General features: G+C 51.8%; 41 protein-coding genes, 2 tRNA genes, 2 rRNA genes, 1 other RNA gene and 2 pseudogenes (2 of these 48 running past the window's edge). 10 read left to right on the top strand and 38 right to left on the bottom strand.

All coding sequences use genetic code 11. From position 1 onward, the window contains the following. From CFELI_RS03340 to prfB, 16 genes and pseudogenes are all read right to left on the bottom strand, one after another. Positions 1-2,754, bottom strand: a 23S ribosomal RNA gene (locus CFELI_RS03340) (it extends 333 nt beyond the left edge of the window). Positions 2,755-3,139: 385 nt separating this feature from the next. Continuing rightward, positions 3,140-4,663: ribosomal RNA gene (locus tag CFELI_RS03335) — 16S ribosomal RNA — on the bottom strand. The 16S and 23S rRNA genes sit together here, the layout of an rRNA operon. A gap of 487 nt (positions 4,664-5,150) precedes the next feature. Then, positions 5,151-5,917 (bottom strand): annotated as a pseudogene (locus CFELI_RS03330) (ATP-binding cassette domain-containing protein). Positions 5,918-6,118: 201 nt separating this feature from the next. Then, complete coding sequence (locus tag CFELI_RS03325) at positions 6,119-6,676, bottom strand: hypothetical protein (RefSeq protein ID WP_277104780.1); 558 nt, start codon at positions 6,674-6,676, stop codon at positions 6,119-6,121. A gap of 32 nt (positions 6,677-6,708) precedes the next feature. Continuing rightward, positions 6,709-6,972 (bottom strand): annotated as a pseudogene (locus CFELI_RS03320) (ABC transporter permease); the annotation flags it as partial. Between the two features lie 135 nt (positions 6,973-7,107). Further along, positions 7,108-7,548: an Lrp/AsnC family transcriptional regulator gene (locus tag CFELI_RS03315; RefSeq protein ID WP_277104778.1), complete on the bottom strand. Its 441-nt coding sequence runs from the start codon at positions 7,546-7,548 to the stop codon at positions 7,108-7,110. Positions 7,549-7,625: 77 nt separating this feature from the next. Further along, on the bottom strand, positions 7,626-7,874 hold the full coding sequence (locus CFELI_RS03310) for a hypothetical protein (protein ID WP_290259450.1): 249 nt from the start codon (positions 7,872-7,874) through the stop codon (positions 7,626-7,628). A 563-nt stretch (positions 7,875-8,437) separates the two neighbouring features. Next, a complete protein-coding gene (locus CFELI_RS03305) occupies positions 8,438-9,202 on the bottom strand; it encodes an ABC transporter ATP-binding protein (RefSeq protein ID WP_277104776.1) in 765 nt (254 codons plus the stop codon). Between the two features lie 10 nt (positions 9,203-9,212). Further along, positions 9,213-11,558, bottom strand: a complete 2,346-nt coding sequence (locus CFELI_RS03300) for an ABC transporter permease (RefSeq protein ID WP_277104775.1) — start codon at positions 11,556-11,558, stop codon at positions 9,213-9,215. Then, entirely contained in the window at positions 11,545-12,168 is a 624-nt protein-coding gene (locus CFELI_RS03295; RefSeq protein ID WP_277104774.1) for a TetR/AcrR family transcriptional regulator, read from the bottom strand. The genes CFELI_RS03300 and CFELI_RS03295 overlap by 14 nt, the downstream gene beginning before the upstream one ends. A gap of 229 nt (positions 12,169-12,397) precedes the next feature. Further along, positions 12,398-12,788, bottom strand: a transfer-messenger RNA (tmRNA) gene (gene ssrA / locus CFELI_RS03290). Between the two features lie 61 nt (positions 12,789-12,849). Further along, a complete protein-coding gene (locus CFELI_RS03285; RefSeq protein WP_277104773.1) occupies positions 12,850-13,164 on the bottom strand; it encodes a CHY zinc finger protein in 315 nt (104 codons plus the stop codon). Beyond that, the gene (gene smpB / locus CFELI_RS03280) at positions 13,157-13,651 is read right to left on the bottom strand and encodes an SsrA-binding protein SmpB (RefSeq protein WP_277104772.1); all 495 of its coding nucleotides are present in this window, start codon (positions 13,649-13,651) and stop codon (positions 13,157-13,159) included. The genes CFELI_RS03285 and smpB overlap by 8 nt, the downstream gene beginning before the upstream one ends. Before the next feature lie 302 nt (positions 13,652-13,953). Further along, a complete protein-coding gene (gene ftsX, locus CFELI_RS03275; RefSeq protein ID WP_277104771.1) occupies positions 13,954-14,856 on the bottom strand; it encodes a permease-like cell division protein FtsX in 903 nt (300 codons plus the stop codon). Between the two features lie 15 nt (positions 14,857-14,871). Beyond that, positions 14,872-15,561: a cell division ATP-binding protein FtsE gene (gene ftsE / locus CFELI_RS03270; RefSeq protein ID WP_277104770.1), complete on the bottom strand. Its 690-nt coding sequence runs from the start codon at positions 15,559-15,561 to the stop codon at positions 14,872-14,874. Between the two features lie 120 nt (positions 15,562-15,681). Then, positions 15,682-16,779 carry a peptide chain release factor 2 gene (prfB, locus tag CFELI_RS03265; protein ID WP_277104769.1) on the bottom strand — a complete coding sequence of 366 codons (1,098 nt, stop codon included), beginning with the start codon at positions 16,777-16,779 and terminating at the stop codon, positions 15,682-15,684. 38 nt (positions 16,780-16,817) lie between these two features. On the opposite strand from prfB, the gene CFELI_RS03260 reads away from it, so the two are divergent. Together CFELI_RS03260 and hisN are read left to right on the top strand one after the other, a co-directional pair. Beyond that, positions 16,818-17,657 (top strand): inositol monophosphatase family protein, encoded by an 840-nt coding sequence (locus CFELI_RS03260; RefSeq protein ID WP_374724761.1) that lies wholly within the window; start codon positions 16,818-16,820, stop codon positions 17,655-17,657. Positions 17,658-17,660: 3 nt separating this feature from the next. After that, positions 17,661-18,455 (top strand): histidinol-phosphatase, encoded by a 795-nt coding sequence (hisN, locus tag CFELI_RS03255; RefSeq protein ID WP_277104767.1) that lies wholly within the window; start codon positions 17,661-17,663, stop codon positions 18,453-18,455. Between the two features lie 167 nt (positions 18,456-18,622). Here the strand turns inward: hisN and CFELI_RS03250 are convergent, their stop codons facing one another. From CFELI_RS03250 to CFELI_RS03230, 5 genes are all read right to left on the bottom strand, one after another. Further along, positions 18,623-19,600, bottom strand: a complete 978-nt coding sequence (locus CFELI_RS03250) for a S1 family peptidase (protein WP_290259423.1) — start codon at positions 19,598-19,600, stop codon at positions 18,623-18,625. 262 nt (positions 19,601-19,862) lie between these two features. Beyond that, on the bottom strand, positions 19,863-20,228 hold the full coding sequence (locus CFELI_RS03245) for a biotin/lipoyl-containing protein (RefSeq protein ID WP_277104765.1): 366 nt from the start codon (positions 20,226-20,228) through the stop codon (positions 19,863-19,865). A 26-nt stretch (positions 20,229-20,254) separates the two neighbouring features. Further along, the gene (locus CFELI_RS03240; RefSeq protein ID WP_277104764.1) at positions 20,255-20,515 is read right to left on the bottom strand and encodes a hypothetical protein; all 261 of its coding nucleotides are present in this window, start codon (positions 20,513-20,515) and stop codon (positions 20,255-20,257) included. Positions 20,516-20,536: 21 nt separating this feature from the next. After that, on the bottom strand, positions 20,537-22,093 hold the full coding sequence (locus tag CFELI_RS03235) for an acyl-CoA carboxylase subunit beta (protein ID WP_277104763.1): 1,557 nt from the start codon (positions 22,091-22,093) through the stop codon (positions 20,537-20,539). Positions 22,094-22,108: 15 nt separating this feature from the next. Beyond that, positions 22,109-23,590 carry a methylmalonyl-CoA carboxytransferase subunit 5S gene (locus CFELI_RS03230; RefSeq protein ID WP_277104762.1) on the bottom strand — a complete coding sequence of 494 codons (1,482 nt, stop codon included), beginning with the start codon at positions 23,588-23,590 and terminating at the stop codon, positions 22,109-22,111. Between the two features lie 334 nt (positions 23,591-23,924). On the opposite strand from CFELI_RS03230, the gene CFELI_RS03225 reads away from it, so the two are divergent. Next, a complete protein-coding gene (locus CFELI_RS03225; RefSeq protein WP_277104761.1) occupies positions 23,925-25,454 on the top strand; it encodes an alpha/beta hydrolase in 1,530 nt (509 codons plus the stop codon). A 67-nt stretch (positions 25,455-25,521) separates the two neighbouring features. Here the strand turns inward: CFELI_RS03225 and CFELI_RS03220 are convergent, their stop codons facing one another. From CFELI_RS03220 to CFELI_RS03200, 5 genes are all read right to left on the bottom strand, one after another. Continuing rightward, positions 25,522-27,093 (bottom strand): hypothetical protein, encoded by a 1,572-nt coding sequence (locus CFELI_RS03220; RefSeq protein ID WP_277104760.1) that lies wholly within the window; start codon positions 27,091-27,093, stop codon positions 25,522-25,524. Between the two features lie 434 nt (positions 27,094-27,527). Next, positions 27,528-29,420: a hypothetical protein gene (locus CFELI_RS03215; protein ID WP_277104759.1), complete on the bottom strand. Its 1,893-nt coding sequence runs from the start codon at positions 29,418-29,420 to the stop codon at positions 27,528-27,530. Positions 29,421-29,830: 410 nt separating this feature from the next. Continuing rightward, positions 29,831-29,904: transfer RNA gene (locus tag CFELI_RS03210), tRNA-Met, on the bottom strand. Positions 29,905-30,223: 319 nt separating this feature from the next. Then, positions 30,224-30,297, bottom strand: a tRNA-Met gene (locus CFELI_RS03205). Positions 30,298-30,412: 115 nt separating this feature from the next. After that, positions 30,413-33,361 carry a UPF0182 family protein gene (locus CFELI_RS03200; RefSeq protein ID WP_277104758.1) on the bottom strand — a complete coding sequence of 983 codons (2,949 nt, stop codon included), beginning with the start codon at positions 33,359-33,361 and terminating at the stop codon, positions 30,413-30,415. A gap of 163 nt (positions 33,362-33,524) precedes the next feature. Between CFELI_RS03200 and CFELI_RS03195 the strand changes: the two genes are divergently transcribed. Both CFELI_RS03195 and CFELI_RS13675 read left to right on the top strand, forming a co-directional pair. Beyond that, positions 33,525-34,052, top strand: a complete 528-nt coding sequence (locus CFELI_RS03195; RefSeq protein WP_277104757.1) for a PPA1309 family protein — start codon at positions 33,525-33,527, stop codon at positions 34,050-34,052. Between the two features lie 104 nt (positions 34,053-34,156). Further along, a complete protein-coding gene (locus tag CFELI_RS13675) occupies positions 34,157-34,861 on the top strand; it encodes a hypothetical protein (protein ID WP_310128243.1) in 705 nt (234 codons plus the stop codon). 55 nt (positions 34,862-34,916) lie between these two features. Here CFELI_RS13675 and CFELI_RS03180 read toward each other — a convergent pair whose 3' ends face one another. Further along, positions 34,917-35,900 (bottom strand): YlbL family protein, encoded by a 984-nt coding sequence (locus CFELI_RS03180; RefSeq protein ID WP_277104784.1) that lies wholly within the window; start codon positions 35,898-35,900, stop codon positions 34,917-34,919. Positions 35,901-36,170: 270 nt separating this feature from the next. Between CFELI_RS03180 and CFELI_RS03175 the strand changes: the two genes are divergently transcribed. From CFELI_RS03175 to CFELI_RS03165, 3 genes are all read left to right on the top strand, one after another. Beyond that, positions 36,171-37,562, top strand: a complete 1,392-nt coding sequence (locus CFELI_RS03175; RefSeq protein ID WP_277104754.1) for a zinc-dependent metalloprotease — start codon at positions 36,171-36,173, stop codon at positions 37,560-37,562. A 147-nt stretch (positions 37,563-37,709) separates the two neighbouring features. Then, on the top strand, positions 37,710-39,212 hold the full coding sequence (locus tag CFELI_RS03170; protein WP_277104753.1) for an ABC transporter permease/substrate-binding protein: 1,503 nt from the start codon (positions 37,710-37,712) through the stop codon (positions 39,210-39,212). Between the two features lie 12 nt (positions 39,213-39,224). Then, on the top strand, positions 39,225-39,950 hold the full coding sequence (locus CFELI_RS03165; RefSeq protein WP_277104752.1) for an ATP-binding cassette domain-containing protein: 726 nt from the start codon (positions 39,225-39,227) through the stop codon (positions 39,948-39,950). Here CFELI_RS03165 and CFELI_RS03160 read toward each other — a convergent pair. The 3 genes from CFELI_RS03160 to CFELI_RS03150 form a co-directional block, all read right to left on the bottom strand. Further along, positions 39,947-40,486: a M48 metallopeptidase family protein gene (locus tag CFELI_RS03160; protein WP_277104751.1), complete on the bottom strand. Its 540-nt coding sequence runs from the start codon at positions 40,484-40,486 to the stop codon at positions 39,947-39,949. The genes CFELI_RS03165 and CFELI_RS03160 overlap by 4 nt on opposite strands. Before the next feature lie 80 nt (positions 40,487-40,566). Continuing rightward, positions 40,567-40,884 (bottom strand): hypothetical protein, encoded by a 318-nt coding sequence (locus CFELI_RS03155; protein ID WP_277104750.1) that lies wholly within the window; start codon positions 40,882-40,884, stop codon positions 40,567-40,569. 446 nt (positions 40,885-41,330) lie between these two features. Then, positions 41,331-41,783 (bottom strand): hypothetical protein, encoded by a 453-nt coding sequence (locus tag CFELI_RS03150; RefSeq protein ID WP_277104749.1) that lies wholly within the window; start codon positions 41,781-41,783, stop codon positions 41,331-41,333. A gap of 341 nt (positions 41,784-42,124) precedes the next feature. Between CFELI_RS03150 and CFELI_RS03145 the strand changes: the two genes are divergently transcribed. Further along, positions 42,125-43,144 (top strand): hypothetical protein, encoded by a 1,020-nt coding sequence (locus tag CFELI_RS03145; protein WP_277104748.1) that lies wholly within the window; start codon positions 42,125-42,127, stop codon positions 43,142-43,144. Positions 43,145-43,413: 269 nt separating this feature from the next. On the opposite strand, the gene CFELI_RS03140 is transcribed toward CFELI_RS03145, so the two are convergent. The 8 genes from CFELI_RS03140 to CFELI_RS03105 all read right to left on the bottom strand — a co-directional run bounded on the left by CFELI_RS03140 (position 43,414) and on the right by CFELI_RS03105 (position 56,774). Continuing rightward, positions 43,414-45,471 carry an ATP-dependent DNA helicase UvrD2 gene (locus CFELI_RS03140; RefSeq protein WP_277104747.1) on the bottom strand — a complete coding sequence of 686 codons (2,058 nt, stop codon included), beginning with the start codon at positions 45,469-45,471 and terminating at the stop codon, positions 43,414-43,416. Positions 45,472-45,520: 49 nt separating this feature from the next. Next, positions 45,521-46,279 carry an NAD(+) diphosphatase gene (locus tag CFELI_RS03135; RefSeq protein WP_277104746.1) on the bottom strand — a complete coding sequence of 253 codons (759 nt, stop codon included), beginning with the start codon at positions 46,277-46,279 and terminating at the stop codon, positions 45,521-45,523. Beyond that, entirely contained in the window at positions 46,260-47,336 is a 1,077-nt protein-coding gene (locus tag CFELI_RS03130; RefSeq protein ID WP_277104745.1) for a potassium channel family protein, read from the bottom strand. The genes CFELI_RS03135 and CFELI_RS03130 overlap by 20 nt, the downstream gene beginning before the upstream one ends. 89 nt (positions 47,337-47,425) lie before the next feature. Then, positions 47,426-50,770, bottom strand: coding sequence for an ATP-dependent helicase (locus tag CFELI_RS03125; protein WP_277104744.1), 3,345 nt, complete (start codon positions 50,768-50,770; stop codon positions 47,426-47,428). 78 nt (positions 50,771-50,848) lie between these two features. Next, positions 50,849-54,043, bottom strand: coding sequence for an ATP-dependent DNA helicase (locus CFELI_RS03120; protein WP_277104743.1), 3,195 nt, complete (start codon positions 54,041-54,043; stop codon positions 50,849-50,851). A 4-nt stretch (positions 54,044-54,047) separates the two neighbouring features. Beyond that, the gene (locus CFELI_RS03115) at positions 54,048-55,145 is read right to left on the bottom strand and encodes a TIGR02569 family protein (protein ID WP_277104742.1); all 1,098 of its coding nucleotides are present in this window, start codon (positions 55,143-55,145) and stop codon (positions 54,048-54,050) included. A gap of 346 nt (positions 55,146-55,491) precedes the next feature. After that, positions 55,492-56,379 (bottom strand): DUF3152 domain-containing protein, encoded by an 888-nt coding sequence (locus CFELI_RS03110; protein WP_277104741.1) that lies wholly within the window; start codon positions 56,377-56,379, stop codon positions 55,492-55,494. 167 nt (positions 56,380-56,546) lie between these two features. Beyond that, entirely contained in the window at positions 56,547-56,774 is a 228-nt protein-coding gene (locus CFELI_RS03105) for a DUF3107 domain-containing protein (protein WP_277104740.1), read from the bottom strand. A 336-nt stretch (positions 56,775-57,110) separates the two neighbouring features. Here CFELI_RS03105 and CFELI_RS03100 point away from each other — a divergent pair, with 336 nt between their 5' ends. Beyond that, positions 57,111-57,671, top strand: partial view of a DEAD/DEAH box helicase gene (locus tag CFELI_RS03100; protein ID WP_277104739.1) — the start only. Its footprint extends 843 nt past the window's final position; only the first 561 of its 1,404 coding nucleotides appear in the window; it begins with the start codon at positions 57,111-57,113; its stop codon lies off the right edge, out of view.

Here is a 57,671-nt window from a genome sequence, read left to right as displayed (position 1 = left end):
GCCCAACCCTTGGGACCTACTCCAGCCCCAGGATGCGACGAGCCGACATCGAGGTGCCAAACCATCCCGTCGATATGGACTCTTGGGGAAGATCAGCCTGTTATCCCCGGGGTACCTTTTATCCGTTGAGCGACACCACTTCCACTCGTAGGTGCCGGATCACTAGTCCCTACTTTCGTACCTGCTTGAGTTGTCACTCTCACAGTCAAGCTCCCTTGTGCACTTACACTCAACACCTGATTGCCAACCAGGCTGAGGGAACCTTTGGGCGCCTCCGTTACTTTTTAGGAGGCAACCGCCCCAGTTAAACTACCCACCAGGCACTGTCCCCAACCCAGATCATGGGCCAAGGTTAAGGTGCTCAATCCGATCAGAGTGGTATTTCAACAACGACTCCACCACACCTAGCGATGCGGTTTCCTAGTCTCCCACCTATCCTACACAAACCGAACCAAACACCAATACCAAGCTATAGTGAAGGTCCCGGGGTCTTTTCGTCCTGCCGCGCGTAACGAGCATCTTTACTCGTAGTGCAATTTCACCGGGCCTGTGGTTGAGACAGCAGGGAAGTCGTTACGCCATTCGTGCAGGTCGGAACTTACCCGACAAGGAATTTCGCTACCTTAGGATGGTTATAGTTACCACCGCCGTTTACTGGGGCTTAAATTCTCCGCTTCGCAACACAAGTGTTGCTAACAGGTCCTCTTAACCTTCCAGCACCGGGCAGGCGTCAGTCCGTATACATCAACTTCCACGTTTTCGCACGGACCTGTGTTTTTAATAAACAGTCGCTTCCCTCTATTCTCTGCGACCACCACCAGCTCAACCAGTTTGTCACCAGCAGTGGTCCCCCTTCTCCCGAAGTTACGGGGGCATTTTGCCGAGTTCCTTAACCACAGTTCACCCGAACGCCTTAGTATTCTCTACCTGACCACCTGTGTCGGTTATGGGTACGGGCCATATATGCACTCGCTAGAGGCTTTTCTCGGCAGCATAGGATCACCAACATCCCCACACACATGTGGGTACGCATCACGCCTCACCCTTCTATGCAGAACGGATTTGCCTATTCTGCGGGCCACACGCTTACACCACAATCCACTAAGTGGCTTGGCTACCTTCCTGCGTCACCCCATCACTTGACTACTACCCACTCAGATCCCACGCACGCGCACACCAACACTACAAGTAGTAATCAGTGTGTTTGTGGGTGGTTAGTATCATGGATTCATCATTGGGCGCGCATATACGGGTACCAGAATATCAACTGGTTGTCCATCGACTACGCCTGTCGGCCTCGCCTTAGGTCCCGACTCACCCTGGGAAGATTAGCTTGACCCAGGAACCCTTAGTCATCCGGCGGACATGTTTCTCACATGTCATTCGTTACTCATGCCTGCATTCTCACTCGCACACATTCCACACCAGCGGTTACCCGGGTGCTTCAACACGTGCACGACGCTCCCCTACCCAACCAACCCCAAAAGGAGTTGATTGCCGCGGCTTCGGCGGTGTACTTGAGCCCCGCTACATTGTCGGCGCAGAACCACTCGACCAGTGAGCTATTACGCACTCTTTCAAGGATGGCTGCTTCTAAGCCAACCTCCTGGCTGTCTTCGCGATCCCACATCCTTTCCCACTTAGTACACTCTTAGGGGCCTTAACCGGCGATCTGGGCTGTTTCCCTCTCGACCAACGGAGCTTATCCCCCGCAGTCTCACTGCCGTGCTCTAACTTCACCGGCATTCGGAGTTTGGCTGACATTGCTAAGATTGTGGTCCCGCTCAACCAACCAGTAGCTCTACCTCCAGGAAGAAACACACGACGCTGCACCTAAATGCATTTCGGGGAGAACCAGCTATCACGGAGTTTGATTGGCCTTTCACCCCTACCCACAGCTCATCCCCTCAGTTTTCAACCTAAGTGGGTTCGCGCCTCCACAGCATCTTACTGCTGCTTCACACTGGCCATGGGTAGATCACCCCGCTTCGGGTCCAGGACATGCCACTAACTCACCCTCATTAGGATTCGCTTTCGCTACGGCTACCCAACACTGGTTAACCTCGCGACATGCCGCTGACTCGCAGGCTCATTCTTCAAAAGGCACGCCATCACCCAAACAAATCAGGCTCTGACGGATTGTAAGCACACGGTTTCAGGTACTATTTCACTCCCCTCCCGGGGTACTTTTCACCATTCCCTCACGGTACTTGATCCGCTATCGGTCACACTAAGTATTTAGGCTTACCGGGTGGTCCCGGCAAATTCACAGCAGATTCCACGAGCCCGCTGCTACTCGGGTATCCAACAACACAACACAACATGCTTTCACGTACAGGACTCTCACCTTCTACAGTGGGCGATTCCACACCACTTCCGCTAACACATCATAAATTATGCCCAGGTGTGACAGCACCTAGAAAGTCAAACCCCACGACCCCGCACACGCAACCCCTGCCAGGTATCACACGCATACGGTTTAGCCTCATCCACGTTCGCTCGCCACTACTAGCGGAATCACAATTGTTTTCTTCTCCTGCGGGTACTGAGATGTTTCACTTCCCCGCGTAAACCCCCACACCAGCTATGAATTCACTAGTGGGTAACTACACATAACTGCAGCCAGGTTTCCCCATTCGGACACCCTCGGATCAACGCTCTATTGGCAACTCCCCGAGGCTTAACGCAGCCTTACACGTCCTTCATCGGCTTAGCATGCCAAGGCATCCACCGTGTGCTCTTACTCAAACAACACACCAAAATGACAAAAAACACTAAGACAAACAAACACCACACACAAAAAAGAGAGTGTGTGAACATCTGTCATCAAAAAAAATTAAGAATAAAGATAAAAATGCTCGCGTCCACTATACAGTTCTCACACAACACACCAACACCAACCACCACCACAACCCCCACAAGGAGCCACAGCAATTACTGATATCGGCCACCAGGAAAACACACATGTCATCCCAGACACCCAACAGCATGCCAACACACACATATAATTTTTTTGCTTGAAGTATCACAATTTTGTTACCCCGTGTGATATCTGATCACACACAAAGCGGGTTTGCTCCACCCGGATTTATAAAAAATATAGAGCTCACACAACTGTGTGAAACAAAAAGCTCCTTAGAAAGGAGGTGATCCAGCCGCACCTTCCGGTACGGCTACCTTGTTACGACTTCGTCCCAATCGCCGATCCCACCTTCGACAGCTCCTCCCAAAAAAGGTTAGGCCACTGGCTTCGGGTGTTACCAACTTTCATGACGTGACGGGCGGTGTGTACAAGGCCCGGGAACGTATTCACCGCAGCGTTGCTGATCTGCGATTACTAGCGACTCCGACTTCATGGGGTCGAGTTGCAGACCCCAATCCGAACTGAGGCCGGCTTTCAGCGATTCGCTCACCCTCACGGGCTGGCAACGCGTTGTACCGACCATTGTAGCATGTGTGAAGCCCTGGACATAAGGGGCATGATGATTTGACGTCATCCCCACCTTCCTCCGAGTTAACCCCGGCAGTCTCTCATGAGTCCCCACCATAACGTGCTGGCAACATAAGACAAGGGTTGCGCTCGTTGCGGGACTTAACCCAACATCTCACGACACGAGCTGACGACAACCATGCACCACCTGTATACAGACCACAAGGGAAACTACATCTCTGCAGCCGTCCTGTATATGTCAAGCCCAGGTAAGGTTCTTCGCGTTGCATCGAATTAATCCACATGCTCCGCCGCTTGTGCGGGCCCCCGTCAATTCCTTTGAGTTTTAGCCTTGCGGCCGTACTCCCCAGGCGGGGCGCTTAATGCGTTAGCTACGGCACAGAAGTCGTGGAAGACCCCTACACCTAGCGCCCACCGTTTACGGCATGGACTACCAGGGTATCTAATCCTGTTCGCTCCCCATGCTTTCGCTCCTCAGCGTCAGTTACTGCCCAGAGACCTGCCTTCGCCATCGGTGTTCCTCCTGATATCTGCGCATTCCACCGCTACACCAGGAATTCCAGTCTCCCCTACAGCACTCAAGTTATGCCCGTATCGCCTGCAGCTCCGGAGTTAAGCCCCGGTATTTCACAGACGACGCGACAAACCACCTACGAGCTCTTTACGCCCAGTAATTCCGGACAACGCTTGCACCCTACGTATTACCGCGGCTGCTGGCACGTAGTTAGCCGGTGCTTCTTATACAGGTACCGTCACAAAAGCTTCGTCCCTGTCGAAAGAGGTTTACAACCCGAAGGCCGTCATCCCCCACGCGGCGTCGCTGCATCAGGCTTGCGCCCATTGTGCAATATTCCCCACTGCTGCCTCCCGTAGGAGTCTGGGCCGTATCTCAGTCCCAATGTGGCCGCCCACCCTCTCAGGCCGGCTACCCGTCGACGCCTTGGTAGGCCATTACCCCACCAACAAGCTGATAGGCCGCGGGCTCATCTCGTACCGAAAAAACTTTCCACCACCAACACTAAATGATGGTCCTATCCGGTATTAGACCCAGTTTCCCAAGCTTATCCCGAAGTACGAGGCAGATCACCCACGTGTTACTCACCCGTTCGCCACTCGAGCACCCCAACAAAAGCTGAGGCCTTTCCGTTCGACTTGCATGTGTTAAGCACGCCGCCAGCGTTCGTCCTGAGCCAGGATCAAACTCTCCACAAAAAACAAGAACAAAAAAATTCCTGCCCAAGGCTCGTGAAAAGCCCAACCAAACCGGCAAAAAAACAAACAACCAGCCCACACAACACCCAACCCAAAAGCCAGGCACCATGCGAAAATGATTGAAAAAAACAAAAAAAGACAACAACCTCCCCCAACCCGACGGGGCAAAAAACGGGGAAGGCAAAAGAATCGAATCATCAATCCCGTCATCCAACAGCAAACAATTTAACAAGCAAGCCACACTTGCCGGCCAAACCCACCATCAAACAACAAAACCAACAACCCAAACAAAAAACAAAAGTACATTGGCACACTATTGAGTTCTCAAACAACACGCCCGCAACCTCTCAAGCCAAAACCCATCGGAAGCGGTAAGAAGAAACCTTAACCGAATATAAACACCCTGTCAAGTAGCTTTCTCCTGCCACCACAACAACCACAATCCCGACTTCGGAACCTAGCTGCTCTCGCGGCGACTCGGATAAATCTACACCGTCTCGGCAAATAAACAAACTCTTAGGTCAAAGGCATATTTTTGGGGTTGCTGTGTTTTAGAAGCCGGGAAGGGACTCACAGGGTTCTCACTGACCATGATGGGGGTATTAAACAAAGCGATGAGCTTCTCCGCATCCATAATTTCCTCGACAGTTCCACAGTAAGCTATCTGGCTCTCCTTAACCGCGCAGATGTCGTTAACATATCGGGCAGCGAAGTTAATGTCGTGAAGAACCACAAAGATGGTGCGTCCGAATTCTTCCACAACTTGAGCAAGGCGTTACATCATCTCCACCGAGTGAGCCACATCGAGGTTATTCAGTGGTTCGCCCAAAAGTACGTAGTCGGTTTCTTGGCACAGCATCATCGCCACGTATGCACGCTGGCGTTGTCCACCCGAAAGCTGGTCGATATGATTTCTTCATCTTTTGCAATGAGTCTTCCATGAACATGTGGAAAACGACCAAAGCCCACAAGCTGACGCATGCTCGGCCGTGTAATGAAGTGGTTTTCTTGGCGCAGAATGCTCAACACCTTGGCAAGATCTGCGCACTGAGTGGAACTGACATCAAGTTCATCAACCGGGATCTGGCTTTCATCGATGTCGATCAATCGAGCTGCCATAGTGAGCAAGGTGAATTTACCTGGGCCGTTAGACATGACCAAAGCGGTAATTCCGCCAGCAGGCCTGTTCAGTGTGACAGGCCCGATGTTCACTTCGGAGGAGTAGTTTTTGCTGACACCGCACAGCGTGATCACACTCGTCCTTTTTCATTGATGCGATAAGAAATACTGCACCGCCGACCAGTGCCGTTGAAACCACCTTGAGTACGGCAACGGCAAACTAATTGTCCACGCCTAAACGATTGTGTCAATGCCTAAGTTCATCGTGGCATCCTGCCCGAGGGCTAAAACGTTGCGTTTTTCGCATTCAGCACAATAGGCCCCCAGCAAATGCAATCAGATGTGCAGAGATCGGAAAATGGCCGGGGTCAGTGTTGATGGCTGAGCCGAATAACCGCGCAAGCAGCACATCAAGTCAGAAGGGGTGAGCATGCGCTGCATGAAGGCGGCATTACTTCCTAATCTCCCTCCGCCGATGACAATGCCGACAAGCTGCAGAACAAACATGCCGAGATTATCTGTGGTAATAAGTCCTGCGGTGCCAAAAACGAACACAGTAGCTGTGTGAATCACGCGGTAGAGCGATTCAAAGCCCTTGATGGGCGGGGGGGGATGATGCGGTTGTTGTCCACCGTTTGAAAAGCTACTGTCGCCAGAGCATGGCAGATCGCAACCAGTAACAGTGCGGTGACAGCGTGAAGGCATCGATACGCAATCAGCCGAAAACTGCTCTGTGCCCAGCGGCATCGGGTTTTTGTATGTTAGCAGCGGCGCGAAACCCAAACCCGCCGCGCTGATTAGTGCGGACAGCAACCACAATCGCTTTTTCACAGCGTTTTTGTGAAAAGAGGTTTTCCGCGTATCGACGCCGACACATGTCTGCTGACTACGCATTCTTCACACCCCGCACCCACCAGTACGATCTAGTTGTAATTCACACCTAATTTCGTAGCAAATTGCTTACCCCAACCCGCCACGGTCAAGCGATCCACAACAACTACCGTAAGCATAATCCACAGCTGCACATATTGTCCCTTATGCACAGCAGTAAAAGATTCCTGAAACCACACACTCAAGCTCAGCAACAGATTCATGGACAACACCGCGAAGGTCGTCAACGCACTGATCACAGCACCCAACATAATCTGAATCATCGGAACCACTAGGAAGGAGCGCAAAGAAACTCTACGCTAAAATTTTCCTTCCAACTTTTATTTGACCAGTATAAATTCAGAAATAGGAACATCATTCGCAGCCCAGAATACCCCCACACCACAGCCGGCTAAGGATCCACGTTGATGGGCGTTACCAGCGTGCGGGAAGTACTATTCGCCTGATTTAATCACTTTCATTGTCATGCGGGAATCAACACGCGCAACACCAGGATTACCCAACAAGCCTTTTGTCAACCATTCTTCATAATGTTCCGAATCGCGCACCCGCACACGAATGAAATAGTCTGGCCTGGAAAACATCCGCCGCAATTCCACCACTTCCGGCATTGCCGCCACACGTTGTTCAAATTCTGCGATAGTGGGGCCATCATTTTTCCCCACATCCGCCTGAACAATGACCTCAAATCCGCGATCAAGCGCTGCTTGATCCACAATGGCGCGATAGCCCTTAATCACACCCATCTCTTCCAGCTTACGCACTCGACGCAGGCAGGGTGCAGCAGTCAGCCCTACGAGGGCAGCCAAATCCTGATTACTCAGGCGTCCGTCTTTTTGCAATTCTGCAAGAATTGCGCGATCAATCTCATCCATCCCCCCAATTATTGCCCAAGCAAATGTTAGTCAGCAATAACTTTCAGAAGTTTTCTTCTGATCGCACAGTTAGCACCCTAGACCAGAGCCAATTCCCGCGATTGTTCGCAGACCCAACGGATTGTGCGCCGCATCTGTGGACTATGCAGCCACACCGGCGTGCCAAACACATGCGCACTCGACTGAAGAATCACTTCCTCGCCCGCCTGCGCGAGCTGACTCAAACTCGCAAAGCCCATACGCTCCAAAGTGGAAATGACCGACGTATCAACACCGGGAATATTGAGAAGAATTTCCCGCTCAAGCTCAGAAAACGACCAATGCATCACTATCTCTACTCTCAGTTGTTTTCAGATGATGCTAGAGCAGAATTTACTAAATGCATACTTAAGCCAACCTAAACGAACAGCGTTTCGAACAATAAGGAAACCTCACCACCACCCATCACCAGCGCTGCAAACTCACATATTGTCGACGTCGCAAAGCACAGTAAAGCCGCCCCACGCACACCAACAAAACACTGCTTAAGTCAACCTTTCCACATGTGTTAAGCCTGTATTAATAATCCAACTACCCCTTTTAGTCCCCGCAGTACAGTTCATGTGATCTCAGCAGTTTGCTTTTACACAGTTCGAATTGAACCCCTCGTTGAATGCCGTACGCTCGCCCGCCTAGCCCATATCGAAGCTACTACAATGCAAATGATAACAATTATCTAAGGGGCAACCAGCACATTGCTCGTCAACCGATAGCTTTCATCCTTAGAAAGCCTGATCTAAATCCAGGATGTTTCCCTCTCCCATTGCTGTTCACTGCTATCACCCCAAAGCATGCAGATTGGTGATCACTACGTGTGTAAAGCACAGTTGTGTTCGGGGAAAGTGAGAATTTAGTGCTGTTTTTCGAGATTCGATAGCCAGCCAAGTATCGTCTTTTCCCGTTCTAGCCAATCTGACTCATCGGTGGGATCGGTTCTGCCGAACTGACATTGGTCGACAATCAGTCCATCTTTGAGGTAGATCACACGGTCAGCGCGGGCAGCACATCGATAATCGTGGGTAACCATCACAATTGCGCACCCTAATTTCCGTGCATCCGCAAGCGCTGCTAACACCTCACCTGTCATCGCACTGTTCAATGCCCCAGTAGGCTCGTCTGCGAACAGGATTTTCGGCCGTGTAATGAGCGCACGACACAAGGCAGCGCGTTGGAGCTGCCCACCAGAAACCTGAGTAATCCCATGGTGGGCAATGTGGGCGATATCAAAACGAACGAGTAACTGTTCAGCTTTCTTATACGCGTTGGCAACTTTTGCTTTCAAGGCGGGAAGCGCAACATTATCGATAATGGACAAATTGTCGAGAAAATGTGGTTGCTGAAATACAAATCCCATGTGTTCAAGACGAAGTTTCGCCGCTTGCTGTTGGCTTAATTGAGAAAGGTTCTGCCCCGCAATTGTAACCTCACCTGAAGTAGGCGCATCCATCCCGCTAATGGAATACAGAAGGGTCGACTTTCCCGACCCCGATGCTCCCATGATGGCAACAAACTCCTGCTCTTCCACATCAAGACTGACTCCCCGCAGTACCTGGACGGGAGGTATGGTGGTGTTGAACTCTTTGATCACAGTGCACGCGCTCAAAATGGTGGACATTAGATTTCTCCTATTTCACGTACTGGGTCAGGTTCTCACAACGGATTGGTCGAAGCGCAAGAAATGCTGCGCCGCCACATACTCCAAGGAGCAGGGAAGCTGGAAGAATAGTTCCTGCAATAACATCATGGCTGTACGGTAATTCGCGCAAGCCCACGCCAGCGATCGAAAGCACCGCTTGAAGCACATATTTACCTGTGAGTACTTCAACGGCAAGCCCCATTATTATGCCGAGCGTTGCTGCCACCACAACTTGCCAAAGCACAAGGTTTTGTATTTCCTTCGGCTCAAATCCTAAGACGTTGAGCGTTCCCATGCGTGTCTTATCTTTAGCGACGCGAACGCCAACGAAAAGTACTGTAACTAAAGCAATCGTGCTCAGCGCCGCAATCCATGCAACGACGACAACCCATCGCATCGATTCTGCGAGTGGTCCCATGATCTGCCAAGTGGCGTCGGCAACCGACTGTGCTTTCACCCCGGAATAGTTCTTTTCTAACTCCGCAGCGAACACCTGCGCCATGCTGGGATCCTTCAACCAGACATGCAGCGTCCAGCGCTGCGACTGCTCAGGTAAAGGTTGAGCTAATTTCGCTGTGAATCCACCTGAGGTTACGTCTTGATAGACTCCCACTAGTGGATAGGTGTGCTCGTTTCCTTGCGAGTCACGAATGCTGAGGGTATCCCCCACGTGCTTTTCTCGCTTGTCGACGCTGAGTTGCGAGAGCGCTATCTCACCGCTAGACGGTGGTTTTCCTTCGACAAAATGGAGAGTGCTGCTGTGAAAGTTCCCATACTCCACTGTCATCAGTTCCCATTTATCGTCTACCTTCGTTTCCACTAGGACTGTGGCTGTGGACTCTATACGCTCCACAGTTTCATTCCTTTCGAGGTATTCCCGCAGCTGGTGATACATCTTAGCTACGCTTTGTCCTTCCTCGGGAAACTGGATCGTCGCAATCACATCAGAACGTTCGATCCCTAGATAATCCACGGCGCTAGGTGAGGCGAAGGTTTTGACCATGCTCACAGGAGCTGCCACAAGCACTGTGGCAATGAAAAACACCATCGACAACATCAGCCATTGCCCCTTGTTCCCCGCTATTCCCCCTACAATCAGCGCCGACTTGACACCCTGCCGAAGGAAAATCCTAGGACGAACCCTGCCAGGATGTGTCTTTGAATCTGTTCGACCGTGAACCATGGCAGGCACAGGCTCAATCTTTGCAATCTTTCGAAGAACAACCCCGCACAACCCCTCCACAACTACCGCCACTACCAGCACTGCGCAAAGGGGCACGAGGAAAGTCCAGATGCTCAGAGGTGCATGACCAAAGGCGTGTGCGAATCCGGTACTGACAGGAAACAACGCTAACGTTGCCATTCCTAATCCGATTACACAGCCAACAACGACAACAGCGTGGTAGCGCAACAAGAAAAGACCGGCAACATCCCTACGCGACAGGCCAAGTGCTTTCAGCACTCCAATGGTCCGGATTTGGTCTTCAATCGTGCCCCGAATAATAAACCACAAGCTCACAAGGGCAATCCCCATCAGTGCTACCGCACCAGCAATAAACCCGAAGGCAACCAGACCTGACGAGAGCACAGTAATCAGTTTGATCATCGGCGCTGTTACAAACTGACCATTATGAGGAAGCTCAGGATCTGCTTTAAATGCTTGCTCAACCGCAGGCAGAGCATCAGGGTGTGCGAGTTTCACTCCAATGATCGCCTCCTTTTGGCCGGAAATGCCCTCCCAAGAATCCGGGTGCACTAAATAGCAAGTGGAACCGGCCATAGGTGACGCCATCTGCCCGTCACGAATGAAACCTGCGATTGTCAGCGGTGTGCCCGCGACATTCAATTGGTCACCAATTTCTACCGGAAATTGATCCTTCACAACCACAGGAATATAAACCTCCCCGAGCGCTGGGTCTGCGGGTTGTGCGGTGGCGACGTCGATAAGCTTGTCGAACTGCTCGTTCGGGGTAGTAAAAAGATGATCAATCAACGAGCGCGAAAAATCGCCGTCACCAGCCTTGGTGCGATACCCTATCAGACTCGGGTCAACCCCTTTTAGCCGTTCAATCTGAAGTGCAGCAACATCGGGCCGACGCCCAAACTCTTCAAGCGCCTCCAGATTCATATCCCCTTGATGCATCTGCAACAAGTCAGGCGGTGACGTCACTTTATGCAACGCAGCGACTGCAGACGAGAGCCGCTCGATCGTGCCTGCCCCCACCCCCATCAGGGCAGATGAAAGGGCGACCAGACAAACTAAAACGACGGCAAGCCCCTTATGTGCCTTGATATCACCAGCAAGGTATCGACGCGAAAACTCACTGCTTTTCATCGCCGTGTCCCCTCGCATTCTCGTAACCCTTCACCGCCGCCTCAATGAGTGCGATCAACTGTCGCTGCCCGTCATAGCTCCACTCTTGAAGTACCTGCATAATGTGCGGATAGTCACCCAAGGCAAGGGACTGGTAGTCACTCGAGTCGCGGTTTTGGTCATGCTCAGCTAGAACGTGACCGATCAGTGACTGAAAAAGCCCGTTGACGAGGTCAAAACCTCGGCAATCAAGAACAAAACCGTGGCGAGTAAGAATTGAAAGAAAATTTTCAATCACTCCAAACCCACCGGGGCCGAACGCTGATTGCGTGCCAAGAAGGACAACCACATTGGGGTTTGCCAGAAGGATTTGGCGGACATAAAGCAAACACTCCCGCAAAGCAACTTGCCAGCTTGCGAACCGAGCACCCCTATCGAATTCAATGCGCATCCAGGCACGATCTGCTACCGCCTCAAGCAGCATTTGTTTGGAATCAAAATACCGGTACACAAGCATCGCGGAACAATCCAAGGCACCGGCGAGTTGACGAAAGGAAAGCTTCTCTATCCCTGCATCGTCAACCAATGCTAAAGCGGTTTCAACGATAAGGTCACGGTTGAGTTTTGCCACTGTGGGCTCCTTGCACGATCTATTACCTATAGTTTACAGCGTATACATTTGCCCACAATAGTTCCACTCTTCCAACTCAATTGAATACTCGCCCACCGCGCGCCCCATGCCAACTGATCTTCCCCCCACTGATCCACGCCGACTCACGAAATACCCTGCGCACTACACACCTTCTGCCCCCACAACAAAACCCTGCTGATGTGGCGTTTTGCCACCTCAGCAGGGTCATTTGTGGAGCCGCCGGGAATTGAACCCGGGTCCTACGTCATCTTGCCAGGGCTTCTCCGTGCGCAGTTCGCGCGAAGGATCTTTTCTCTGACTCTCCGGCTTAGACGAACATTCCCGGATGATGAGCCTCAGCCACAAGTAAAAGTCCCATCCACACCTTGAGGCCAATGTGGATAGCAAGTCCCTTCATCGATGCCGGGGTCTAAAACAGGGACCATTTTAGTCCGACAGACACGCAGGTCGCTGGCTATTCTTAATTAGGCAGCGAGGGCGTAGTCACGCTGAGAATTCTCGGCGCTTATCAGATTGCTACGACGCTTACGGTGGTCTCTAGCCTGCACCGGCACGCTTCCCCTGGCGTAATGTACGCAGTCGAAACCAAAATCGACCCCGTTGCTTGCTGTCCGAGGTATTGTGCGATCAACAGCAAGTGTTGTTAATCATAAACCACAATTACCCGCACGTAAAGTACATATTTCTGTGCGCAGCACAGCCTGGATTAAAACCACACCCGCACGCAGGGCAATCAGTGGTTTGAGCATACTCCTGTGGTGTCATCCCGTACCCGCATACACCACAGATCACAGCCACCATCGCGCTAGAAAAATCCACGCGACCGAATTCATGATCAGCTAGATCACCATGGCATAGGTGGCAGGCATAAAATTCGTGGCAGGTTGCGCATAGGTTCGCCACCACATCCACCGCTGTACGATAGTGCACGCAGCGCCCCTGCGTATCCACCGCGATCCCGCGGATTTTAGCCATGAAGCCCCTTGATACGGCGGCCCAAGTCGCGCACAATCTCACGCTCTTCAGTGCGGCGTTTAATATCTTGGCGCTTATCATAAGCCTGTTTACCTTGGGCTAACCCAAGTTCCAGCTTCAAACGCCCATCCTTGAAATACAGGCTCAACGGCACCAAAGTCTTATTGCCGTCGCGCACCTTACCCATCAAAGAATCAATCTCACGACGATGCATCAATAATTTCCGTGTGCGGCGCGGCGAATGGTTCGTCCAATGCCCCTTCGAATACTCCGGAATGTGCAGATTACGCAGCCACACCTCCCCCTCATCAATCGTGGCAAAGGCATCGACAAGCGAGCACTTGCCCTCACGCAGCGACTTCACCTCAGTACCAACTAACACAACACCACACTCAAAGGTTTCTAAAATGTGATAATCGTGCTTCGCCTTGCGGTTAGTAGCAATAACAGGATTAAAATGCGCCTTCTTCTTATTCTTCTTCGCCATAATCGTTTAATCTTAGCGCCAAAACCTCCACCATCGCCCGTTTCCCACCAACACACACATGGGCAAGTGCCTCACAGCGCCCAACGCCGCAACCTTGCCCCACCGTCGCCAACCCCATTGAAGCCCGCAACCGAACAATTTCAACGATGCAGGTGCCGACGTCGTCACGCTAAGCAAGCATCCCCTGTTCATCACACCCGAGATATTTAAGGTCGACACACTCAACAGAAAAGCGCCAGGAACCGAGGATCTTCCCGCTAGTGAAAACCTCAGCGCCTGGCGCACTTTCAAACAGTGACAGGCTACTTGCGCACGTACCAGCGCAACGTCACCTGTGCCGTGATCGCCGCAAAAATAATGCCAACAATCGCCACAATCGGGGTGATCATCCAAATATCAGCAGTAGTCACCTTCGCAATCAACTGTGCCTCATACAAGCTCGCCAAAGTCTTATCCACAACCCACGTCTTGCCCAAGAACAAGGCCACACCGGAAAGCACCGCACCCAAAACCACCGCAATAATCGCCTCAAGCACAAACGGTGCCTGCGTATACCAACGCGACGCACCCACCATGCGCATGATCGAAATCTCTTCACGGCGATTAAACGCAGTAATTTGAACCATATTCACAATCAAGAAAATCGCAGCAATCGCCTGAATCGCAGCAAACAAGAACGTGGAATTACGAATCGAATCAAGATTATCCGTAGCCCCGCGCACATCATCAACCTGATCAACAACCTCAGTAACCTGCGCAAGATTACGCACCGAATCCAGCGACTTCGTATTCAACGGATCAGACAACCGCACATGCACCGCAGCAGGGAGCGCATCAGCTGAAGTCTCCTGAACCAGCAACGGATCAGAATCCTTAAACAACTCCACATAACGCTTATACGATTCCTCGCGGGAACGGAAAATCACCGACTCAATCTCATCGTTCTTCTCCAATAAGCCCAGCACCTCTTTGCACGGGGCGGAAGAACAGTCAGCATCATTGGCGGAAATTTCTTCATCCAGCTGAATCATCACCTCAACACGCTGAAGATACACCTCCTTCGTGCGCTCAGTAACATTGGTCACCAAAAAACCAGTCGCCAACAGCGCCAAGGAAATAGCGGTGGTAATAATCAACGCCACCGTCATGGTGATATTGCGGGCAAGACCGCGGAAAGCCTCACGCAAAATAAAAACTACACTCATCGTTTACTCCCCCTCCTACTGTGCTTCACCATAAACGCCATGAGCCTCATCGCGCACCAGACGCCCAAGATTCAGCTCAATCACACGACGACGCATATCATTAACCGCACGAGCATTGTGAGTCGACATCACCACAGTCGTGCCAGTCCTATTGATCTGATTCAGCAACACCATAATGTCATCGGAGGTATCCGGATCAAGGTTGCCAGTCGGCTCATCCGCCAACAACACCAACGGGCGATTGACAAACGCACGAGCAATCGCGACACGCTGCTGCTCACCACCCGAAAGCTCCTGCGGGAAACGATCCGCCTTCGCCGCCAAGCCCACCAGCTCCAACGTGTCCGGCACCATTTTGGCGATCTTATCCTTCTTCGTACCGATCACTTCGAGAGCAAAAGCGACATTATCGTAGACCGTCTTCTTCTGAAGCAGGCGGAAATCCTGGAACACATAGCCAATCTTCTGGCGCAGCTTATTCACCTGACTTCCGCGCAACTTATTCACGTGGAAAGAGTCAAGATAAATATCGCCAGAAGACACATTGGTCTCTCGAATTAACAACTCAAGAAACGTAGATTTACCCGAGCCCGAAGGGCCGATAAGGAAGGCAAAGTCGCCCTTATCAATCGTCAACGAAATATTATCGAGAGCCGGCCGAGTGGACGTTTTATACAGCTTGGTGACATTTTCAAAGGTGATCACCTCAACAACCCTACCGAAACTTAGCCAGATTTGTGTAAAGCCCACACACGAAAAACCACAACCGCAGCAGTGGCGCTACCTCAACAGCTCGCCCACCCATGACCGCCACAAGACTGGATGCTAGGACTTTGACGACATCCGCCAGCGAATGCCCGCCTCCAAAAACTTATCCAAATCACCATCAAGCACCTTGGATGGGTCACCCACCTCATAATTGGTGCGCAAATCCTTCACCATTTGGTACGGGTGCAGCACATAGTTGCGCATCTGATTACCCCAACTCGCATTGCCACCAGCACCCAACGCATCCATTTCGGCACGCTCCTGCTGGCGCTTGCGCTCCAAAAGTTTCGCCTGCAACACACGCATCGCCGAGGCCTTATTTTGAATCTGCGACTTCTCGTTCTGGCAGGTCACCACAATGCCGGTCGGAATGTGAGTCAAACGCACAGCCGAATCAGTAGTGTTGACCGACTGCCCACCTGGACCCGAGGAACGGTACACATCGACACGAATCTCAGAATCTGGAATATCAATATGGTCAGTCTGCTCCACCACCGGCAACACCTCCACCTCAGCAAAAGAGGTTTGGCGGCGCGCCTGATTATCAAACGGTGAAATACGCACCAAACGATGCGCCCCCTGCTCCACCGACAACGTTCCGTACATATACTCCCCATGCACCACAAAAGTAGCGGACTTAATGCCCGCTTCCTCAGCGTAGGAAATATCGTAAATATCCACCTTGTGGCCGTTCTTCTCCGCCCACCGCACATACATGCGCATGAGCATCTCCGCCCAGTCCGCGGCATCCACACCACCAGCACCAGAGCGAATATTGATCACAGCTTCGCGCGCATCGTATTCACCCGACAGCATGGTTTTGACCTCAAGGGAGGAAATTTCTTCGCGCAGTTCCTTCAGCTCTTCATCAGCAAGCTGCGTCCCCTCGCCTTCTTCCTCTGCCAACTCATACATCACAGGCATGTCATCTAAACGCTGACGCAAACCCTGCAGCTTCTTCAACCCCGACTGCACCATCGACAACTCAGATGTGACTTTTTGCGCATGCTCCGGATCATCCCACAAGCTCGGGTCAGATGCCTGTGCTTCTAATTCGCGCACGCGAGAAGCCATCTCTTCTGGGTTCATCACCTTCTCAATAGTGGTCAAGGTGGTGTCGAGACTGGTCAATTCTGCTGTAACTTCAGGGCGCATAAGGTACTAGTTTAGACTGCTTGCCAAAACAAGGCACAATAGTGGGCATGGAAGACCTCAAGCAGCTCACAGACATGATTCCGGCCATCGTCAAAGCGTTTTGCATCGCTCACGAAAACGACTCAGACGCCCACTTGGCCCAAGCACTCGTCTACAACGCGGGCAGGCTCGCCTGGCGCATGCGTGAAACAGGGATTAGCACCACCGAAAAAACCAACATTTCCGACGTGGTCACCGAAGCGGACAAAGCCGCCGAAATGTTCATCGACCGTGCGCTTGCAACACTACGCCCCGACGACGGCGTGATCGGGGAAGAAGGCACCAACCGGGCGTCGACAAGCGGAAAAACCTGGGTTGTTGACCCCGTCGACGGCACCTACAACTTCGCAACCGGCTCCGACTACTTCTGCAGCGCACTCGCGCTTATCGACGCCGACAACCACCCCATCTTCGGCGCCGTCCACCGCCCCGCCATGGGCTACACCTGGTTCGGCGGCAAAAACCACCCCACCAGCCGCGACGGCAAAGAAACCACGCCACTGTCCCCCGCCGCACTCGAAACCCTAAGCCTCGGCACCTACATCCACCCCACCTACCTTGCCAATGCTGAACTCCGTGAAGCATGGCTTAGAATCGCCACCCGCGTTGCCACCTTACGCATGACCGGGGCCGCTAGTATCGACCTCGCCTCCGTCGCCTGCGGTGACATGGGCGTATGGATGCAACACAGCGTCGCCGACTGGGACTGGCTGCCAGGCCTCGCACTGGTCGAAGGGGCAGGCGGGATCGGGACAAAAGTCACCGCCGGCGGCGTAACGTGGTGTATCGCCGGAAACAAGCAAGCCGTCGAAGAAATTACCCAACTACTAGGAGCTTAAAAGATGTACAGCAACGACCTCGCATTCGCCTTGAGGCTTGCCGACGCCGCCGATGCCATCACCCTCGCCCGCTTCGAAGCCGCAGACCTGAAAGTCGACTCCAAACCGGACATGACGCCAGTCTCCGACGCCGACACCTCCTGCGAGCACGCACTCCGCGCACTGATTGAAACCCACCGCCCCGATGATGAAATCTTGGGCGAAGAATACGGCGGCACCCCACAAACCACCGGACGTCAATGGGTCATCGACCCCATCGACGGCACCAAAAACTACGTCCGCGGCGTGCCCGTATGGGCCACCCTGATCGCGCTGCTCGACAACGGCCGCCCCGTCGTCGGAGTCATCTCCGCACCAGCGCTGAACCGACGCTGGTGGGCCTCACTCGGTGAAGGCGCATACAAGAGCTACAACGCGCAAACCACCCCCATCCAGGTGTCTGGCGTCACCGATATTACCGACGCATCCGTCTCCTTCTCCTCCCTCGATGGTTGGCGGGATCGGGGCTTGTTGGATAATTTCCTCACCCTCGCCGACACCACGTGGCGACTCCGCGCCTTTGGCGACTTCTACAGCTACTGTCTTGTCGCCGAAGGAGCCGTCGATATCGCCTGCGAACCTGAAGTATCGCTGTGGGATCTCGCACCGCTGGCCATCCTCGTGCAAGAAGCCGGCGGTCGCTTCACCTCGCTGAACAATAGTGACGGCCCGCACGGCGGCAGCGCAGTGGCCACCAACGGCAAGCTTCACGAGACCACACTGAACGTGCTGACACAACCGGCCGCAACCACCCCATAGGCTTATCGCCAAACATCAACCGGTGTACAGACTCCTGCCCTTTTGCCTGAGTGGGCACAAAAAGGACAGGAGTTTTTTCACCACCCCAAAACATAAGGCCCCATCTTCGTAGTGTTTGTCCACGAAGATGGGGCCAGCACTTACGCTGCGCGCAATGCTCCTTTGATTTAAGACTCTGGCAACCTAAAACCTGCGCCGACACCACCACGCTGATTAATATCAGCGAGAACAGCATCCATGCTGGTGGAAATAGTCGGCTGGAAAGCCGCACCCTGCAAAGGTGTGCGGCAGGACAAGTTATAATCTGGGACCAAACCACCAGAAACCATGCCCACAAGACGATTACCTGCCATCACAGGCGCACCAGAATCACCGGCGGTCGCACACACCTGAGAAAGGTTCGTCTTCTTATCTGCAACCCACACCACGCCACAGGTATGACCAGTTGCCACACCTGTCTTGCACACAGTTTGGAAGCTACCAGGAACACCGCCGATTTCATCAACAGTCACCCCGTTATAGCTGCGGGTAATCTGCGCATTTGAACCAAGCTCAATAACGGAATAATCCAAACCGTTCTGCCCATGAGCAACCACAGTTCCGGAGCGACCAACACGCCACGAATCGGCACTGACAACCTGCGAACCCACCTTGCCGCAGTGTCCTGCGGTAATAGCGACCTTGCGGCCTTGATCATCAACACCAGTCGCAGTGATGGTGCACAGCTGGTTCTTGCCCACATAGACAGGGGTGGAAGGACCGTACAAAGAATTGCCGTCGCGCTCGGTGAAAATGGAATTGAGTGGGGTTGGTGGCGCGTCGAAGAAAGAAACAGGAACGCGCTGCAACACAGGGCCGTTCTTCAGTGCCATGAATTGGCTGAATGGATCGTTTTTCCAACGGTAGTTTGGCCCCTCGACGATCGGACGATACTCGTCACCAACCTTCTTGAGGGTTTCATCGCCGAATTCAAAAGGCTTGGCCGTTTCGGTGATCTTCGGAAGGCCTTTTTCGCCGGCGTAGCTGTTGTATTCAGCAATCACCTGATTCTGCTTTTCGACGGCGCGAGCAATGTCCGCATTCACTAACGCGACTGCGGCATCAGCATCATTGATGAAAGCAGGATCAATCTTATGGAGTTGCACACCTCCTTGCTGAAGTTGCTGAAGTGTTTCAGAAGGAGTGGGAAGAGTAAAAGCCCAGGCGCTTGGGGCCTGCCCAAGCAGTAAGCCGCCAATGATAGCGGACGAAAATACTGTGCGAGTTATGCTCTTCGTGCGCATGACTATAGGTACCTCTCTCAAAAGGTCAATGGGGGTGGTGTCTTAGAAGGTGGGTTTAATAAACCCGTCACCATAATGCCATGAAAACATTGGTCACTTCTGCCACATCACCCCCAAGGGGGCACTAGTCAATTTCGACGAGTGCTTGCCCACCTTGTACAGAGTCGCCAACAGCGACTCGAATAGCCCCAACCGTACCCGCAGAAGGGGCAGTAATCTCGGTTTCCATCTTCATGGCTTCAAGAATCAAAAGGACTTGTCCAGCCTCAATCTTCTCCCCCTCCGAAACCAGAATTTTGAACACACTACCAGCTAGTGGTGCCACAACCGCGTTAGCGGACACACCTTGAACAGATGCTGTAGCAGGCTCCGAGTGGATAGACGCGGTGGGGTGGTTTCCAAAAACAATGGACCCCATGGTGCGCTGTTCTTCTTCGACTTCAACTTCAACGGAATAAGCAATCCCGTTCACTGTCACGTTGAGTTTCATGTGTATTCCTCAATTTTGATAAGCCGTTACCGGCTGAGTTTGCGTTGCTGGACAGTTTGGCGCCCCTGAGCGGCCCACGTACGGTGGCGGGAATAGCTCACAGCTTTCACTCGCCCCTTATTTCCTAGGAACGCACTCACCGCAGCCGAGATCGCAATAATGACATCCTCAGGGATAGATGCATCAGATCGACGGCGCAGTTCAGCGATTTCAGCTTCGGCAGCTTCTAGCCTGGCGCTTAATTCAGTGACGAGTGTGGCCAGTTCGGCATTAGTTACTTCACTCATGAAAGTGTTGTCCTTTTCTGGTTACACCGGCATGAGGCCGTGCTTTTTACTTGGCCTAGTGACACGCTTATTGGCAAGAATCTCCAAAGCGTTGGCTATGTGCTGACGGGTTTCAGCTGGGTCGATGATATCGTCAACAAGCCCACGCGCAGCTGCCATGAATGGGGTGGAGAAAGTATCCTTGTAGGTTTGAATCAGCTCTTCCCTCTTTGCGTCTGGATCATCGGCTTCTTCAATTTCCTTGCGGAACACCACATTAACGGCACCTTCGGCACCCATCACTGCGATTTCAGCGGTCGGCCACGCATACACGCGGTCAGCCCCAAGATCTTTCGAGCACATTGCAAGATGCGCACCACCATAGGATTTACGCAGTTCGATCGTAATCATCGGAACAGAAGCCGAAGAGTAGGCGTAGAGCATTTTCGCACCGTGGCGAATAATGCCACCATGTTCTTGAGCCACACCTGGCATGAAGCCGGGCACATCTACCAAGGTCAGTAGTGGGATGTTGAAAGCGTTGCAGAATCGAATAAACTGCGCGCCCTTATCCGAGGAGTTGATATCCAGCACACCCGACATCACGTTAGGCTGGTTTGCCACGATACCGACGGTGCGGCCGACGATGCGGCCGAAACCAACCACGAGGGATTGTGCATACCCAGCTTGGACTTCAAGGAAGTCACCGCGGTCAACCAATCGTGCGATCACTTCGCGCACGTCATAGCCCTTCTTACCGTCAACTGGCACGATGTCGCGCAACACCGGGTCCGGTTCGACCACTGGGTCGGGATCAACAATCGGCGGTTCTTCGGTGTTGTTTTGCGGAAGAAAACTGAGCAATTTCTGGGCAATGAGGATTGCGTGCTCGTCGTTATCAGCAACGAAGTGAATATTGCCGGCTTTCATCATGTGCGCATCTGCGCCGCCAAGTTGGTCGCTGCTAACGTCTTCGCCGGTGACAGACTTGATCACGCCAGGTCCCGTGATGAACATGTTGGCTTGGCGGGTTTGAATGATGAAGTCAGTCAAGGCTGGCGAATACGCGGCACCACCCGCGCAAGGCCCTGCGATGATCGAAATTTGCGGCACCAAACCCGACAGCAGCACGTTGTGGTAGAACACTTTGCCGTAACCAGAAAGAGAATCGATGCCTTCCTGCACGCGCGCACCGCCGGAATCGTTAATAAAAACGAAAGGGGTGCCGGTAGTGGCGGATGCTTGCATCATGGCGGCCACTTTATTGGACTGCGTTTCACCGGCGGAGCCACCCATCACGGTGAAGTCCTGGGAGGCAATGTGTAAGGGGCGTCCGAACACTGCACCGGAGCCGGTGACCACGCCGTCGGCAGGCGCAATTGCGGTATCCATGCCGAAGTGGGTGGTGCGGTGAGTGGCGAACATGCCGGTTTCGTGGAAGGTTCCGGCGTCGAGAAGCAGATCGATGCGTTCACGCGCGGTCAACTTCCCTTTCTTATGCTGCTTTTCAAGCTTGTCGACGCCGCCGCCAAGACTGACTTTTTCGCGTGCGGCAGCCAGTTCTTCGAGTCGACGCTGCATTGTTTTCTCTTGAGCCATGGTCAGTTACTCCTTTTATTCGGCGGGCTCTACACGCACGGTTTGGGTGCGTCCGCCAACAGTGACTTTGTAGGTGATGGGTTCAAGCACGGGCTCATTCTCGCGCTTCTTCACCAACGCAGGATCTGTACCCACATTCTTCGGGCCTTCATGTCGAGTCGTGAAGAAACCAGGCGCAACACCTGGGAACAGCGCATTTGTCAGCACATCTTCATCCGTGCCATCGAAACCTTCAAGTGCCTCAGCTTGCGCACGCAACTCCTCCCATTCAGGGGCAAGAAGATCAGCCGGACGGCAGGTGATTGCTTCCTTCTTCGTCTGCTTTTCCGCCTGCTTAATCAGCTCAGGGTCACGCTCGCCAATGCACTCGCCGTAGTAGCCGAGCATGAGATCAGCAAATTCCGCAGTCATTACCTTGTAGCGCCCCATCAGCACATTGAACACAGCCTGAGTTCCCACAATCTGGGAAGATGGCGTGACCAATGGTGGGTAGCCTGCGTCTTTGCGCACGCGCGGAACCTCAGCCATCACCTCATCAATACGGTCACCTGCGCCTTGTGCATTCAACTGCGATTCCATATTTGACAGCATGCCGCCAGGGATTTGGGACAAGAAAATGTTGGTATCAACAAGAGTCTTCGACTCAAATTCCTTGTACTTTGGACGGACCTTCTTAAAGTGATCACGAATATTGATCAAACGATCCATATCCAGATCGGTGGTGTAGTTGGTTCCCTCAAGCATTTCCACCAAAGATTCAGTGGGGTTATGTCCAGGGCCTAGTGACAGTGAAGAAATAGCAGTATCGACCACATCGGCTCCCGCCTCAATGGCTTTCATCAAGGTCACAAGAGTCACGCCTGTGGTGGAATGACAATGGACATTAATCTGAGTGTCTTCGCCGTAGGTTTCTTTGATGCCACGAACAATGTCATAGGCTGGTTGGGGTTTGAGCAATGCCGCCATATCTTTCAACGCGATCGAATCAGCGCCCATGTCAAGGAGCTGTCCGGCTTGCTTGATGTAGCCTTCGACGTCGTGAAGCGGGGATACGGTGTAGCAGATCGTACCCTGCGCATGCCCATCCACCTTTTTCACTGCCTGCATGGCACGTTCAAGGTTGCGCGGATCATTCAGCGCGTCAAAGACACGGAAAACATCCATGCCATTTTCTTTAGACTTTTCTACAAACTTATCCACCACAGTGTCTTCGTAGTGGCGGTAGCCCAACAAGTTCTGGCCACGCAGCAGCATTTGCAACCGAGAATTGGGCATAAGTTCGCGGAAGGTGCGCAGTCTCTTCCACGGATCCTCATTGAGGAAACGAATGCAGGCGTCGAAAGTGGCGCCACCCCAGCATTCGATCGACCAAAAGCCGGCTTTATCGATGTCGTCACACGCGTCAACCATGTCTTCCATGGCCATGCGCGTCGCGAACAAGCTTTGATGCGCATCGCGGAGTGCAACCTCAGTCACTCCAATGTTTTTAGGACTCATACTTATGAATCTAGGGTAAAAACCGCAGCTTCGCAGGAGTTGTTTTAAGTTATTTTACGCCCGTTTTTCGCGTAATTGCAGCCCCAAATGTGCCCGATCGGAAATTTTTGCTGGTCGGAGCCACCGCACACAAACAGCACACAGATGCGTGCAGGATCATCAACGCATGTAACTGTGGCAAATATCGCACACAAAAGTGAAGCAAAACTCAAAATTTTCGCACGAAAACACCACTTTTCCACGCACACAACCACCACTATGTCGCCTCATGCTTCACACTTTCATCCCATTGCCACACCCGCCTTCACTTTCCAACCTGACCTAGACTGGTGGAATGACTGTGAAAAGAAACGTTTTTGTCGCACTTGTGGCATCAGCAGCATTGACTCTGGGTGCCTGCAGCAACAGCAACGACACACAACCTGATCAACCAGCTACTACCTCCCACGTTGAAGTCGCCGATGGGCCTCACGCAGACCCCAATCGTCCCCTTGCGCCGAAAGTCACTCGCACCAACGATCAAGGAACTGCCACGATAACCGAAGTGGACTTGGGAAATGTCGAAGACGGACAATACCGTGCTCCCTTACGCGGAGTCCTGATCACCCCCACCAACAGCAATGGCCCTGCGCCCCTGATCGTCATGAGCCATCTTCGCGCCCCTAACTGCGGGGATTATAACTTCGCTTACCCGTGCGCCGAAGGGGAGAAAGAAAACCGCTACGACCACGGCATGATTTACCTTGGTGAGGCCTTCGCTGCCCAAGGCTATGCCACGGTTATCCCAGATCTCGGCGGGATCTTTAGCGGCGCTGACACAACTGAGCCCTATAACCAAAATGCACTGTGGAAACAGTCTGTTACCACACTCGTTGACCAGTTCCCTGCCGATTCCGTGGATCTGACAAAGGTGGGACTTTTCGCTCATTCGCGCTCCGGAACAGTTGTTGAAACAGCTGCGGAAACGTTCGGTGCAGGCAACCTCCGTTCGGTTTTCGCCTATGGCCCCGCCTACGACACCGTTGAGCTTGAAGAAATCAGCCCTCAGCCATCCGATATTGCCTACCTTGCCATGGTCGGCGATGCCGATTCCGATGTGGGTCCTTCTGCAAACCTGTGGATCGGACACTACCTCGATCAGGAGCGTACCCAACCTGCACTGGTGACCCAGGTACCAGGCTTAGGACATATGCTTATTAACCGCAACGGGAAAGACGACCGCATCGGCTGCGATGAAATGGACTGCCCGGATGCAGCTGAACACGAACGCATCATGTCAACAGTGGCCACCGATTGGTTCAACGCAACCGTTCGGGGTATGGACACCGAACTTCCAATCCACTCCGACTCGGAGCTGCCTGCTCAACTCGCCGGCGTTGATGTGCGTTGGCTTGCCGCTACCCATGCACCGCATCAGCACCTGTCTGCCCAGCAATTAGGTTCTGTATGCCGCCATGCTGACCCCATGAACCCTGTGAAAATGGACAACCCATGTACCGAACCTGAAGACGGTGTCGTACAAATCCTCACTGAAGTCTCTGTGCTGAAGGAAGCGTCCGTTGACACTTCCATTACTTCGGCAAAGTCCATGGCTATCCACCTTGCCCCTTCGGGAACACATGAGAGCCCTACTGAAGTCACTATTTCTCTCACGTTAGATAATGGCGTGGTGCTCAATCTGCCCCTTGATCCTGCTCACCCAGCACTGATAAGCCGCAAAACTCAATTTGAGAACGGCGCGTATACTCTCGGCACTATCCGTATGACACTTCCTGACAATGCCCAGGACGCAACGATTACGAATGTTCGGGTGCACGCACCGAATCAACCGGTGGAAATCCGCGGCATCGATTTCCTCACCTAAACTGCGCACAAAAATAGTGGCTGGTTCAGAATTTTCCTCTGAACCAGCCACTATTTTTTATCTATTGTTAGCGACCAGCTGGGTTGAATCGCGCAAGACCTGGCACAAACTTTGCCAATGTTGGGAAAGCTGCGGCAATTACTGCCGCCACCAGTGCGATCGCACCAACGACAATTCCTGCGATTGCTGCTGGGCTTAGCCCCTTCTTATCCTGTGGGGTGCTTTCATCCTTCTTTTCAGGAGCTTCACCACCCAACTTCTTTGCCTCTGCTACCAAAGTAGAAAGTGCCTCTTCAATTGGGGTGAGTGCCTCAACAGTGGACGCATTCGGAAGTTTTGCAGCTTCCTCAGCAATCTTTGCCTTGAGTGCTTCTACCTTCTTCTTATACGCCTCAGCTTCAGCGGAGGTGTTTCCTTCAACCTTGGCCAGTGCAGCAGCAGCCAGAGTTTCCGCTTCCTTCTTCTTCGCTTCCACCTGCTGCTTCTTTGCCTCTAGCGCCTTCTTGGCTTCCGCCTCCTGCTGCTTCTTGGCCTCTTCCTGCTGCTTATTGGCCTCTTCCTGCTTCTTCTTTTCCTCTTCAGCCGTGTGCTGCGCTTGGAGGGTGTCGAGTTCTTGCTTCAGCTGCTTTGCTTGGGCAAGTGCTTCATCGGCAGGGGTCTTTTGCGCCTTGGCAGCTGCAATATCTTTGCTTTCGTTTGCAGTGGTCATTGCGGCCTCCACTGCGGCAATCTTTTCGCGCAGAGCCTTGATCTCTTCTGCCTTCGCGTTGATTCGCTTGGCGATAGCATCGGCTTGGTCAGTGATGGACTTTGCTTCTGCAGCAACATCGTTGACAGGCTTGGCTACATCAGCGTAGTTCTCTAGAACAGGTTCCAACGGACCATTCGCTGCGACCAAGTTTTCCTTCGTCTTAGCAGCTTTGGTCTTCTCTACTTCAAGATCGAGATGCTTTGTTGGTTGAGCAGCATCAAACGGGACAGTCACCACGTCAATATTCGTCAGCAAAGCTTGGTAACTACCATTAGCTTGGATCTTTTCTTGCTCAGTCGTACCCCAGTCGATCACAGCAAAAGCGTTAGTCTCACGGTAGTTATTCTTACTCTTGAATGCATTGATTCCCGTACGACCAGCATTTACGAGGTTATGTACGGCCTTTTCATTTGCTCCCGTACCGTTATAGTGTGCAAATGCTGCATTAACCACTTTTTCGGCTTCGACGGTTGTGGCATCTTCAATACCAACCAATTGTGGATCAAGTTGACGTGCGCCCTCGAAATTAGCAGCCTGCAAAACCACAATCGCAAGCCGTGCTTGGGCAATATAATAGGCGTTTTCCGCTAGGGCGCGTCCCGTCCAGCTGAAAGGAACATCAGAGCGATAAAACTGTGCTTTCTTTGCAGCTTCAAACATCAGCTCACGCGCACGGACGATCTCATCATAGCTATGATAAGCCGGAGCAAATGGCTTGGCTTCTTCTGCCGAACCTACCAAAAATTTCGCTGGGAACTCTTTCGCCGTTTCTTGTGCGAAAGCAACATTAGCGAAAACTGCAGGTGCTGCAACAGGAACTGCGATTGCTCCGGAAAAAGCAACAGCGCTTGAAAGAGCTAAAACAGGCAGACGGAACTTCTTGTTCATAGGGGATCAAACTCTCCAATATGAATAAAAGGAACAAAACAGGGGGTAGCTATATTGATAGCCAAAAGTTAACTTACACAAACCTTTCCTAAAATTTATAAGGCATACCTTATCCTACCCCCACATCAGACGTCTTACATCGTCTTTTTTACATACGTCTAAATAAGTAGCTACCCCCGCCCAACTAGCAACAGAACAACAAATTGCAGCAATTTTCAAAAAGGAGGAGACGAAGCCCTCTCAGAATGTGACAACAACGCAATACGGGCATCGTACGAATGTTATAAAAATTTCCTTTGAATATGCCTATAAAAATTAAAGCCTTCTGTGAGTAAAACTTAGGAAGATCTATGAATCGAGATCCTGTGTTTTACATCACAAAAGGCCTGTGTGTCAACGGCTAGAAAGCTTTGCTGCCAAACTAAATACTCATGTTAAGGCTTGTGCTTCAGTCCGAATTTAGCGAGGAAAGGGATCACATACTGAGAAATCAGCGAACCAACGCCCCATAAACCAACCATACCGGCAAAAACACCCATAACAATGCCTACGATACCGGCGCTGTCATCGGTACGAGGAGTGGTCAAAGGCTCTACCTGAAAAGCGCTAGGTGCTTCATCGACCGAAACATCCAAACCAGAAATTTGACTGTCTAATGCAGTAATCTCCTCCGGCGTGGTCGCAGCAGCAATCTTGGTTTTGAGCTCAGCGATCTTTAAACGGAGTGTAGATGCCCTATCGCGTTGCTCTTCATCCTCGTGCTCAGCTAGTTTTTCAACAGAGTCTTCAACCCCCGCGAGCTTCGATTCCAGCGAACGCTTCGACACATCAATGTCAACTGTCTCCGCTGCCGCCGGCTCAACCTTTTCGATTTCCTCAAAAAGCGCTGCGGCACGTTCCGCCAAAGGAGCAAGATCTTCAAGCTTCTCATCCAGCTCAACTACCGCGCCAGTTTCTTTCAGCTCGGCGACTTCTTGTTCCTCTGAAATAACTTCAGACTTGATTTGTTCAAGATCACGCTGAAGGTGCTCAGTCCTCACCGGATCCTTCGAAACAAGCGCACGCTCCGACTCCTCAACCACAGCAGTCGTGTTCGCAATAGAAGTTTCAGCAGGTCGAGCAACCTCTACAATCATCGATTCGGACGGCACCTGGCGCTCAGCGCGCGCCACCTGATCACGTAGCTGAGAAGCAGACTTAGCAAGGTTCTCTGCACGCGCCATAGCCAGATTCAACTCGTCCTGGTTTTTTGAAGTGCGTAAAGCATCAAATCGTTCTTTTTGCTTTTCTAACGAAGTACGTTCTGCTCGCAGCTCAACCAAGATCCGACGTTGCTCCAAAAGATTCTTGGCCGAAATTTGGGTCTCAAGATCCTCGTTCAACAAGGCGTCAGACTTAGCCAACGCATCTTTCGCATTATTCAACGAACGAGACAGATCAATCATCTGCGCGTCAACCAGATCGTGAGCGCCGAACTCACGCTTTAATGCGGCCTTCGTGGCAATCGTATTTTCATAGAGCTCTACTGGATCAATAGCTAAAGCCTGCTTACCATCCTTTTGGAACTCCAACTCCAAAATAGGGACAGTCTGCAAATCCTGCTCAGTGATTTGGGCATCCATCAAAGACTGCTTCAGCCAAGGATGCTGCCCAATACCCCAGTCGAAGGTTGAAAACGCATCCACATCATAAACGGATTGCTTTTTCGCAGCACTAAGCCCCTTAACTGCGTAAGTCAACAGCTGCACAAACTCACGCCGGTTCTTTTTCTCCACCGAAGTGCCTTTATCCTGCAACTTTTCATAGGTAGCCTTCGCCTTATTAAGCACGCTCAAGGCATCGTTAGTTACCTTTGGATCCACTCCAACTCGATTCAAATCTAAGTTGCGAGCCTTCACTGAGGTGTTATATCCCGTTGCATCTTCAGCAGCCAACACTGCAATCGCTGCGCGAGCAGCCGATGCACTGGCAGCAGCCTCGGCATGTTTGCGCCCATCCCAAGTCGCTGGCGCTTCCTCCTCAGAGAAGCTAATAGCAGCATCCGCGATTGCTTTACGCACTTTGTAAATCTTCAAATGCGTTTGGTACGCAGGAAACCACTTTTCCGCCCCAGGCTTCTTCGAAGCTGCGAGACCGGCTGGAAAACCAGTGCCCGCATGAGACTTCGGTGTGGCAGTCTTAGCAGTAGATACAGAGCTCACACGAGAAGCTGCTATTGGGTCTTGAGCGAAAGCAAGCACCGGAGAAATGGTGTCAACGAAGCTCAGACCAGAAAATGCAACCGAAGATACAAGTACGAGGCCAGACAGTCCGACAGCCTTCTTCATCAGAATGAAACTCCAAAAGATCTGTAGAAAATAACCAACGACTTACGATTCAACAACGAGTCAACTAAAAACGGAACCAATTTCACACTAATAAATATCGGAGAAAGTTGAAATCCAAACCCAACAATTGGCACGCAGCTAACTCGGATGACGTTCAGTAAGGTCTCAGTTTAGCCGTTAAAAGTGATCTTTGACTACAAGTTTCATTTAAATTACTTCCACAACACCCCCAGCAGTGCCCCCATTATACACAGCTTGTTCACATGTTTTATTTAGCTTGAATTGTGTGACGATACCGCGAATATCCTCCTGAATCAGACTCACCCCAACCACTGTCGACATGTAGTGAATTGCCCAATCCTAGAGACGACGAAAGACCACCTCAATTGAGACGGCCTTTCGGATCTTAGTAGCGGGGGCAGGATTCGAACCTACGACCTCTGGGTTATGAGCCCAGCGAGCTACCGAGCTGCTCCACCCCGCGACAGAAGTAAAGAACTGTACGTTCCTTGCAACGAGGAGTAACTATACATGCATTTCATCGGAGTTGCACATTGGTTCACTTTTCCCGTAATGAACAGCAACGGAACGGAGGCAAGAAAGAACTTCCCCCGATCTTCCATTCTTAATTCACTAGCACTCAAGCTTGTACAAGGTTTGAATTGACACTCGATAGCATCCGAAGCTTGGTACATTAACACTTTGATAAAGAGCCAACCCCAAAGGTTCTCCACAGCGTAGCAACACACTCTGGCACATATACCGATAGGCCGTCTCAATTGAGACGGCCTATCGGATCTTAGTAGCGGGGGCAGGATTCGAACCTACGACCTCTGGGTTATGAGCCCAGCGAGCTACCGAGCTGCTCCACCCCGCGACAGAAGTAAAGAACTTAACGTTCCTTGCAACGAGGAGTAACTATACATACATCTAAGGAAAATAAGCAAATCCCCAGTACACAACGCGCACTGGGGATCAGGGAAAATCAGAAACTACTGCAACTTCTGATAATCGGCTACAGCTCGATCAAGCGCGTCAAGCGCCCGACCGTACTCTTCATGCGATCCATTCCGAGCTTTTTCCAAACCAGAGAGCGCATCATTAATTCGGGCAATGGCTTCAGAAGCATTTTCTGCAGGTGCAGATTCTTCCTTCTTCGGCTCCTCTGCTTCTGGTTGCTGCTCATCCTTCTTCGTGTCAGAAGGAGCAAGCTCCTCTGCTTCACTCAAGTCTTGGGCCGCCCGTGGATCAATACCCACTTGAGCTAACGCTTCGGAAACAGTCGGTGCGTAACCAACTTGACCGTTGTAACTCACCAGAACACGCAACAACTTCGGGAAAGCTGAATCCTGACCCTTACGCTGAGCATAAATCGGCTCGACGTAAAGAATCTCACCTCCCCCAATCGGCAAGGTAAGCAAGTTACCATTCTTAAGCTCCGTCGTCCCCTTCCACAAGGACTGATCACGAGCTACCTGATCTGAAGACATAAGGATGTCTTGCGCTTGCTGTGGACCTAGTGTTTGGGTATTAGTTGGCAAAACTCGAACAGTGATCTTTCCGTAATTATCAGGATCAGAGTTCACGGACATATGTGCAGCAAGATACTGGCGGTTCAGTCCACGGAACGGAGTGATCAACTGGAATGAGGGCTTACCAGTCTCAGGGTCAGCAGCCACGACATAGAACGGAGGCTGAGACTTTTTACCTTCAGCAGCAGATGGATCATCAGGAACGGACCAGAAACGGTCGTTGGTAAAGAAGTCACGTGCCTCATCAACATGGTAGCGAGACAAAATAGTGCGCTGAACCTTAAACATATCCTGCGGGTAGCGGATATGATTCATTAGCTCTTCGGAAATATCTTCCTTGGGCTTCACAGTTCCAGGGAAAACACCTTCCCAAGCCTTAAGCACTGGATCTTGCTGATCAAATTCATAAAGTTCCACAGAACCGTCGTACGCATCAACCACTGCCTTGACAGAGTTACGGATGTAAGCGACCTCATCGTTAACGATCACTCGGTTATCAGCACCAACACCAGCAGTAGTATCACGGGTAGCAGCCGACATACTCACTCGCTGGGCATAAGGAAGCGAATTCAAAGTGGTGTAACCATCCACGATCCACTTAATACGACCATCGATCACAGCTGGGTAAGTTGTGGAATCGATAGAAAGCCAAGGGGCAACCCGGTTGACACGCTTACGAGGATCACGCTCAAAAAGAATCTTAGAGTTCTCATTCACACGGTCCGAAAGAATCAGATTCATCTCGCCATAACGCGCTGCAAAGACTGCACGATTGAACAGGTTACCAATATCTACACCACCCTTGCCCTGATAAGTGTAGGTGGAAGAATCAGTGTCATACTCCACCGACGTGTCATCGGCTGAACCCACAACTGCATAATCCGCACCATCAAGCGCATTCGCGATCACAGGACCGAAGTAGATACGTGGTTCCTTCACCACGATACCGAGCTTCTTCGCATCTTCATCAGTAGTCTGCAAATCAGAAACGGTGTACACGGGGTAACCACCACGAGCAGAACCAACATCACGTGCTACTTCGTCCACCTGATTAGCTTGCGCGGCAACAAAGCCGTTACCGTGCGTATACACCGTGTGACGGTTAATCCAGTTCTGCTGGTTTTCGCGAAGCGAGTTTGGATTGATCTCACGAGCGGCCACAACGAAGTCGCGAAGCTGCCCATCGATCACGTAACGGTCCATTGCCAAAGAGCTCGGGAAACCGTAAAAGTTCTTCAACTGCTTATTCTGGGTAAATGTCGGCGACAGAATCTCAGGGTCCAAAAGACGGATATTCGATACAGTCGCGGTATCCGAAGCAACTGCTTCCTTCGAGGCACCCTTGGCACCCCAATCACGCATATAAGTAACCTTGTCGGGGGTGAGACCGTAAGCAAAACGAGTCGCTTCAATATTGCGTGCGATAAACTGTGACTCTTTCTCAGCACGGTTAGGTGTAACGGAGAACTTCTCCATCATCATTGGCCAAGCGGAACCAATGACTAACGAAGACAACACCATCAATACCGTGGTCATTGCAGGAATACGCAGATCCTTCAGCACAATGACAGAGAAGAAAGAAAGCGCAACCAGCGCAGCAATCACCATCAAGATGATTTTGGCTGGAAGCTCTGCGTGAATATCAGTGTAGGAAGCACCTGTGAAGGTTTGGTGGTTCTTGTTCAACAAATCGAAGCGGTCAAAATAATATGCGCCAACTTGAACAAGCATCCACAAACCAGCAGTCACAGCTAACTGAATGCGCGCATAACGAGAAATCGTTGCTTTCTGGCCGGTGGTCTGATCGCCAGTACGAATGCTTCCCAGCATGTAATGCCCGACGAGTCCCACCAGGAATGCAATCACAATCAGGGTCGAAACAGTACCCAACAAAACCCTGAACATTGGCAAGGAGAAAGCATAAAACCCGTAGTCAATGCCGAACTGAGGATCTTTGACACCAAAGTCTTGGCGGTTCAGGAATAGCTGAACAACCCGCCAGCGCTGCTGCCCTAAGAAGCCGGCAATAACACCAGCAACAATAGGAAAGACGAACAAAAGACGACGCGTGGCTTTCTTAATTTGCTGCCGGTGTTCAGCTAACGGGCCCCTAAAGTCCATTGCAAATGGATCCTTTGGTTGGCCACGGAAAGTCAACAAACCAGCCAGCCACACCACAAACGCGGCGAAAAGGCCAAATGCTACGAACAAAGCAAGGCGAGTGAGCACAACTTTGTTGAACACTCCCCTGAAGTCAACTTCCCCGAACCACAACCAGTCTGTATAAAAACCAACCACTGTGGGGATCAGCGTTCCTAAAATCGTTAACACTACGACAGCAGTAGTCAGGAACTTCGGTGGACGCCCCACTTGTGGGGCCGGTGGTGTTAGGCCATTAGCCAACGCCATCTCCTCTTTTCATCTAGAGTTTTCCTATTTTTCAAAGGTAACCTTCTACTCTACGTAATTTTTTATCCAGCAACTAGGCTGAACCATGACCTTAAGTTCGGCGCCTACCCCCAACAGGATTGTTGCCGAACTTTTTTCCCCTGCAACGAACGCGAGAAAGACCATGTCTGACTTCGATTATTCCTCCTACTCCATCGAGCTTTCCCAACAAGCACTGAACAAAGCAATGCTCGAAGCTGTCGATTTCATCCACGCCGAAGGATGGGATGCAAAACCCACACTTTTTGCACTCGTGCCATCCTCCTTACTCCACGACTCCTTGAGCGAATTTGAAGCAGACGATTCCCCGCTTGCTCTCGTTATTCAAGAAGATCTACCGGACAATATCCTTCCTGGAACCCAAGAGTTGGGTGACTATATTTCTCGAATCGTTTGGCCAGAACAAGTACTGGGAGCAATACTTGCCCAAGAAATTGTTTTCAAAGACGCTTCCAATCCTGAGCAAGACGCTCGGCCGGCACGCCTGTTTTCCGGAGTGCTTCGTGGCGAAGCGGAACAAACCTTGTTACAGCTTCGTCCCACGGAAGAAGAACTCGAAAAAAGGGGTCCCTTTGCCGAAGACGAAGTTGAACTACGTGGTGGGCATGGTGTTGCACCCGGCGTTATTGCAACACTTCGGTCAACTTTTTAAAGTAAAATCGGATACTTGAGTATTCAACGATTGTTCTCACAAGTGCTTCCAATGAATTGTGAGGAAAGCACAGGTTGTAAATGGTGAAGGGTTTAAGCAAAACTATGGCGACTGCCGCATTCAAAACACGCACAGTGATGGCAGCAGCCTTTGGCATCTCATTCTTACTTACTGCGTGTTCAGATAACTCCTCACGTCAGCCTGCACCCTCTAGCTCACGTGTGAGTGTCGCCCCTACGCCTACGAGTACACCACCATCAACATCGGCAACCTCTACATCGCTCAGCACAACCAGCTCCCCCATCTCTACCACTAGTTCAACTGAAACCTCTGAGCCTTCAGCCGAAACCTCAGCGACGTCGAAAAGCGACGGACGCACTGAACTGCGCGATAAACATGTTCAGAAAACCCGCGATCGGTTCAACACCCTAGCCCCCGATTCATTGTTCGCTCAATTTGATTCGTGCGTGCCTAACGGTGTCGGTGAATCCATGGCATGCTCAGGTGTTGATGTTGGGCAATTCCAATTCTTTGCATCCGATGCAAAGGCAGCGTCAACCACACAAATCTTGACAGGTCTGCGTAATTCCCGGGTTATTAAAGATACGGGTCGGTTCGTTGTAGGCTGGTCGACCGTCGGCAATACCGCGATTATTACAGTCGTTGACAATGATGAAGGACTAGTTCTTCAGCAAATGGTGTCCACGGATGAAGTAGACCCCACACAAAGAATTTACGATTTGGGGCTTGCTGAAGCCGAGACTGAGAAAGAACCCACAGCTCAATCTGCAGAGACTTCCACTCATTAGAAGTCAGCACCTCGGCAGTAAATATCTAAAAACTACCGAGGTGCTTTTCGCGTTTCTAACCGCAGCTTTTTAATTCTTTACCCTGTGCGAAGTCATCCATCGCTGAAATCGCTTCAGATAGTGAAGAGACTGCTGCAATTCTCATACTTGGAAAATCAGTACCTTTGAGCTCAGCGCAGTTTTGTACAGGTGCAAGGAATAGTTCCGCGCCTGCTTCTTGAGCAGCCTGTGCTTTGTGATCAATTCCACCGATCGGGCCGACTTTGCCGAAATCATCTATAGTTCCGGTACCCGCCACATGTTTACCATGATTTAGCTCGCCTGGCGATAGCTTGTCGACTACTGCCAATGCGAACATCATGCCTGCCGATGGACCACCAATGTCTTCCAAATTGTAAGTAACTTTAAGATCATCTTGCGCCGTCGTGGTCATATTAATACCCAAAAACGGTACATCTTTGGACTCAGGGTGCGGTGCTAAAACTGCCTGCAAGTTTAAGTTCTTACCTTGCCTGGTCACATCAATACTGATCTTTTCACCTGGCTTATACGAACGCACAATGTCTCGTGCTTGGCTTCCTGTACCTACATCTTTGCCGTTAATGGCAATAATACGGTCGCCAATCTTGATTTCTTTGGTGGCTGGTGAATCCTTTGCAACACCAACTACTTCAACCTTCATAGGTTTCTTGAGATAATGCAACGCAGCGGCTGTCGCCGACGACTCTGAGGAGCTGAACGCATTTTTGTTCATCTCTCGGACTTCGTCTTCAGTTTTATCTTGAGGAATCACGCGCTCAATGGGCACCAAAGTGTCTCCATGAACAATCCATCGAGATACTGCTTGCGCAAAGGTCATATTGGTACGAACACTAATCGTGGTCATATCCAAATGCCCTGAAGTCTTATCAATTTGTGCGCCTTCGATAGAGATCACTTCGGTGTCGTTCACCTTATCGAGGGTATTAAACGTAGGTCCAGGGCCTTCCGCCGCATACGGAACGGTCAGACTAATATCTGTGCCTGGAACCCGATCCATGATTGCTACGAAAGCAAGAGAAATTACTGGGATAGCCCCGAAGGATAGGGTGCGAAGTCGAAGTCGTCTACTCACGGATACTAACCCTACCGTGTTTTGGGTATCCGTAACGAGCGGCAACCCTTGATTTTTGTGTTTCATTCGCGGCGTTTGGGTTTCACTGATGTCGTCGGGGCAATTTCTAGCAATACTGTGGTGTTTCTTTGTGTTCGCTCACAGCATGCTGCGCTATATAGCCAAGTCGGGGGAAACATAGGTACCGTTTATGGCATGAACAACAATGGCTTTGGTTTCTCGTTTGGTTTTGGCCCTAGCGGCGATGATGATAATGATCGCAACAACGGCTTTGGCAATTTTTCTGGCGGATTAGGCGATATGTTTAACCAGCTAGGTGCAATGTTGTCTGGTCTAGGAAGTTCAATGAACTCACCGGAGGGCCAAGGCGCTGTCAATTATGAGTTAGCTGAGCGCATTGCTCATCAGCAGATTAGTTCCAACGGGGTGACTAAGGAGGTGAGCGATAAACAACGCCAAGCTGTGGAAGAATCTGTTCGTCTTGCTGAACTATGGCTTGACGACGCCACCTATTTGCCTGCTTCGGGAAATAAGGTTGAAGCGTGGAACGCTAGTTCATGGCTTAAAAATACCCTTCCTATGTGGCAGCGAATGATTACCCCTGTTGCAGAGCATTTGAACGATGCCCGCCTAGAAACTCTTCCTCAGGAGATTAGAGATTCAATTGGCCCTATGGTGTCGATGATGAATCAAATGTCCGGAATGAATTTTGGAATGCAACTCGGTCATGCGCTTGGCGATCTTGCCTGCCAAGCGCTTTCGGGTTCTGATTTTGGTATTCAGGTTGCCCCTGCTGGGGTTACTGCGTTGTTGCCAGAATCTGTTGATTCTATTGCCGCTGAAATCGGTGTAGCACCACAAGAATTCATGGTTTATTTATCGGCTCGTGAAGCTGCTCGCCAGCGCCTATTCCGGCATGTTCCGTGGTTAGCTGAGCGTCTTGTTGCGTCCGTTGAAGAATATGCCGCAGGCCTAGAGATTGATACATCCCACATTGAAGAGGCTTCGCGCGAGTTTAACATCGAGTCTACTGATCCTGCCGAAATTCAAGATGCGATCATGCGTTTGCAAGAAATGGATCTGGAGCCGCGAATTAGCTCACGCAATGCTTCTGCTACTTCACGCCTAGAAACTCTTCTCGCTTTGATTGAAGGCTGGGTTGATTTTGTAGTGACTGAGGCTATGAGTGAGCGGGTTCCATCAACGCTTCGGATGAACGAAGCATGGCGTAACCGTCGTTCCACTGGTGGTTCTGCTGAAAAAGCTTTTGCTTCCGTGGTTGGAATTGAGTTCGGGGCACCAAAGGTGGGCCAGGCGCATGAGCTGTGGCGTCGTGTTACCAACGCTGTTGGTGAGTCACGCCGAGATCAGATTTGGGATCACCCAGATTTCCTCCCAATGGCCGAGCATTTGGATAACTCCGCAGACTTCATTGATTCATTGCTTGATGAGGCTGATTCTGCTGATTTCGATCCGATTGCAGAGATCACTGCTCTGGAAGAAATGCTGAGCAAAGAAGCGCAAGAAGGATCGGATTCGAAAGATTCTGAGCACAAACGGCCTGAAGACGACGAGGAGAAGGAATAAAACTCCCCGCGTTTGTTGTTATGAAACCCTAAAGGGACTTGAGTGAGCGTAGCCAGTGGTGTTGTTCACTTCTGGTTACGCACTTGTGTGAAGACTTGTGCTTGAGGCCTCCTTGAACATTCGACTTTAAGACAAGGAAATCACAACATGGACTTTTATCTTGGGCTTGTTGTTGAGCACCTCTTCATTTCTTTAGGCGCCGCGGTTGTAGCAACAATCATCGGTGTCGGTATTGGTATCTGGTTATCAACTCGCCCCTCAATTGCAGCCCCTGTCATCGCTGCTGTTAATGTGGCGTATACAATTCCATCGATCGCACTTTTGGGTGTATTAATTACCTTCACTGGCATTGGGAACACCACCGCAGTCATTGCCCTGATCATTTATGGTCTGCTTCCAGTGGTTCGGGCGACTTTCGTTGGCCTTCGGGGTGTTGACCCTGCTTTGATTGAAGCATCGTCAGGAATGGGCGCTACTCCCAAGCAAGTTTTCCAAACAGTTACTTTCCCTTTAGCGCTGCCACAAATCGTGTCGTCCATCCGCACCATGGTGACTATGACTATTGCTTTGGCAGGTATTGCTTCCTTTGTTGGCGCTGGTGGCCTCGGAGTGGCAATTTATCGTGGAATCACTACCGGCAACGAGCGCATGATCATTATCGGTAGTGCTCTCGTCGCGGGACTTGCATTGGTCATGGACGCGCTCCTAGCCATCGTGCAACGCGGTTTGACCGGCACCTCAGCAAACGCTCGAAAAACGCTGAAGGTTGTTACTCTACTTGCAATCTTCAGCTCACTGGCTGGCTTGCTCTTTACTTTTGTCCCCCACACTGATCGAACAGTGCGCATTGCGTCGAAACCCACCACTGAAAATCTCATTCTCGCGGAGCTGGCTGCTCAAATAATCGAAGAAAAAACTGACGTTGCTGTTGCAAAAACGCTCGGGGTAGGCGGTGGAACAGCGAATATTCAAAAAGGCATGCAAGCCGGCGACTTCGATATTTACCCTGAATACACTGGTACATCGTGGCAAGTCATTTTGAAAGAAACCGCTAACTATGACGAAGGAAAATTCACGCTACTCAATTCCAAACTTCAAGCTCAGGTTCAGCAGAGTTTTGGCCCCATGTTCGGCTTTAACAACACCTATTCCTTAGCTGTTACGAAGCAAACTGCTCAGCAATACAACGTGAAAACCTTGACCGATCTTGCTGTTGTTTCTTCGAAGTTGAGCTTTGGCGCCGAATACGATTTCTTCGAACGTGAAGATGGTTTTGATGCGCTCACTGATTTTTATTCACTTCGCTTTGCCAGCGAAGTCGACATGGATAACGGTTTGAAATACCAAGCGTTACTCGACGGCAAGATTGATGTGATTACGGTATTCACAACCGATGGTCAGCTAAGTGACCCGAATATTCAGTTGCTTGAAGACGACCGTGAGTTCTACCCCTCCTACCAAGCTGGTATTCAAGGACGTGACCAATTTTGGGAAGAATTCCCCGAAGTGAAGCAAGCGTTGTCAGTGCTCCACAACACTATTGATGAAGCAACGATGGCTCAGATGAATCATCGCGTAGAAATCGAAGGTGTCAGCGTAGCTGACGTGGCACGTCAGTTCTTGCAGGAACGCAATTTGATCACAAGCTAGGAAGAGTATCTAATGTCAGCAATTCGTTTTGATAAAGTTTCGCATAAGTTTGATGACCGAACTATCGTTTCCGACCTGTCACTAGATATTGAGTGTGGGGATTTCGTCAGTATTGTCGGTTCCTCGGGGTCGGGGAAGACCACACTGATGAAGATGATTAATGGTCTTATCACTCCTGACCATGGAACAGTTTATGTCAATGGCGTAGCAGTTTCCGAGATGGATGTTGTGGAACTTCGCCGTGGAATTGGCTACAGCATTCAGGGCAATGTTCTCTTTCCGCATTTAACCATTGAGGAAAATATTGGTTATGTACTTTCACTCAAAGGGTTAAGTAGAGAACAGATCGCTGCACGTGTGACGGACCTTCTCCATACTTTCCAGCTTCCGGACGATATTCGTCAACGTGTTCCCTCACAGATTTCAGGTGGGCAGGCGCAACGCGTAGGAATCGCTCGCGCATACGCGGCGGAAGCAAATATTTTGCTTATGGATGAACCGTTTGGTGCAGTAGATGCGATTACTCGATATCAGCTCCAAGAGGATCTGAAGCGCTGGCATGAAACACTAGGCTTAACCATTGTATTTATCACCCACGATATTCGTGAAGCACTCAAAATGAGTAACAAGATCCTTGTTCTCCATGAAGGAAAAGTTCAGCAATACGCCGCGTGCGAAGAAATTCTTCGTAACCCAGCGGTAGGTTTCGTTGAAGATCTCGTTCGCATGAGCCACTAGCTCGGTTTTGTTAGAGCCCCAAGCGATAGCATCCTTGCCCAGGCTTCTAGATAGCCCTTGGCACGTTCGGCCTGCGGGGCTTTGTCTGCCCAACGCCAAAACTCAGGCGAATGCCCTGTGGTGATGAAAGTGTGCGTTAATTCATGCACGATTACTGCATCTAAAACGTACTGTGGAACATCACGTAGTGCCTCTGAAATCCTGATGATTCCCGATGCCGAATCGCAAGATCCCCAGTAGCTTTTCCGTGGTGGCACCCACATAATTGAGCGAAGATCAGCTTTTCCTTCTAAAACCGTGGCGTTGAGTGTTTGTGCGCGCTGAAAGAGTTGTTCATCGCTTTGTGGCTTTTTCTGTGCTTTCTTTTCCAGTTTGGCAACCAACGATGCTACCCACTGTTCCTCTTGCTTTTTCGTAGCCGTTGCAGGAATTCGGATTTGCAAGGTATTTCCAACAAGCTTGCCACTAACAGTCTTGGTTCGGCGTGCTGAACGAACAACCTCAACTTCAAACGAAGATTGGCCTTGCTTTGGCATGCGACTCCTTCATCATTGAGCAAACTGTTCACTGTCACTGCTTCGTGCCATTGAAAACCTTGATCCACATCTGCCCATCACTAGTGGCGGGTTTTCAACTGCTTTTTCAGCTTTCGTGGTATCCTGGGAGAATCCGCCGCCCAGATAAGCAGCTGTGCTAAGCCGTTATCGCGTGCGATGAGCAGTTCCAGCGCCTGCCCTATATTACAAGAATGATCCAAAGCGATGCTTCTAAGGCCGTGCATTAATTTCTGTGCACGACTAGCAGGAAGCCTCAGAGCAAGTGAAACTGAGCCATCTTGATTTTCAACGACATTAGCGTGTGGCACGTTATCAACAGCTTTTTCAGCTTCTTTCTTCGCTGACTGCACCCATTGTGGAAAGTGCTTTTTGAGCAATTTTTTCGCCCCATTCAGCAATGAAGAGGCTTGGGTGTTGCGAACGTGTAGTTCGTAGCGGTGTGGTAACTATCGTGTAGCGCTTGGGTGAGGATCGCGTAGCGCTTTTCATCGCCAGTGATGTGACCTTTGGAGAAGCACCCAGCAACCCGGTTGCACGCGTTACATAGAAAGAAGCCTACCGTGATTCTTAGCAATTGATCAGGGCGTTGCTGTTACAAGGCATGTCTTACTGCGACATTACTGCCTGAACTCGCGCATCACGTTGTAACGGAGTCTCTCTTGAAAAGGCTCATCGGTGAGATGATCCCAACATGCGCCTGAAACCGACAAGTCACAACTAAAGCAAAATCACCCAAAAGTCACCGAGGAACCTGACCCCGTTTAGTAGATCCAAAGGTGTCTTGAGGGTGCTACACGATGCCCACTCTGGCGCTACTCGATCGTTACCACACCGCTACGAAAAGCTCGTCCGGAACACTTGGGGAACCTTGGAGCCTTTTTTTGTTGGGTACAAAGATTTCGAGCACAAGCTGTTGATTATTTTTCACTTCGCCTACAGGAACCACCAAAAGTGGCCGAATGGCTGCTGCAATCTTTTCCACACTAAACAATCCGGTTTCGACAAGATAATCAAAAACAACCGGCACATGGTCACGCAAAAGATGCACCGCCCGGAAACAACCCTCAATTGCACTTGGGGTAAGCCCAAATACGTAACCGAGCCGATCAACGTTTTCTGGAGTGTGCTCCAAATCTGAAAAAATTTGAATGTCTCCCCGATTTTCCTTCAATTTTCGTTCGAGGAGTGCATCTTCAATATCTTGGCTGGCATAGCGAACAAACTCAAAATCAGCCAATGTAGGTTTTTCCATTCGTTGCGGTACTGATGTAGTCACTTTTCTTCACTTTCACGAGGTTTGACTGAGCCGGACTATGGCGAGAACAGTATCGATGGCTTGTGAAAACCATCTACATATAAAGACTGGAAAAATGCGCACAGCGTTCCCACATCTTTCCCCCATCGACAAAATCCAAGCTCACCCACACACACCAATACCCCCATAAGGGGGAAACGATGAAATGTGGACATTGGCCTAGTGTCAGTTACGCAACAATTTCTAACACAGCAACTCACCGCACTAAAATAGGAAGCAAAACACACTCTGACATGCTTCTTTGAACAATTCTCCCCTTTCGATGCGACAAGTGAAGCAAAATATGTTCCAATAGATATATCGTGAATACACCGGATAAGTTGGTCTCTAAGATCGCCAACATCTCCCCCTCCGAAGCTCATGCTGCTACACAAACTAAGCCATCGGAGGTTACCCCCAATCTTTCCCGGATTCCTACCGCCAGGGAAGTTCTAGCAGCAATACCTAGCCCGCTCGTTACTGATGACGAAGAAGATTCCCGCGACAGGGTTATTTTAAGCCCATCTGCTTCGGTGTTCATCCGTAGTGATAAAACCATCCAATTCGGTTTGGATTCCCGAAATGCTGGCATTTTTCAGCCGCCTCCCCGCTTGGCGAAAGTTCTTCCTTCGTTAATGAGAAGCTGTCGTAATCCTATGCCTATTTCTGCGTTGCAAGAACGCCTTGAAATGGCTGGTCTGGATGCACCCACTACACAACTATTCCTTGAAGAATTACAAAATCATGGAATTTTGATTCCCGCAGTAAAAAACGTCGTTGCGGTTTTAGGCAGCAGCTCATTAGCGCGAACAATCACTAAAGTTTTGAGTGAGAGCGGTTTTTCCGTACGGCGTCCGACACTCGGTGAATCCAGCGTTCGTTTTCTTTCCAGTTTGCGAAAAGACATCCCCGTGATCCCAGTCAATAAACTAGGAGAGGTACGAACCGTAAGGGATACGCTGTGCCGGTGGCCCACTGTCGTACCTGTAACGATTCTTGATTCAACCGGGGTTATCGGCCCCATTCGTGTTGCAGAGCAAGGAGCATGTATTCAGTGCGTAGATTTATACCGGCTTTCTGTTGATCCAGATTGGAAAAAGTTGTGTCGGCAAGTCCCAATTTCTCCTGTGCCCAACCCAATCGTGGAATATGCGGTGGCCTCTCGGCTTGCAGCACTGTTTCAACCACATTGCCCCGCACCGGGCGTCACGATTGAGGGACTGAAAATTAGTGCAATGTACGAAGTTCAGCCCTTCCATGGATCATCACGCGAAACGACGATCGAACCACATCCTATTTGCCCTATTTGCTGGTCAAGTAAGCGCAAAACACAAGCAAGTTGAAGTCTTTAGCACTCTCAGACTTTTCGCCACGTAAAGCCATGACCACATGAAGGGGCATTCGTTTCCTGTTGCGCCGGCCGAATGGAATTCAGCAATCCCAACTCTAACCGTTTGTCACTAGAACAGTTCTGGTTTGGCTCCTAGACAGAAGTGAAACACCCCATGCCTAGACCTTCCCTCTGCAAAACTATCTGCGCAGGGAAGGTCTAACCTCGTTGAGACTAATCCCTAAACTCCCAGCGGTATAGGCTGGTGAGGGGCCTTTTGTCTTAGCAAAACTGGGCAATGGTGTCCAAAATATCCTGCCCATAGCGCTCAACCTTGACTGGGCCTACACCCGAAATACTCAACAACTCTTGCTCATTACGTGGCATATTTTCTGCAATAGCGCAAAGCGTAGCATCACTGAATACTACGTACGCAGGAACATTCTGTTCCCGTGAGACAATTGAACGCCACTGCCGAAGTGTTTCAAAGACAGCTTCATCCATAGTCGGCGGACACTGAGAACATCGTCCTGCTGCCTTCTCGCTTGGTTCCAGAAGCACAGCATTGCAGCTCTTACAATGCGTATAACGCTTACCGCGTTGAGGTGGATGAACAGGCTTTGCCTCAGCAACAATCCCATCAAGGAAGCGCGTGCGCTTGCGACTAGCTCTCCCGCCTTCTTGACGTGCATACGCCCACGAATGGAAAAGATACTCGCGGGCACGAGTTACACCAACATAAAACAGTCGACGTTCTTCTTCAATAGCTTCATCTCCTGCCTTAATAGCATGAGAGATCGGCAACGATCCATCGGTGAGCCCGACAAGAAAAACAGCATCCCACTCCAAGCCTTTAGCGGCATGCAACGATGCTAACGTCACCCCTTGCATGGTCGGTGGATGTTTCGCTTCAGCCCGCTGGTGCAGCTGCTGCAAAAGCCCATGCAGATCCAAATCAGGAGTAGCATGTCCGAGTTCCTCAGCGAGATCAACCAGAGCATTCATCGATTGCCACCGCTCCCGCGCTTGTGCGCCTTCTGGCTCCTGCTCCGTGAGCCCCAACGGGATAAGAGCTGCCTTGACTAACGTATGGATTTGAGGACCGATGAGATCTTCGGGGAGCTTTTCGCGCTGCGAAATACGAACCAACTGACTAATTGCTTGCCGGACTTCAGCGCGTTTGAAAAACTCCTCGCCACCACGCACTTGGTAGACAATCCCTTCATCGCTCAGGGCTTGTTCAAAAGTTGCTGACTGTGCATTAATACGATAGAGAACAGCGATTTCTGAAGCAGGAATGCCTTGAGCCAAAAGTTCTTTAACCCTACGTGCCACGCCACGCGCTTCGCTAGGTTCATCCTCATAGGAATCAAAAGTAGGTTGCGGGCCTGAAGGTCGCATACCTTCAAGTTCCAAACGGGTACCTGCAGCGCGCCCTGTTGCGAAGGAAATAACGGTATTAGCCAGTCGGGTAATTTCAGGAGTGGAGCGGTAGTCACGCTGCAATTTCACTAAGGTAGCATGGGGATACTTGCGGGAGAAGTTCAACAAGTAGTCGGGGCTGGCACCAGTGAAAGAATAAATGGTCTGGTTAGCATCACCAACCACAGTGATATCGTCACGTTCGCCCAACCAAGCATCCAGAACTCGCTGCTGGAGCGGGGTCACATCCTGATATTCATCAACAACAAAAGTGCGGTACTGCTCACGGAATTCCTCCGAAATAGCCAGCGAGTTCTCAATTGCACCGGCAACATGAAGCAACAGATCATCGAAATCAAGCAGCATACCATCGGGCGAAATTTTAAAGTCCTCATACCTGCGATAAATATCAGCGACTTTGGGTGCAGGAATGGGAGTCGCACGATCCGCCACATAATCAACGTATTGTTCTGGAGAAACTAGCCGTGCTTTAGCCCACTCGATCTCGCCAAGAAGATCGCGCACACTTTCCGTCGACGAATCCACCCCGACAGCGCGAGCAGCACGCCCCACCAATGGGAACTTATTGTCGAGAAGTTTCCACTTCAGGTTTCCGGCTACTTGTGGCCAGAAGTAGGCAAGTTGCCGCATAGCAGCAGCATGGAACGTCCGGGCTTGGACTCCCCCGATGCCCATTAAGCGCAAACGATGTGCCATTTCACCTGCTGCGCGTTTTGTAAAGGTCACTGCCATCACTCGATTGGGGCTGACAAAACCTTGATCAATCAAATGGGCAATTCGATACGTGATGGTACGTGTTTTACCGGTTCCAGCACCAGCAAGAATAGCCACTGGGCCACGGGGTGCGGTAGCAGCAATCTGCTGATCAGAATCTAATTCATCCAAGTTAATAGCCATAGTGCTTCAATAAGGTCGCTTTCGAAGAAATAGTCCACAGATTCTACCGTCACTCTCTTGAGCCTTGTTGTACCCACGAATCAATCATTCGTCTCGCAATTGTCCCAGATCCCGGCAACTGCACGGCACCAGAAACTATTTGACGGCGACTGAACCATTGCAGATCAACTAACTCCTCATCAGTTTCAGCAACTGGATGCTCATCTACAGTAAGGGCACTAAATCCCACCATAATCGAGCCACTAAAAGGCCACGGCTGGCTACCCCTATATTCCAGTGCAGTGATTCTGCGGCCAGTTTCCTCCAACACTTCCCGGCGCGCCGCGTCTTCGAGGCTTTCACCGAGTCCGACGTATCCTGCGATAAGGGAGTGAAAGTGTGGGCGTAGTCGATTCTTTCCCAGGAGGATGCGATGCTGTCCGTGGAGTTCGATAAGGCAGATGATGGCAGGATCGATGCGGGGGAAGATTTCTTGTGTTGTGGTGATGTCGATGCCTGCGACGCCACTGAAGTTGAGGGGCGCTCCTGTTTCGGGGTGGAATCGGGTGATTTCGCGGTGCCTGAGGAGTGCGAGTGCGTGGGTTGCTTCTGGGGTGAAGCAACGTTGCCAGTGGTAGCCGTGGGGTGTGATGTGGTGCGTTCGGGTGGTTCTTTGTACGCCGACGAGGGTGTTGTTGATTGTTGTGTGGAAGAGTTCGCGGCGGGGGTTCGCGGGTTGGAGCAGGGGTGTGCCGTGGGCGTCGACAAGCGTGTGCCCGTGTTCGTCAAAGATGTAGCAGTCCACGGTTTTAGTGGTCTTTAATGTCATCGCTGAAGACTCGGCGGACGTAGAGGAGGCGGTCGCCGGGTTCAACGGTTTCGGCTTCGAGTGAGTCGATTCGGTAGAGTTCGCCGGAGCGAACGACTCCGAGCACGATGTCGGCGAGGTGGCGGGGGTTTGCACCGACTTCGTCTTCGGCGACGGGGCGTTCGGCGACGGAGAATCCTTCGTCTGGTGAGAGGAGGTCTTCCATCATTTCGACGACGGAGGGGGTGACGGTGGCTAGTCCGAGCATGCGGCCTGCGGTTTCGGAGGAGATGACAACCGAGTCGGCGCCTGATTGTTCGAGTAGGTGCTGGTTTTCGCTTTCGCGGACGCTGGCAACAACCCAGGCGGAGGGGGCGAGTTCGCGGACGCTGAGGGTTACGAGCACGGCGGTGTCATCGGTGGAGGGGGCTACCACGATGGCTTTTGCTTTGCTCACGCCTGCTAGTTTGAGTACTTCTGAGCGGGTTGCGGAGCCGTTGACGGTGACGAGTCCTTGGGATTCGGCGACTTCGAGGACGCTGCGGTCGGTGTCGATGACGACGATTTCTTTGGGGGCTACGCCGTCGGCAAGCAGGGCGGATACTGCGGAGCGGCCTTTGGTGCCGTAGCCGATAACGATGGTGTGATTGCGCATCTTTTTCCTCCAGCGTTGGATTTGCCAGGCTTTGCGTGATTCTTCGGTGAGGACGGAGAGGGTGGTGCCGACCAAGAGGATCAGGAAGGCGACTCGTAGTGGGGTGACGATGAAGATGTTGATGAGGCGGGCGAACTGGGTCACTGGGGTGATGTCGCCGTAGCCTGTGGTGGATAGTGACACTGCGGAGTAGTACAAAGCGTCGATGAAGGTGAGGGGTTCTGAGTACCCGCCTTCATCGAAATAGGCTATGAGGGTGACCATCAGCAGGAGGATGAGGGCGATGAGGAATCGCCGCATGATGAGCCGGATGGGGCTTGCAGCGGCGGATGCGGGGATGTGCACGACATTGAGTAATGCATGATTGGGGATTTCTGAGCGCTGCAACTCATCGCGGAATCGGTCGGGTAGTCGTGACGGCATACCGGCTTCCTTTCCTGTTGATGGTGGCTTAAGAGTGTCTTCTCCAAGTTGTTTAACGTTACTCTAGTCGTGCAGTTTTTCGCACGCTATCAGCGTTGTGTTTCCTGGTGTGCTCCTTGATTGCTGGCAGGGGGTTGGGGAACGGAGACTACCTCATTGATGCTTGCTTTCAGCGTGTTTTCGCTTGGTAATTCTTCATCTTCGATGAGTATTCCTTCGCTGACGTAGAAGAACGCGGCTCGGATTTTATGAGGTGGCAAGCTATGAAGAGTGGCCCATGCGTGGCGGTAGACGGCAAGCTGCATTTTCAGTGTGGCGAGTTTCGCGCGGGCTGGTGGGTGCCCTGTTTTCCAGTCTACGATCATCCAGTTCCCATCTCCCATGTCGAATATGGCGTCCATGCGTCCGCGGATGACAATGCCGTCTACTGCAACCTCGAATGGATGTTCCACGTATGTTGGTGTGCGGAAAGCCCACGGTGAGTTGAGGAAGGATTCTTTCAGCTGTTCGAGTTGTTCTTCGGGCATGTCCTCATCGATGCCTGGTAGTTGGTCTTCATCCAAAAGGCTTTGTCCTGAGAATCGCTCTTCTAGCCACGAGTGGAAAGCGGTTCCGCGTTTGGCATAGGTATTGGGTTTGAACGGGATGGGGCGTCGCTGCCTGCGGGCGAAGTGTTCTGGGTTGTCTTGCAAGGCCACGATGTCTGTGGCTGTGAGCTCAGAGGACAGTTCTACTTCTATGTGTGCGGCTTGGAGTCGTTGCTGCTCGTCAATGAGTGCGGTGACGTCTTGCTCCCACTGGGTGAAAATTTCGTAATCGGTATTTAACTCAGGCAATTGTTGGCATGCCGAAGTCACGCTGTGGGCTGCTGTTTCAAGCGCAGGTGTGGATATTTCCTGTGGGAAGTACCCATCGGGGACTGTCATTTGTGGTCCCTCGCCCTGTTCATGTTCACTCGCGTCAAACCACTGCTGTACGGCATCAGGGCGCAGTTGTGCGATGAGTTCAAAATGCTCATAAGGTTTCAGTGGTTTTTTCCGTGAAGGATTGTGTGAGGCAGTAACGATAAGTCTGTGTTCGCTTCGTGTCATCGCCACGTAAAATAGTCGCGTATTTTCCTCTGCGGCGCCTTTTTTAAACTCCTCGATGTGTGCTTTCATCGCGTCTGCAAACTCTTTCCGGTTTTCCAGAAACGACGTATCCAAAATGGGGGCACCGGATTGGTCCAACTCTTCTTGTGCATCACCACGCAACGTTGACGGAACCTTCGACTCATCCGTAATCCATGTGCTCACTTTGCCTGCGTAGGTGTCTTGGTCGGCATGAAGCACACAGACGATTTTCCACTCTAGGCCTTTCGCTTTATGTGCAGTCAGAATCTGCACACGATCGGCACGTACATGTACCTCGCCAGGGTTTAACCCTTTATCGTGCACTCGCGCGAGCTCGAAATAGTCCAGTAGCTGGTTCAAGGTGGTGCCAGGTATGTGTGCGAATTGGGCTACTTCTTGGTGGAAACGATCGAGGTGTGAGGTTCCTGCCGCACCATCTTTGTGAGGGTCTTCCCTGCTGAGCACTTCTGTACGGATTCCCATCACCTGTTCGATGTGTGCGAACAGATCAGGAAGTGGCTGGTTGAGGGCTTGGGTGCGCAGTCGGCGTAGCTTAGAGCTCAAGCGTGCTAGTTGTGCCCGCCCCTTTAGGGTGTATCCTTCTGCTTCGCCAAGATCGGCGACGGCGTCGGCAAGCCCCACGATGGACTCTTCGGGTTCGGGAACGGTGGTGGCAATGATCTGTTCGAGCTTCTCCATCGGGGTTCGTGGCTGCGAAAGTGCATCATTGCTCTGAGTGCGCCCTTTCAAGTTGCGGGCACGTTTGGCAAGAATCTGCAGGTCGTGCGCGCCTAGTCCCACCATGGGTGAGGTTAAGACACGAAGCGCTGCGTGTGAATCGGTGGGGCGAATCAGCATCGTGGCTACAGCGATGAGATCAGCAACTTCGGGGATGTCGAGCAAGCCTTCACTTCCCACGATTTCCACCGGCACGCCGTGTTCTTGGAGGGCAAGGGCCATTGGTGCCATGTGTCCGCGTTTACGCACCAGTACGGCGGCGGTAAATTCACCTTCCTCCCGCTGCCGATAGGCTTGTGCAAGTGTCTCGGCGACTGCTTCACGTTCTGCCTCTGGGGTGGCGTAGTATCCGAATTCAACCTCTCCTGGTGCTGAATTAGGTAAAGACACTAGTGGTTGTACTGGGCGTTTGGGGTCGTTTTCTGGGCCCAAAACGGTTCCGGCTACGGCGTTTGCCAACTGTAAAACAGCCGGTGGGTTTCTGAAACTCATGGTGAGTTCTTTTTTCGGTGCTGCAGGTTGGCCTGGGTGAACGAAATCGGTGACGAATCGTTCAAGGTTTGCAGCGGTTGCTCCACGCCACCCGTAGATCGATTGCATGGGATCGCCCACGGCGGTGACAGGTTGCCCGCGGAAAAGATTCGACAACAATACCCGCTGGGCGTGGGATGTGTCTTGGTATTCATCGAGCATGATGCAGTCGAAACGGCTGTGTAGGATTTTGCCGACTTTCGGGTGCTGCTGTGCCAGCTTCGCGGCGAGGGACATTTGTTCGCCGAATGTCATGAGGTTGTTCTCGCTGAGGCGTTGCTTCAAGATCTTCGCCAGTGGCAAGTACTGCAACCGCACCAGTTGGGTGTCCCTGTATTTCTCCATGGTGGCGCTGAGATGATCGCGTTGCCTCGGGGCTTTGGGTAGTTGCTCAAATAAATCAACAAACGGGGCTGTTTCTTCAATCACATCTTGGGCTGCGACCATGTGATTGTCCAGCTCGGAGACGAGATCAAGAAGTTTTGATACTGCCGAATCCATGCTCAACGAGCTTGCTAGTTCACCCCCATAGTTGGCTAGTACATCGTAGGCGATTGTAAACAGTTCGGTTTGGGAGATCATTCGTGATGAAGGCTCCACGGGCAGCAGCAAACCAAATTCAGCGATGAGTTTTCCGGCAAAGGCATCGTAGGTGGAAACCGTGGGCGCGATGGTTGAGAGGTTTCGCGCAAGTGTTCCGGTGGGATCTAATGCCGCGAGTTCCGGGATACCTGCTAATTGTTGGAGTCGTGAACGGATACGTGCGGATAGCTGTTGGGCTGCTTTTCGGGTAAATGTTAAGCCAAGCACACGGTCTGGTTCGATCATTCCGTTTGCAGCGAGCCACACGACTCGCGCCGCCATTGTTTCGGTTTTACCCGCTCCTGCGCCTGCGACTACCAGCATGGGCCCTAATTCGGCTGCGATGACCTCTGCTTGTTGCTCGGTGGGCGGGAATTTTTGCCCCAGCATTCCAGCAAGGGTGACAGGATCAACGCGGATGCTGCTGTGACCTGTCATACCGGCGTGTGTGTGCGAAAAGTTTACGTTCATGTTTACCTTCAAAAAAGAGGTCGGCAAAGCTTAAGGTTGTACGCCCTCATTGTGGACTAAGGACAGGTGGCGTTCTTCTTAGGTGCTCAAAGATGTCGGATGGGGCGTTTGTTTGCCTGCAACTTTGGCAGGGCAAATGCTTTGGAGCATGCAGCCATTGCATTTGGGCGATTCCCTAGCATAGAGTTTGGGCCCTTTGAGCTGCTGCACTAAAGGTGGGAGACTATCGGCGAATTCTTGTAGTTCCGCTTCTGTTTTCTTTGCTTGGGTTCGTATCGTTATCCCTTTGCTGTTGTGTTGTTCCACGTAGATTAGGCTGGCACCATCAATACTGCTGTGTTCTGCGTTGGTGGCGGTGCGGATTTTTGTCCCATCAAAATGCCCGTGGTGCACAGCAAGCTGGTAGGCCAGCAACTGGGGGTGTTTATTGGCTTCTTCGGCGGTGACTGCTTGTTTGCCGGTTTTGAAGTCGATGATATGAAAGCTGCCGTCTGCGGTTTTTTCCAGCCGGTCGATGCGTCCGTTAATCACAACTCCGTCGGCTACTTCGACTGTGGCTTGCACTTCAACTCCGGCTGTTTCGAATCGTCCGCGGCTATTCGATATCCAGGTGGCTGTGGCGTGGAGTGTATCGCGCCACAGCTTAAGTTCGGAGTCTTTTTTCCAGTCGGGTAGTTCTTGAATGCGGGTGTAGGCGTGGACTACTTTGTCCATGGCTTCGTCGGTGTTGGCACCGTTGGCGATTGCTTCGGCGAAGGCATGCAGAAGGGTGCCTTTCATCAGGGGTACTGGGGTTTGTTTTTCTTCCACGATGGTGCCGAGAACAGCACGCAGCGGGCAGTGTAGTCCCATGTCGATTCGTGAAGGAGACAGTGTTGTAATGTTCAGTTCGGCTAAGGTGCTGCTTCCCCCCACTCCCCACCATTCTTCGGGGTGTGCCCCGTTAACGCCTGCAGTGGCAAGGCGTGCGAGTTGTCGGCTGGCTTGGGTTTTGTGTTCCTTGGTGCTGTGGGGATCGGTCAGTACTCGCCGTAATTCGGCCACGATTGCAGGTACTGACAGAAGTCGACGGTAGGTGTTTTCTTCTGTGCTTTCGCTTATCGACGCCGTCTTGTCTGCGCTGTGATCATCGCTGTCAGCTGGGTGAGGCGTTAAGTCTTTCGTATCCGGTTCAGTGTGCGCATCGAGGTAGTCGCGGAGGAAACGTGAGGGTTCTTGCACGTCGTTGGCATCGGGGGCGTCGACGGCTGCGATGACTAACTGTTTGGTTGCTCGGGTGGTTGCCATGTGGAAGAGACGTTTTTCTTCCTTGACTCTTTCGGAGACTCGCGAGATCGGTGTGCCTGGTTCAATGCCGTCGTCGATGAGATCGACGAGTTCTTCCTGCCCGAAAAGTCCACCTGTTTCCCCAAGTGAGGGCCAGCTGGATTCTTGTACTCCCGCAATGACCACGGTGTGCCATTCTTGCCCACTCGTGGCGTGGGCGGTGAGAAGGTTGACGGCTTGTGGTGTTGCTACGCGACGGTCGCGCACACCGGTGGGCAGTTCTTGCTCACGGATGTGGGCGACAAATGAGTCGATGCTCGCGGTGGGGCGACGTTCGGCAAAGTCGCCGGCGGCGTCGAAAAGCGCCATGGCTGCATCAAGGTCACGATCTGCTTGCGATCCTGTAGCCCCGCCCCGCAGACTGACTGCAAGAAGATGCTCGCCTAAACCGGTTGCAGCCCAGATTGACCACAAGATTTCTTCCACAGAGCCATCAATACGACCTGCAACAATGACTTGCCGGATTCGGTTGAGAATATCGTGCTCACGCGGGGAAAGGATCTCTTCGACGATCTCCACTAAATCGGGGTCTGGGTTGGGTTCAAGACACAGCTGCGCCAGCACTTCAATGGCGCGTCGAATCGGCTCAGGTTGCTGGAACGATAATTCCACTGCTTTTGTGCGACGCAGTTCCGCTAGACGAAGACCGCGCAGCAAACGTCGCAAGGTCACAGGATCGGCACCACCAATAGGGCCGATGGCGAGCTCTTCCAGTTCGCTGTAACTAATGCTTTCACGAGCCGCGCGCACCGCCATCAGCAACGACGACACAACTGGCTGCTGGCTTAAGACAATCGCCGTGGCATCAATGTGTACCGGAACACCTGCCGCCAACAACGCACGACGCAGTGGCGCAATATCGCTTGAGCTGCGCACAACGACAGCAATGTCATTCCACGCAACACCGTCAAGCAATGCTGCCCTTCGTACTGTGTCCGCCACGTGTTCATGCAAGCTTCCCACCGAATGACACAGTTCAAAGCGCACACCGGGTTTATGTGCTCCTGGCACCACCCGGTGTGAGGCAGACAGATGCAGTTCGTGGTCTACGGGGAAGGAACGAAGAAAATCTGGGCGGGCGCCACGGAATCGGAACACGGATTGCTCTGGGTCCCCGGCGATCACACCAAAATGCGCATTTTTAAGTAACTGCCCAACGAACTCCGCTGATTTTGGATCGAAATGCTGAGCGTCATCGACAAACACCGCAGACCACGGACTATCACCTAAATCGTGCTCCAACACCAAACTCACCAGCTCGGATGCGGAAAGCGAATGAGTCTGCCCCAACGCCATGGTTTGCTCGTATTCCCGCAGAAAACTACCCGCAGCAGTCCACATTGGTTGGTGATAAGTCTGCCCCAGTTCTTCTAAATCTTGTGGGCCTAGTCCTCGCTCAACTGCACGCAGCAAAAAATCACGCAATCCTCGCGCAAATCCCACCATGCCCACGCCTTCGCGGCAATCGGCAGGCCACCGTCGTGCCTGAGTTAATTCGATATCGCCGTGGAGCAGCTCACGGATCACCGCATCTTGCTCGGCACCGGTAATCAGACGCAGGGCTTGATCTGACTTTTTGCGCAACAGCGCAAATGCCAAGGAGTGGACAGACCGCACGATGGTTGCAGCGGAGGAATAATGCTGATGTGCCACTCTCCGCACGAGCCCCGCGCGAAGTCGTGCCGCCGCATCTTTGCTGGCAGCGATCACAATGATATTCTCGGGATCTTCACCTTGTTCGATCCGTCGCGCAACAGAATCAAGCACAAGACTCGATACCCCAGACCCGGCTACACCAGTAAGTCGCCACAGACCTTCCTGGTTCAGGTAGAGGTCGTTTTTCCACTCGCGCCGAACGTCGACAAACGGAGAACGTACAAGGCGCACCTGTGGGGTGCGGGGAATCTCACCAACAGTGTTCCTATCGGATGCGGGCACAACAGTCATTAATTTACATTCTCACATCCACCTTCCCTGTGACCACTTGGGTAACCCATTCCAAGTTAGTGCCGGTATTTGCTGTTGCATCGGGGTGAAGCGCATGCACATACAAACGGTAGAGCAACGCACGCACCAAAAGCTGATCCAAGTGCTCAATGTGTCGATAGCGATCAATCACTCCTGGATCAACCGCGTTCATCATCAAAGCATCCACAATAGTTTGGGCCGCGGTATACCCAAACGGATGCACTACACCGACCAGGTCTGTAACCGCTGGCGCCTGCGCACCAGAATAAATCGTGGTAGCAAACATATCAGCATGCGTGACCTGAACAGGTAGCTTAGCCCCATCTGCATCAACCAAGTCACGCCAAAAACGCCGCACTCGTGACACTAAACGCAATGCAGTCTCATGAGCAGGAATCTCAGGATCTAACACAACCACAGGTTCTTCCACCCATGCCGCCCGATCAGCAACCACGAATACATCTGTGGCATCCCAAGCCACCAAACTATCAGGAATTGGCACTTCTTTAAGCGCAGTATCTAAACGCAATGCCGCTGCCACTGTTTCATCTACCCGGCGCGCCGGGTTGCCTGCGATATAGGTGGAGGCGCGCCATCCGGCGTTGATGAATCGGCCGTCGGTGGAGCGGATGGGGCGTACCATACGCACGCCGTGAACTTTGAGTGTTTCACGCACGCGGGCACTCCAGGCGGCGCGGTCGGGGTGGACGACGTGGATGAGAACTGTGCTTCCAATACGCCAGCCATAGTCCCAAGCGGGTCCGAGTTGTCGGGCTTCGTCTTGGGTGGGTGCGTGGAAGACGTCGCGAACATGCACTGGCACGACGAGAGTGGTGCTGTCTGTGTTCTCGGCGTTGGTGTCGACGGCGATGTCGGTGTCTGTTTCCGTGTCTGCTGCGTGTTTGTTTCTCAGGTAGATGATGGTGGCGTTGGAGTCTTCACGTTCATTTGTGCCGGAGGCCACGTGGTCAGCACAATTGTCAGGGGCGGTGTGGTTGGGGTCGCGCCGGTGGCGCCCTGGTTGTGGGGTGCGTGGGGATTGTTCACTCGAAGATGGATTATCGACCATGCCTTTAAGCATATCGACCATCGTGGTAGCGCGGTGCGTTCGCTGGCGAATGTGCGTGTGGCTTTGACAATCAGTTCTTTATAAAAACCAATGCGACAGGGCGGGCACCAACAACATGCTGAACTAAAATATGCACAAGGGCCACAGGAGCGAATGCCACATAAACTACAGCTATGGCGGTATCAGTGGCTTTTGCACTGCCAGTACTACCCACACACGCCACGTTCGGTGTTCTTGTCAATGCTAGATGTGGTTTTTCTCAGCGTTGCTGGCACCCTAGTGGCATTGATGAAACGTCAAAACCCTTCTTCCCCAAACTGAAAAATGTGGGGAAGAAGAGCGCACTATATATCACGGTTTAGGCGTGTGGATACGGCCACGGGTTAGCAATACAGACAAAACCATCATCTTTGTAGGTTTCTTGCGGGTTAATGGCAAAAAGCTCTGTGTTGCTCAAACTCATGGTCTGTTGCATCATCACCGGAGCCAGCTGCCCATTTCCACCACACGGAGCATGCTGGGCAAAACCAATCCCATGCCCCACCTCATGATTGATCAAATAGTGGCGGTAACCACCAAGGTCTCCTTGGAAAGGAGTAGCACCGCGAACCCACCGTGATTCGTTGATCACAACCCTGTTCCCCACCGCGTAGAAACATGACGTTTCCATCGCAATATCAGTACCGCAGGTCGCATGCGTGGTCTCAACACTCGTCAGTTGGATCCTCAGATCAGGCTCGACACCATCGCTGGCCTGAATGTGCTCAAAACGGAACCTCGGATCATGTGTCCACCCCTTAACACTCGTCAAAGTCGCATCAACCATGGCCGCGAAAGCGTCATCACCACCATAGGAAGCAGTATTAATCCCTTCCTCAATTTCAATCACATATCGGAAGGTTTTTTCCGTCCCTTGCCCCGCTGCCGCACCAGGTTTTCCTACTGTGCGATAGTGACCGGTGCCTTTGACTGTAAAAGAACCACCGTTGGGCAGTTGGGTGGCTTGCAAAGCAGGGAGTTGTTTTCCGGCAGGGCTGGGTCCGGCACCGCGACTGTTTTCGCCACCTTGTTCGGCGTTGGATGTCGCGGTGTTATCAGGGTTGCTTTGCTGTTGTGATGCTTGTGCAATCAGCGACTGTGAGTTTTCGATCGGGTGCGTGACGACGTCGTAAAGCACCCACAGTGTGATGACTGCGAGCACCGGGATAGCGTAGGCACGCCAACCGTACTGCCTTGCGAAACGCACAAGAAAAGACTCATCAGCGCTTCGTTGTGGGGGCGTGTTTTGGGGCGGTAGGGCCCGTTTGGGATGTGCGGAAGAATCCCGCGCCACTGCATGTTCGCGATGTGGCACGGGATTTCGCCGTTGAGGGCGCCGAGACCGCGGATCTTCAGCGTTGCCAGACACTGCTATTAGGCACCTGCAAAACCTACAGTGCGGGCAGTCAGTGCACCGATCTCAACGTAGGCGATGCGATCGTTGCGCACGAGGTAGCGTCGCCCCTTATCATCGGTGAGTTCGAGAACTCCGACGCCAGCATGAAGAGCCTCGGATACCTTTGCCGTAACCTCTTCTTGACTTTCATTGCTGCTGACGACGAGTTCGCGCGGGGAATCAGCGAAACCAATCTTGATGTCCATTCTTCTCTCCTTCACTTAGACCTAACACACATGAAATATGCGCCCCCATCTTAACCTAGAAAACCCGTATTTTTGCACCTATACACTCTTCGTAGTGTGATCTTTACGTGCATTCATTATGGGCATGTGATAGATCTTTCCACCTTCGGATGCACACCAGTTTCTGTACCGACATGCACGTATTGGGTGATATGACACATTCTTCGTTGTGTCTTTCACAATCTACTTCGCACGGTGGCAGCATGAAGAAACGTGCGGGGCGAATACTCGGTGTGCGGGGGTTGCGTTTTCACCCGAGGACTCCGTTATGTGTGTACGCACAGTAGTATTTATTGTGTGTCGGACAAAAATACTCAGCCAACTTTTTTCTCTCTCGGTGTTGCGGTCGAAATCACCCACGCTCTTTTCGAGATGGGCATCACCCACACTTTTGCAATTCAGGAGCTCACGCTCCCCATTGCGCTAGAGGGGCGTGATCTGATTGGCCAAGCGCGCACGGGCATGGGTAAAACCTATGGCTTCGGCGTCCCACTGCTCGATCGAGTGTTTGACTCTGCAGATATTGAGGAATTAGATGGCACTTGTCGCGCACTCGTGGTTGTTCCGACTCGTGAACTCGCGGTTCAGGTTGGCGATGATTTGGCTAGGGCAGCCAAATACACCCCTATCCAGGTACGCACCATTTATGGTGGGCGCCCAATTGAGGAACAAACCCAGCTGCTGAAGTCCGGCGCCGATGTTGTGGTGGGTACCCCTGGCCGCTTGTTGGATTTGTATCACCGCAATATTTTGGCACTCGACCGAGTGGCCATTTTGGTGCTGGATGAGGCTGACGAAATGCTTGATCTTGGGTTCTTCCCAGATGTGGAAAAACTCATGTCGGCGTTAACACATGAG

The sequence above is a fragment of the Corynebacterium felinum genome, from assembly GCF_030408755.1.
Classification (GTDB): domain Bacteria; phylum Actinomycetota; class Actinomycetes; order Mycobacteriales; family Mycobacteriaceae; genus Corynebacterium; species Corynebacterium felinum.
This window is presented reverse-complemented; position numbering and strand designations above follow the sequence as displayed.

What these genes read in the sequence shown, in the direction of transcription:
- CFELI_RS03325 (WP_277104780.1), bottom strand. Translation starts at nt 6,676, where the DNA reads ATGCGTAGTCAGCAGACATGTGTCGGCGTCGATACGCGGAAAACCTCT.
- CFELI_RS03315 (WP_277104778.1), bottom strand. Translation starts at nt 7,548, where the DNA reads ATGGATGAGATTGATCGCGCAATTCTTGCAGAATTGCAAAAAGACGGA.
- CFELI_RS03310 (WP_290259450.1), bottom strand. Translation starts at nt 7,874, where the DNA reads ATGCATTGGTCGTTTTCTGAGCTTGAGCGGGAAATTCTTCTCAATATT.
- CFELI_RS03305 (WP_277104776.1), bottom strand. Translation starts at nt 9,202, where the DNA reads ATGTCCACCATTTTGAGCGCGTGCACTGTGATCAAAGAGTTCAACACC.
- CFELI_RS03300 (WP_277104775.1), bottom strand. Translation starts at nt 11,558, where the DNA reads ATGAAAAGCAGTGAGTTTTCGCGTCGATACCTTGCTGGTGATATCAAG.
- CFELI_RS03285 (WP_277104773.1), bottom strand. Translation starts at nt 13,164, where the DNA reads ATGGCTAAAATCCGCGGGATCGCGGTGGATACGCAGGGGCGCTGCGTG.
- smpB (WP_277104772.1), bottom strand. Translation starts at nt 13,651, where the DNA reads ATGGCGAAGAAGAATAAGAAGAAGGCGCATTTTAATCCTGTTATTGCT.
- ftsX (WP_277104771.1), bottom strand. Translation starts at nt 14,856, where the DNA reads ATGAGTGTAGTTTTTATTTTGCGTGAGGCTTTCCGCGGTCTTGCCCGC.
- prfB (WP_277104769.1), bottom strand. Translation starts at nt 16,779, where the DNA reads ATGCGCCCTGAAGTTACAGCAGAATTGACCAGTCTCGACACCACCTTG.
- hisN (WP_277104767.1), top strand. Translation starts at nt 17,661, where the DNA reads ATGTACAGCAACGACCTCGCATTCGCCTTGAGGCTTGCCGACGCCGCC.
- CFELI_RS03245 (WP_277104765.1), bottom strand. Translation starts at nt 20,228, where the DNA reads ATGAAACTCAACGTGACAGTGAACGGGATTGCTTATTCCGTTGAAGTT.
- CFELI_RS03240 (WP_277104764.1), bottom strand. Translation starts at nt 20,515, where the DNA reads ATGAGTGAAGTAACTAATGCCGAACTGGCCACACTCGTCACTGAATTA.
- CFELI_RS03235 (WP_277104763.1), bottom strand. Translation starts at nt 22,093, where the DNA reads ATGGCTCAAGAGAAAACAATGCAGCGTCGACTCGAAGAACTGGCTGCC.
- CFELI_RS03230 (WP_277104762.1), bottom strand. Translation starts at nt 23,590, where the DNA reads ATGAGTCCTAAAAACATTGGAGTGACTGAGGTTGCACTCCGCGATGCG.
- CFELI_RS03225 (WP_277104761.1), top strand. Translation starts at nt 23,925, where the DNA reads ATGACTGTGAAAAGAAACGTTTTTGTCGCACTTGTGGCATCAGCAGCA.
- CFELI_RS03220 (WP_277104760.1), bottom strand. Translation starts at nt 27,093, where the DNA reads ATGAACAAGAAGTTCCGTCTGCCTGTTTTAGCTCTTTCAAGCGCTGTT.
- CFELI_RS03215 (WP_277104759.1), bottom strand. Translation starts at nt 29,420, where the DNA reads ATGAAGAAGGCTGTCGGACTGTCTGGCCTCGTACTTGTATCTTCGGTT.
- CFELI_RS03200 (WP_277104758.1), bottom strand. Translation starts at nt 33,361, where the DNA reads ATGGCGTTGGCTAATGGCCTAACACCACCGGCCCCACAAGTGGGGCGT.
- CFELI_RS03195 (WP_277104757.1), top strand. Translation starts at nt 33,525, where the DNA reads ATGTCTGACTTCGATTATTCCTCCTACTCCATCGAGCTTTCCCAACAA.
- CFELI_RS13675 (WP_310128243.1), top strand. Translation starts at nt 34,157, where the DNA reads ATGGCGACTGCCGCATTCAAAACACGCACAGTGATGGCAGCAGCCTTT.
- CFELI_RS03180 (WP_277104784.1), bottom strand. Translation starts at nt 35,900, where the DNA reads ATGGATCGGGTTCCAGGCACAGATATTAGTCTGACCGTTCCGTATGCG.
- CFELI_RS03175 (WP_277104754.1), top strand. Translation starts at nt 36,171, where the DNA reads ATGAACAACAATGGCTTTGGTTTCTCGTTTGGTTTTGGCCCTAGCGGC.
- CFELI_RS03170 (WP_277104753.1), top strand. Translation starts at nt 37,710, where the DNA reads ATGGACTTTTATCTTGGGCTTGTTGTTGAGCACCTCTTCATTTCTTTA.
- CFELI_RS03165 (WP_277104752.1), top strand. Translation starts at nt 39,225, where the DNA reads ATGTCAGCAATTCGTTTTGATAAAGTTTCGCATAAGTTTGATGACCGA.
- CFELI_RS03160 (WP_277104751.1), bottom strand. Translation starts at nt 40,486, where the DNA reads ATGCCAAAGCAAGGCCAATCTTCGTTTGAAGTTGAGGTTGTTCGTTCA.
- CFELI_RS03140 (WP_277104747.1), bottom strand. Translation starts at nt 45,471, where the DNA reads ATGGCTATTAACTTGGATGAATTAGATTCTGATCAGCAGATTGCTGCT.
- CFELI_RS03135 (WP_277104746.1), bottom strand. Translation starts at nt 46,279, where the DNA reads ATGACATTAAAGACCACTAAAACCGTGGACTGCTACATCTTTGACGAA.
- CFELI_RS03130 (WP_277104745.1), bottom strand. Translation starts at nt 47,336, where the DNA reads ATGCCGTCACGACTACCCGACCGATTCCGCGATGAGTTGCAGCGCTCA.
- CFELI_RS03125 (WP_277104744.1), bottom strand. Translation starts at nt 50,770, where the DNA reads ATGAACGTAAACTTTTCGCACACACACGCCGGTATGACAGGTCACAGC.
- CFELI_RS03120 (WP_277104743.1), bottom strand. Translation starts at nt 54,043, where the DNA reads ATGACTGTTGTGCCCGCATCCGATAGGAACACTGTTGGTGAGATTCCC.
- CFELI_RS03115 (WP_277104742.1), bottom strand. Translation starts at nt 55,145, where the DNA reads ATGCTTAAAGGCATGGTCGATAATCCATCTTCGAGTGAACAATCCCCA.
- CFELI_RS03105 (WP_277104740.1), bottom strand. Translation starts at nt 56,774, where the DNA reads ATGGACATCAAGATTGGTTTCGCTGATTCCCCGCGCGAACTCGTCGTC.